This window comes from Amycolatopsis thermophila (assembly GCF_030814215.1).
Lineage (GTDB): Bacteria > Actinomycetota > Actinomycetes > Mycobacteriales > Pseudonocardiaceae > Amycolatopsis_E > Amycolatopsis_E thermophila.
Map to the genome: position 1 here is coordinate 5,411,707 of NZ_JAUSUT010000001.1, position 56,951 is coordinate 5,468,657.

Consider the following 56,951-nt stretch of genomic DNA (forward strand, 5'->3'; position numbering starts at 1 on the left):
GCGTGCGGGACGTGTCCGAACTGCTGGCCGAGCAGGGGACGGTCGCACCGCGGCACCCGCTGCCGGTCACCATCGCCTACCACGACGCCTGCCACCTCGCGCACGCGCAGGGGATCCGGGCTCAACCGCGTGAGCTGCTGCGGGACATCCCCGGCCTGACCCTGCGCGAGATCCCCGAGGCCGAGATCTGCTGCGGCTCGGCCGGGATCTACAACATCCTCAACCCCGTTGCCGGGGGTGAACTGGGCGAGCGCAAGGCCCGCAACGTGCTCGCCACCGGCGCGCCGCTGCTGGTCACCGCCAATCCGGGGTGCCTGATGCAGGTGGCCGCCGCGCTCGACGCTCTCGGCGAGCCCGTGCGGCTCGCCCACACCATCGAGGTGCTCGACGCCTCGATCCGGGGACTCCCGGCCGACGGGGTCGGGTGGGCGCGTTCGCGCCAGGACGCTGCTGTTCCGTGAGGTGATCGATGTACCGGCAGGTTCTCGACCCGGTCGCCGGGTCGCTCGCGTGGTCGTCGCTCGTCGCGGCGATCCCGCTGCTCACCCTGTTCGTCCTGCTCGGCATCCTGCGCATGACCGCGTGGCTGGCCGCGCTGATCTCGCTCGCGGTCTCCCTGGTGGTGGCCATCGTGGTGTACCCGATGCCGGCCGGGCCCGCGTTCCTGGCCGCGTCCGAGGGCGCGGCGTTCGGGTTCTTCCCGATCCTGTGGATCGTGATCAACGCGATCTGGATCTACAACATGACCGTGGCGACCGGCCACTTCGACGTGCTGCGGCGCTCGTTCGCCCGGGTCAGCGACGACCAGCGGATCCAGGGCGTCATCATCGCGTTCTCCTTCGGCGCGCTGCTGGAGGCGCTCGCCGGGTTCGGCACCCCGGTCGCGATCACCAGCGTCATGCTCATCGCGCTGGGGTTCCGGCCGCTCAAGGCCGCCGCGGTCGCCCTGGTCGCCAACACCGCGCCGGTGGCGTTCGGGGCGCTCGCCGTGCCGATCACCACGCTGGCGACCGTGACCGGCCTGCCCCTGCACGACCTGTCCTCGATGGTGGGGCGGCAGACGCCGGTGCTGGGCGTGTTCGTGCCGCTCGCGCTGGTGTTCATCATCGACGGCAGGCGCGGCATGCGGCAGACCTGGCCCGCCGCGCTGGTGTGCGGCCTGGTGTTCGCCCTCGCCCAGTTCGCCACCTCGAACTACGTGAGCGCGCCGCTGACCGACATCGTCGCCTCGCTGCTGTCGGCCGGGGCGATGGTGCTGTTCCTGCGCGTCTGGCGCCCGGCCGAGTCCTATGTGGAGGGTGGCGGGGTGCGGACCGCCACCGCGGGCACCGCCGCGGCGGGCGGCACCGAACGGGCCGGCGGGTCCACCGCGACGATCGAGCGGCCGCGGCCGCCCGCGGGCGGCGGGAACGGCGGCGAGCGCGACCGCGGGAGCGAGGTGTTCCGCGCCTACGCGCCGTACCTCATCATCATCGCGGTGTTCGCGCTCGCGCAGATCCCGGCGATCAAGGACGCGCTGACCAGCGTGACCAAGACGTTCAACTGGCCCGGCCTGCACATCCAGTCCGCCAGCGGGAAACCCTCGAGCGTGCCGCAGTTCAAGTTCGACTGGCTGGACGCCGCCGGCACGCTGCTCATCATCGCCGGGCTGCTGACCATCCCGGTGATCGGCATCCGGCCGGCCCGGGCCCTGCGCGCGTACCTGTCCACCTACCGGCAGCTGGCCACCGCGATCGTCACCGTGATGGCCGTCCTCGCCCTGGCCTACGTCATGAACGCCAGCGGGCAGACCGCGACGCTGGGCACCTGGATGGCCGGCGCGGGCGGTGTCTTCGCGCTGATCTCGCCGATCCTGGGCTGGCTGGGCGTCGCCGTCACCGGGTCGGACACCTCGTCGAACTCGCTGTTCGGGGCACTGCAGGTGGTCGCGGCCCAGAAGGCCGGGCTGTCGGCCACGCTGCTCGCCGCGGCGAACTCCTCCGGCGGCGTGCTCGGCAAGATGATCAGCCCGCAGAACCTGGCGATCGCGGCGGCGGCGGTCGGGCTGGCCGGCCGCGAGGGCGACCTGTTCCGCCGGGTCCTGGTGTGGAGCCTGGTGTTCGTCGCCGTGATGTGCCTGCTGGTCTACCTGCAGTCGACGGCGGTGCTGAGCTGGATGGTGCCCTGAGGCGCCGGTGGGCCGGGACCCGGATCAGCCGGCGGGACGTTCGGCGGCCGGGTCCCGGTAGCCCATCGCGCGCGACGCCTCCGCCGCCGCCTCCCTGAGGTGACCGACCTGCGAGGCGCGTTCGGCGTCGGGCAGGTGCGAGGACAGGCCGCTGAGGCTCAGGGCGGCGATGACCTCGCCCTCGTGGTCGCGGATGCCGACGCTGACGGCGGTGACCCCCTCTTCCACGTCGTCGCGGCTGACCGAGTAGCCGTCCTGGCGGATCCGGGCGATCTGCTCCCGCAGCTGCGCCTCGGTGGGCCGGCTGCCGAACCGGCGCTGGAACGGCCCGGCCAGGTAGGCCTCGAGCTGCTCCGCGGGCAGGTGGGCGAGCAGCAGACGGGGACCGGCGCCCAGGTGGAGCGGCAGCGTGCCACCCACCCGCAGGGTGTGGGTGGCCGCGTACCGGCCGTCGAGGCGTTCCAGGCAGACGGCTTCGTCCCCGCGCCGCACCGTCAGGAACACGGTTTCCCCGGTCCGGCGGAAGACGTCGCGCATCGCGGGCAGCGCCCGGTCGCGGACGCTGAGCCGGCGGGCCATCGCGCTCCCGATCCGGAAGGCGCCGACCCCGAGCCGGTAGGACCCCGCGGAGGGGCGTTCCACGAAGTCGCCCGCGGCGAGGGTGGTGAGGATGCGGTGGCAGGTGCTCTTGTTCAGGTCGAGCCGGCTCGCGATGTCGCCGAGGGTGAGCTCGTCGGTCGCCTCGGCGAGCAGCTCGAGCACGGCCATCGCCTTCACCAGGACGCGAACGGGGCCCGCGCCGCCGCTCGTCCGGTCCTCGTGCTCGGCTTCCTCATGCCCAGCCACAGTCGTCGGTCATCCTCTCGATCCGGAAGGCGTTCACGTGCCCGAGGCCAGCGGCGATCTCGGCGGGGCCGCACCGCCCAGATCGGCCGGCCGCTCTGACCAGAAGCGTAACGTGCCGGCCAGGTCGGTGATTCCGGCGTCGGAACCGAGGCCCTGCGCGACCAGTGCCGAGGCCGCGGTGCCCAGGCGGGCCGCGTCGAGCACGTCCCACCCGTGGCACAGTCCGACGATGAAACCCGCGGAGTAGGCGTCGCCGCAGCCGGTGGTGTCCACCACCGGGACGCCGAAGGCGGGAATCCCGGTGAAGCCCGTCCGGCCGGCGACGAGGGAGCCGTCGCCGCCCCGGGTGACCACCACCGTGCCGACCCCGTGCGCGCGCACGAGCCCGGCCGCCCGGTGCAGGTCCGCGGTTCCCGTCAGGGCGCGGATCTGGTCGTCGTTGGGCAGCAGGTACTGGGTGTGCCGCAGGGACGGGCGCAGGTCCTCGAGCAGGCCGGGCGGGACCGAGGTCCGGAGCAGGTCCATCGTGGTGATCGTCCCGTGGTCCCGCGCGAACCGCAGCAGCTCGGGCAGCACCGAGGTGGTGAAGCCGCCGAGGGCGTCGGGACCGCCGACGTGCAGGACGTCGGCCTCGGCGACGGCCGCCCAGTCGACGTCGTCCGCGGTGAGGGCGTCCATCGCGCCGGCGGCGTGCAGCGACGGCCGCTCACCGTTGGGCCGGATCGGCAGGATCGAGGCGGGGGTCGCCCGGCCCGCCTTGACCGCGAGGCGCTCGGTGACGCCCTGCTCGCCGAGCAGCAGCCGCAGCACGCGGCCGGCGGTGTCGTCGCCGATGGCGCCGAAGCTGGTGACCTCGGCGCCCAGCTTGGCCAGGTCGACCGCGGTGCCGCCGGCGGTGCCCGCGGCGGTCACCTTGATCTCGTCCAGGGCGAGCCGGCCCTGGCCGGGCGGGATCGCGGACACCGGCCGTCCCAGCACGTCGAAGATGTGCGCGCCGAGGCACACCACCTTGGGGGTCATCGGGCGGCCCCCTCGCGCTTGCGGCGGACGACGTCGTCGAGTTCGGCGGGGGACAGCACGCGCGGGGTCCCGAGGCTGTGGGCCTGGATGTGCAGGGCGCACAGCCATTCGAGCAACTGCGCCCGGTCGTAGGCGCGCTCGAGGGTGTCGCCGTAGGCGACGGCGCCGTGGTTCTGCATCAACGCCGCGGTGCGGTCCCGCAGCGCCGCGTGGACCGACCGGGCGATCTCGTCGGTGCCGAACGTGGCGTACTTCGCGACGCGGGGCGGTCCGCCGAGCTGGAGCGCGTAGTAGTGCAGCGGCGGCAGTTCGTCCAGCACCGCCGACACCGCCGCGCTGGCGAGACCGTGGTGGTGGACGATCGCGCCGGCCCCGGTCTCCCGGTAGATGGCCAGGTGCATCGGGGTTTCCGACGACGGCGGCGGGGTGCCCGGCCCGGTGAGCGCTTCCCCGGTCAACCCGACCACGCAGACGTCGTCGGCCTCGACCTGGTGGTAGGGGATGCTCGACGGGGAGATGGCGACCAGCTCACCCACGCGCACGCTGACGTTGCCCGCGGTCCCGATGACCAGACCGTCGGCGACCAGGCGACGTCCGGTCTCGGCGACCTGGCGGCGCGCCGCCTCGAGTTCGCCGGTCACCGGACCACCGCCGGGGAGGGGCCGGCCACCGCGTCCGGGGCGCCGTGCGGGACGAGGACACCGGCGTCCTCCGGCCAGTGCACCTCGACGCGCTGACCGCGGCCGACCCGGGTCGTGCCGGTCGCGGTGGTGTCCCGGACCTGGCCGGGGACACCGCCGTCGAACTCGACCAGCACCCGGCGGAAGGCGCCCTGGTAGACCACGTCGGTGACGGTCGCGGACAGGACGTTGGCCCCCGGCCCGGCCGGCGCACCGATGCGCAGGCGCTCGGGACGCACGACGAGCGCGACGGGGCCCTGGTCGCGGCCGCCCGGTGCGCGCAGCCGGCACCAGCCGGTGTCGACCACGCCGTCGCGGGCGTGCCCGGTGAAGACGTTGGAGTCGCCCAGGAAGGTGGCGACGAAGTGGGAGGCGGGCGCCTCGTAGAGCTCCGACGGCGTGCCGACCTGCTCGATGCGGCCGTCGCGGAAGACCGCGATGCGGTCGGACAGGGCGAGCGCCTCCTCCTGGTCGTGGGTGACGAACACGAACGTGATGCCGAGTTCCTTGTGCAGCCGCGCGATTTCCAGCTGCAGGGACTCGCGGAGCTTCTTGTCCAGTGCCCCGAGCGGTTCGTCGAGCAGCAGCGCACGCGGCTGGAAGACCACGGCGCGGGCCAGCGCGACGCGTTGCTGCTGACCGCCGGACAGCTGGGAGGGCAGCCTGCCGGCGTGGTCGCCGAGGTGGACCAGGTCCAGTGCGCCGGCGACCCGCCGCGCGATCTCCTTCTTGCCGACCTTGCGGCGCTTGAGCGGGAACGCGACGTTCTCCGCCGCGGTCATGTGCGGGAACAGCGCGTAGTTCTGGAACACCATGCCCAGGTCCCGGCGGTGGGGCGGGACCGGCGCGATGTCGGAACCGTCGAGCCGGATCTGCCCCGAGGTGACCTCTTCGAACCCGGCGAGCATGTTCAGCGTGGTCGTCTTGCCCGAACCGCTGGGGCCGAGCAGGGTCATGAACTCGCCGGCCTCGATGGTGAGGTCGACGGCGTCCACCGCGGGACGGCGCGCGCCCCGGTAGACCTTCGTCAGGGCACGGGTTTCGATGCGGGCGCCGCTGATCTGGTCAGGCCGCACGGCGGTTCCTCCTCGTCAGGGTGGCCAGTCCCAGCAGGGCGGTGGAGACCACGAGCACGACGGTGGAGGCCGCCGCGATGGTCGGGTCGACCTCGTTGGTCACGGAGGTGAACATCCGGACCGGCAGGGTCTGCAGCGTGGGGGACTGGATGAACAGGGACACGACGACCTCGTCGAACGAGGTGACGAACGCGAACAGGGCGCCGGCGAGCACGCCGGGCCGGATCAGCGGGAAGGTGACCGACCGGAACGTCGTCCACGGCGCGGCGCCCAGGCTGGCCGAGGCGCGCTCGAGCACGCGCTCGAAGCCGGCCAGCGCGGCTGTCACGTTGACCGTCACGAAGGGCAGGGCCAGCACCGTGTGGGCCGCGATGAACCCGGCCGGGGTGCCGATCAGCCCCCAGCCGAGGAACGCCGCGTACATCGCGACCGCGACCACGATGCCCGGCACGATGAGCGGCGCCATCAGCAGTCCGTCGACCGCGCCCTTGCCGCGGAACTTCCGTCCCGCGAGCGCGAAGGCGGCCATGGTCCCGAGCACGGTCGCCACCGCGGTGACGATCAGGGCGAGCTGCAGCGAGACCAGCAGCGAGGTGAGCCAGCTCGACTCGGTGAAGAACGTGACGTAGTGCTGGAGGCTCCAGGACCGGGGCGGGAAGGCGAAGCTGTCCTCGCCGGAGAAGCTGATCGGGATCACGATCAGCGTCGGCACCACCAGCCACGCGCCGGTGAGGATGCCGAAGGCGATCAGGACGGCGCGCAGGCCACCGCTTCTCCTCATAGTGCCGCACCTCCGGCGATGCTCGTTCCGGTCGCCCGGGTCCCCTTGGTGCGCGTCGCGAACTGCACGCCCCCGACGAGCACGAGGGTGAGCACGAGCAGCGCGACGGCGAGCGCCCCGGCGCCGCCGAAGTTCACGAGCTGGTTGACCTGGACGGAGATGAACTGGGCGAGCATGGATTGCTGCGGCGAACCGACGAGCGAGGGCGTCACGTAGAACCCGAGCGACAGGACCATCACCAGCGTCGCGCCCGCGGCCACCCCGGGCAGCGACAGCGGCAGGTACACCCGCAGGAAGGCGGTGACCGGGCGGGCGCCGAGCGAGAGCGCGGCATCGACCAGGCGGCGGTCGATCCCGCGCATCGTGGTGTACACCGGCAGCACCACGAACGGCAGCATGACCTGCGCCATCGCCAGGGTCACGCCGGCGGTCGTGCCCAGCAGGCGGACCTGCCCGATCCCGATCGCGCGCAGCAGCGAGTTCACGACGCCGTTGTCCTGGAGCAGCACGACCCAGGCGAACGTGCGGGCCATCAGCGACGTCCAGAACGGGACCAGCACGACGGCGAGGAGGACCGCGCGCCACCGGGACGAGGCGATCGTCATCAGGTACGCGTACGGGTAGGCGCAGAGCAGGCACACGATCGTCACGATCACCGCCATGCCGAGCGTGCGCAGGACGATCGTGAGCGCCACGTCGTCGGTCACGATGGCGGTGTAGTTGCCGAAACCGGACTGCGGGGTGGTCACCGACAACCACAGCAGGCGCAGCGCGGGCACCACGAAGAAGACGACCAGCACGACGAGCGCGGGGGCCACGAGGAGCAGGCCGAGCCGGCGCATCCGGTGCCGGCCGCGGTGCGCGGGCGGCGAGGTCCCGCGCCGGCTGGCGCGCGGGATCGTGCTGGAAGGGGAGGTCACAGCCATGATCGGGGTCCTTCCGGTGTGCCGACCGGATATGTGTCGTGACACGACACGTATTTCACAAAGTGAAACCAGACTGTGCCGGACGGGTCGTCCCGATGTCAACGGGCCGATCGTGGCGTTACGCCAGAGAAACATCGCCGGACTTGTGTTTCCGGTCTTGACGCCGTCCGAGCACTCAGTTCATGCTTTGCTCAATACGATCTGCGTTTCACAATATGAAATTCTGATGCTGAAGGAGGTGGTCCCGTGCGCCTCAGGGGACGTCTGGGAACGGCACTGGTGCTGGCCGGTGTGGTGGGACTGACGACGACGGCTTGTTTCGGCCAGGCGGGCAGTTCCGGCGGGAGCGCGCAGAGCGTCGTCTTCGCCAACACCGGCGGAGCGCTGGCCGAGGTGTTCAAGCAGAACGCGTACGGCGACCTGTCCGCCAAGGGCATCACGGTGTCCGAGGAATCGCCGAACAACGAGGCGAAGCTGACCGCGATGGTGCAGGGCGGAAAGCCGACCTGGGACGTCTACTACTCCACGCCGTACACGGCGATCGGCAAGTGCGGCACCCTGTTCGAGAAGATCGACTACAGCAGGATCGACACCAGCGGGCTCGACCCCGCCCAGATGTCCGAGTGCGGCGTCCCGGTGCTCAACTCCTACTTCGTGCTCGTCTACAACAAGGACAAGTACGGCGCGAACCCGCCGACGAGCTGGGCCGACTTCTACGACCCGGCGAAGTTCCCCGGCACGCGCGGCATCATGAACTTCGCCAAGGACGCGGGCATGGAAACCGCGTTGCTGGCCAGTGGCGTGCCCTCCGACAAGCTCTACCCGCTCGACTACGACAAGGCGTTCGCGACGCTGGACAAGATCCGCTCCGACGTCCGCTTCTACGACACCGGCGCCCAGCAGACCCAGGCCCTGCAGTCGGGCGAGATCGACATGATGCTGGCCTGGCCCGGACGCGCCTACGACGCGGCCAAGAGCGGGGCCCACCTCGGCGTCGTGTTCGACAAGCCGCTCAAGTACTTCGACGTGCTCACCATCGTCAAGGGTGCCCCGCACGCCGACGCTGCCTACGCCCTGATCAACGCGCTGCTCGGGCAGCGCAACCAGCAGGCCATTGTGGACCGCCTGCCCTACGGCGCGGTCAACTCGGCCGTGGGCCGGTCGTCCGACCCGGCCATCGACGCCTTCGTCGCCGACGACGCCAAGGCCAAGGGCACCGTGGTGGTGCGGGACAACGACTGGTGGGCCAAGAACCTGGACGAGGCCACGCGACGCTGGACGACGTGGGTGAACGGATGAGACTCGTCGGATACGCCGACCGGTTGTCCGTCCGCGCGGGTGAGCGCGTCGCCTTCCAGCTGAGCACGGACCACGCCGAGGTCCGGCCCGGGATCGTGCGCCTGCGGCAGCCCGGCTCACCCCGCCACGAGCGCGCACTGGCCGAGGAGCCCGTGGACGCGGACTTGCCCGCAGTCCTCCCGGGACGGTCGCAGACGACGACCTCCGGGTCGCACGCCGTGGCGGCCGTCAACCGCGCCCTGGACGAGATCGGCATGGCGGTGTGGTTCCAGCCGACGCTGCCCGGTCCCGATGCCCGACCCCTGCTGTCCGTCGGCGACCTCGTGCTCGAGGTGTCCTCGTCCGCGGTGCTGCTGCGGCGCGGCGGACGGGTCGTCGCCGAACTGGCGGCGACGGTCCGGGAACGCGTCTGGGCGTTCGCGGGCGCCACTGTGGACACATCCGGGGCGGTGCGGCTGTTCCTGCACCGGCGGGACCTGCCGGCGGAATCGGTGCCGGCGCGCACGGAGCCGGTGCGCGCCGACCACCCGGTGCTGTTGCTGGGCAGCGACGGGCGCGGGACCGCCGGCCTCGGGCACACGTTCAACGGCAAGGTGGCGCGGCCGGTGGTGTCCGCCACGGCCTGGCCGGAGAGCACCACCGCGGCGCTGGCGGCCGGGGCGAGTCCGCTCGACGTGCTCCCGGGCGGCAGTACCAGTGTCCTCGACCTCGCCGCCGACCCCGGCGGAACCCGCGTGCCGGACCTGGGCGGCCTGACCTCCGGCGCGGAGATCCGTCACCTGCCCGGCCGGGGCGTGCCGGGCCCGTTCTGGACCGGCGCGGAGACGGACTTCCGGCGCTCGCCGGCCGAGTTCGACGCCCTGCACCTGCACGACGACGACCTCGCCGACGCCGGGTGGGAGACCGATCTGACGTGGACGGTGCCCGCCGGCCTGCTCAGCGGTGTCTACGCCCTCAAGGTCACCGCGGGCGAGGACACCGACCGGATCCCGGTCGTCGTCACCCCGGCGGTGCACACGGCGCCGGTCCTGGTCGTCTTGCCCACCTGGACCTACCTCGCCTACGCGAACTGGCGCACCTACGCCGAGTACGAGGAGGAACGCCTCGCCCTCTACGGGGAACGGCGCGGCGTCGACGAGCGGGACCGGTGGCTGGTCGAGCACCCCGAGTTCGGGCGCTCGCTCTACGACGTCCACACCGACGGCAGCGGCGTGTTCCACTCGACCCGCCGCCGCCCGATCGTCAACCTCCGTCCCGACTACTACACGCCGACGACCCGCGGGTTCCGGCACTTCGCCCAGGACCTGCAGCTGCTCGCGTGGCTCGACGAACGCGGGGAGAACTACGCGGTCGTGACCGACGACGAGGTCGAGCGCGAGGGAACCGCTCTGCTCAGCCGCTACCGGGTGGTGCTGACCGGCTCCCACCCCGAGTACTGCTCGGGCGGCATGCTCGACTCCTACCTCGCCTACACCCGCGCCGGGGGACGGCTGATGTACCTGGGCGGCAACGGGTTCTACCAGGTCACCGCGCGCCATCCGGGGCATCCGGACGCCATCGAGATCCGCCGCGGGCACGCGGGTGTCGCCACCTGGGTGTCCGACCCCGGCGAGGAACACCTGTCCGCGACGGGGGAGCGGGGCGGGTTGTGGCGCATGCGCGGCCGCGCGCCGAACGTGCTGGCCGGCGTCGGGTTCACCGCCCAGGGGCACGACCGGGCAAGCGGGTACCGCCGCTCGGACGCGAGCACCGACCCGGCCGTGTCGTGGGTGTTCGACGGCGTCAAGGCCGGCGCCGGGGAGATTTTCGGCGACGAGGGGCCCGGACTGGGCGGCGCCGCCGGCGACGAGCTGGACCGGGCCGACATCGCGCTCGGCACCCCGGACGGCGCGATCGTCCTGGCCTCCTCGGTGGGACATTCGGCGAAGATCGCCCTGGTACCGGAAGAGACCGACCACGGCTACGCCGCACCGCCACCCGGCATCCACCCCAAGGTCCGCGCCGACATCGTCCTCTTCGGACGCCCCGGGGGCGGGGCCGTCTTCTCCGTCGGGTCCATCGCCTGGTCGACGGCGATGACCCACGACGACGGCGACAACGACACCGCCCGCGTCACGGCGAACGTCCTGGACCGCTTCCGCGACAGCGCGGGGCCCGTCCTCGGCCCCGGCGCGTGAACGCCACGATGGGAGAACGACCAGTGCCACCGACGGCCACCGCCGGCACCGACCTGATCGAACGGCTCAGCGAGCGCGCACGGTTCGTGCGCACCGAAACCGTCCGGCTGACCCGCATCGCCGGAGCGGGCCACTACAGCGCGGTGTTCTCCTGCGCCGAGCTGTTCAGCGTCCTCTACTACAGCCGGCTCCGGATCGACCCGGCCCGTCCGGACTGGCCCGGCCGCGACCGGTTCGTGCTCAGCAAGGGCCACGCGGCCATCGGCCTCTACCCGGTGCTGGCCGACCTCGGCTACTTCGACCCGTCCGAACTGGACACCTACACCCGGCTGGGCAGCCCGTTCGGCGACCACCCGGACATGAACAAGATCCCCGGGGTCGACTTCTCCTCGGGATCGCTGGGGCACGGGCTGTCGGTGTCGGTCGGCATGGCGCTGGCCGGACGCCTGTCCTCCCTGGACTACCGCGTGTACTGCATGCTCGGCGACGGCGAACTCGCCGAGGGGCAGGTGTGGGAGGCCGCGATGGCGGCGAGCCACTTCGGGCTCGGCAACGTCGTGGCGATCGTCGACGCGAACCAGCTCGGGATCGACGGATTCGTCCGCGACGTGATGGCGGCGGAGCCGATCGAGCAGCGGTTCGCGGCCTTCGGCTGGCAGACCCACCGCGTGGACGGGCACGATCTGCGCGCGCTGCTGGAGGTGTTCGGCGCACTGCCGGACCAGGCCGGGCGCCGCCCGCAGGTGATCATCGCCGACACGATCAAGGGCAAGGGCGTGAAACGGATGGAGCTCAGCCCGGACTGGCACGTCGGCAACCTCGCCGGGGCCGACTACGACGACGTGATGGCCGAACTCGGCCGCGGGGAGGGCTCGTGACCACGCAGGCGCAGGACCAGTCCGAGATCTTCAACGGCACGGCCGCCGTCGGGTTCAAGGACGCGCGCTCGGCGGACGGCACCGACACCAGGGCGATCCCGGCCTTCGTGTTCGGCGAGGAACTGGCGGCCCTCGCGGACAGCGACCCCCGGGTCGTCGTGCTGACCGCCGACCTGGGCCGGTCCAACCGCGCACTGGACTTCGCCGCCCGCCACCCGGACCGGTTCGTCAACGTCGGCATCGCCGAGAAGAACATGGTCACCATCGCGGCGGGGATGGCCTCGTGCGGGTACGTGCCGTTCGCGGCCACCTTCGGGTCGTTCGCCGCCCTGCTGTGCGCCGAGCAGATCCGCACCGACTGCGCCTACCCCGGCCTGCCGGTGCGGATCGTGGGGCACCACTCCGGCATGTCGATGGGCTTCTACGGGACCAGCCACCACAGCCTCGAAGACCTCGGCATGATGCGGACGATCGCCGGCCTCACCGTCGTCTGCGCCACCGACGCCCACCACCTGCGGGCGCTGCTGCGCCTGTCCCTGCACCACCCCGGCGCGATGTACCTGCGCCTGGGGCGCGGCCGGGATCCGCAGGTCTACGACGCGGTACCGGACCTCGTGCCCGGGCGCGCCGTGACCCTGCGGGACGGGGACGACCTGACGATCATCGCCACCGGCTCCGAAACGCACCCCGCGCTGGAGGCCGCCGCGATCCTCGCGGAACGGGGCGTTTCGGCCCGGGTGCTCGACATGTGGACCATCTCGCCGCTCGACCGCGACGCCGTCCGCGCCGCGGCCGCGGAGACCGGCGCCATCCTCACCGTCGAGGAGGGCAACGTCACTGGCGGCCTCGGCAGCGCGGTGGCGGAGGTGCTCGCCGACGCCGGGGTCTCCGTTCCGCTGCGCCGGCACGGGGTACCGGACGAGCACGTGCCGGTCGGGCCGCCCGCCGCGCTCTACGCGCACTACCAGCTCGACGCGCCCGGTATCGCCGCGGTCGCCCAGGACCTGTTGAAGGGGAGTCAAGCATGACCACCGCACCTGTCGTCACGCTCGGGGAGCGCGAGCTCGCCCTGCGGGCCCGCGCCCGCCGGGTCATCCCCGGCGGCATGTACGGCCACATGCGGGTGGAGGCGTTCAGCGCCGCCCATCCCCAGTTCATGGTCTCCGGCGACGGCTGCCGCGTGACCGACGCCGACGGCCGGGAGTACTTCGACCTCATGTGCGGATGGGGGCCGGTCGTGCTGGGGCACCGGCACCCCGGTGTCACGGCCGCGATCCTGGACCAGCTCGAGCGGGGCGACTGCCTGGACGGCACGAGCCCGGTCGCGGTCGAGTACGCCGAACTGCTCGTGGACACCGTGCCCGCCGCGGACTGGGCGATGTTCTGCAAGAACGGCACCGACGCCACCACCACGTGCGTCACGACCGCGCGGGCGGCCACCGGCCGGCGCAAGGTCCTGGTCGCGAACGGCGCCTACCACGGTGCGGTGCCGTGGTGTTCGCTGCGCGGGGAAGGCGTGACCGCGGAGGACCAGGCCCACCTCGTCCACTACGAGTACAACGACCTGGCTTCCGCCGAGCGGGCCGCGGCGGAAGCCGGGGACGACCTGGCCGCCGTCCTGGTCTGCCCCATGCGGCACGACGTCCGGCGCGACCAGGAGCTGGCCGACCCCGCCTTCGCCCGCGGACTGCGCGCGCTGGCCGACCGGACCGGCGCGGTGCTGATCCTCGACGACGTGCGCTGCGGGCACCGCCTGGATCTCGGGGGCAGCTGGGAACCGCTGGGCGTGCGGCCCGACCTCACCGCGTGGTCCAAGGCGCTGGCCAACGGCCAGCCCCTCGGCGCCGTCACCGGGATCGAGTCGTTGCGCGACGCCGCGCGGCGGATCTACGTCACCGGATCGTTCTGGTACGCGGCCGTGCCGCTCGCCGCCGGGCTGGCCACCCTGCGCGAGCTCCGGAAGGGCCGGGCACTGCCCGACATGCTGCGCACCGGCACCCGGCTGCGCGACGGGCTGGCGGCGCAGGCCGCCGCGCACGGTTACCGGATCCGCCAGAGCGGACCCGTGCAGATGCCGGTGCTGTACTTCGACGGCGACGACGACCTGAGCCTGGGCACCGCGTGGGCGGAGGCCGCGGCCCGGCACGGCGTGTACCTGCACCCGTGGCACAACTGGTTCCTCTCCGCCGCCCACACCGACGCCGACATCGACGGCATCCTGGAGCGCACGGACGACGCGTTCACGGAGGTGCGCCGCGGGGGCCGGTGACGGACGCGCGCCGGGAAGTGTCGTGAACGCGCATCGCGGGCACTCCGTCACCGTCGCCGTGCTCGCCGGCCGGTGTACCACGCGGTCGCCGCCGGCCTGCTGTTCGCGTGAAGGGGTGTTCGGTGAGGCATCGTGCTCTGGTTCCGCTCCTGCTGGCCGGCGCGCTCGTCGCCGCGTGCACGTCCGCCCCGGCGCCGGACGCACCGCCGCCGTCCTCGCCGACGAGCCGGGCCACGGCCGCGCTCCCCGGCATGCCCCCGGTGTCCGACCCGCACAACATCGACAGTGACGCGGGCGCGGACATGCTGTCGCCGGCCGCCAGGGCCGCACGGCCGCTGGTCTACGTCCCGCACGACCGCTCGGGTGATGTCTGGGTGATCGATCCCGCCACCTTCGCCGTGGTCGGCAGGTACCCGGCGGGCCGGGAGATCCAGCACGTCGTACCGGCCTACGACATGACCACCCTCTATGCCACCGACGACAAGGGTGGCCACCTGGTGCCCTTCGACCCCCGCACCGGGCTGCCCGGCGCGCCGATCCCGGTGACCGAGCCCTACAACATGTACTTCACCCCCGACGGCGCCTACGCGATCTCGGTCGCCGAGGGGCGGCGCCAGCTCGTCTGGTACGACCCGCACACCTGGGCGCAGCGCGACGTCACCCCGGTACCCGGCTGCGCCGGGGTCGACCACGCCGAATTCTCCGCCGACGGCCGCATCGCGGTGTTCACGTGCGAGTTCGCCGGCGCGGTCACCGTCGTCGACGTGGCCTCCCACCGGGTGCTGCGCACGGTCCCGATGCCGCAACGGCACACCCGCATGGGTCCGCAGGACATCAAGCTGGCCCCGGACGGGTCGGTGTACTACATCGCGGACTCCGACGCGAACGGCGTGTGGGTGCTCGACGGCGCGGCCACGACGGTGCTGCGGTTCATCCCGACCGGGATGGGCGCACACGGCCTCTACCTCTCGCGCGACGCGCGGCAGCTCTACGTCACGAACCGGCACGAAGGCACCATCAGCGTCCTCGACGCCTACACCGGCGCCGCCGTGACCACGTGGCGCCTGCCCGGGGGTGGCAGCCCGGACATGGGCAACGTGACCGCCGACGGCAGCCGGCTGTGGGTCTCCGGCCGCTACGACCGGGTGGTGTACGTGATCTCGACCCAGGACGGTTCGCTGATCCGGAAGATCCCGGTCGGCGACGAACCGCACGGCCTGTGCGTGTGGCCGCAGCCGGGCCGCTATTCGATCGGGCACACGGGTATCACCCGCTGAGCCGACCCCCCGGTGCTCGTGATCCCCGGCGCGACGGCGCGGGCGAGCGACTCGGTCAGCTGGATCCCGTCCGCCAGGGAGCCGTCGTGCTGGGTCAGCACCGCCAGCACGACCTGCTGTCCGTGGGAGGTGACGATCCCGACGCTGCCGATGGCCCAGAGACCGTCGTCGTCGTCGATGGGCAGCCACCCGTCCTTCAGCGCCGTGGCGGTGCCGGGGTCGGCGATGGCGCTGATCCCCCAGGTCTGGTCGGCTTCGACCGCGCGCAGGAGTCCGAGCGCGAAGGACTGGGCGGCCGGAGCCAGGGGACCGGGCGTGACGAGGTCGCGCAGCAGGGCCACCTGGTCGTCGGCGGTGGTGGTGGTCAAGCCCCAGTACCCGGCTTCGTCCGGCTGGGTGGCGGCGGCTCCGAGGCGGCTGTTGGCCGCACGCAGCCCGTCCGCGCCACCGACCTCGTTCCACAGCCACGTGGCCGCGTCGTTGTCGCTGTTCTCGATCATCGCCGTGGCCTGCGCGGTCTCGTCCTCCCCGGGCAGCCGGCCGGAGTCCTGCCGTTGCAGGAGGAGGGCTTCCAGGATGTCGAGCTTGACCACGCTGGCGGTGCGGACCGTCGTGGTGGCGTCGTGCCGGTAACTCCGCGCGGTCGTCACGTTCTGGGCGGCGAGCGAGACGCTGTCCGGCGGCAGCCCGGTGAGCAGGCGGCCGACCGCGGTGTCGCCCGCCGCGACGGCGTGCGGTGCCGGCGCGGTGGTCGTGGCGGCGTCATGGGTCGCCTGGGGTGGGACGGTCACCGCGACGACGACGGCCGCCACCGCGACGGCCCGGTGCGTCCACCGGCCCGGCCGGTGGCGCGGCGCGGCTCGCACCGTGGCGTGGGGTGGGGGAGGAAGACGCACTGCACCGCCATGTCGTCCTTGTTGCGGTACCTACCCGTGTGCGAACTTTTCGCGGGGCGGTCACCGCGCCCTGTGCGAGCGGGTGACGCTATCGCTGTTCGTACCGTCGCGGCAAGCCCGCTCAGGCGGCGGGCAGGGCGCTGGGGGCGATCGTGGCGGTGACGCCCACCCCGGCGGCCACGAGCAGCACGACGGTGGCGAACCCGCGGCGGACGAGACGCCCCGGCAGGCGACGGGCGAGGCGACCGGCCGAGGCGGCGGCGAGCGCGGCCGCGAGCGCGAAGACCGCCGTCGTGGCCCAGTCGAGTGGGGCTCCGGCGTGGGCGGCCAGCCCGGCGGCGGAGTTGATCACGATGACGACCAGCGAGGTGGCGACGGCTTCGGCCGCGCCCAGGCCGAGCAGCAGGGTCAGGGCCGGGACGATGAGGAACCCGCCGCCGACGCCGAACAGCCCGGTCAGCACGCCGACGACGGCCCCCGTGCCCAGGGCGGAGGGCAGGCAGGTCCGCCACTCGACGCCCCCGCCGCGGGTGCGGCACGCGCCGCCGGAGCGGGTGCGCTCCCGCAGCATGCCCACCGCGACGACGGCCATCGGCAGGGCGAACCCGAGCATCAGCAGACGCGGGGACAGCGTCCGGCCCTGGGCGGCGCCGCCGAACGCGGCCGGGACTCCGGCCGCTCCGAAGACCAGCGCGACCGGCCACCGGACGCCGCCACCGCGCAGCCGCGGCGCCAGGGCGGCCGCGGCGGACACGCCGACGACGATCAGCGAGGTGGGGATCGCGGCGGCGAGGGGTTGCCCGGCGAGGTAGACGAGGGCGGGCACCGCGAGGATCGAACCCCCGCGCCGAGCGCGCCCAGCGCCAGATCGATGAACAACCCGGTCAGGGCGACGGCGACGAGCATCCGTCAGGCCGCCATCGGCACGCCGGCGTCGGCGGCGCCGCCGAAGGCGTCGTCGATGAGGACCGCGGTGCGCCCGGCCCGGGCGAGCAGCGAGGCCGCCGCGGTGGCGCGGTAGCCGCTGCCGCAGTGCACCCACACCGGTCCCGCGGGAAGTTCGCCGAGCCGGCGGGGGAGTTCGGGCAGGGGGATGTGGACGGCGTCGCGCACGTGGGACTCGCGCCACTCGCCCGGCAGGCGGACGTCCAGCACGACCGTGGGCGGCGGGAGCGCACCGGCGTGTCCGTGCCGGAGCGCGGCGGCCAGGTCGGCGAAGGACGCGGTCGGCAAGCTCGCCAGGCGCCCGGGCCGGCGGCCCGCCCACTCCGCGGGTTCCCCGCTCGCCGCCGCCGCGGGCCGGTCGATGCCGATGCGGGCCAGTTCCCGCTGCGCGTGAGCGACCTGGTCCGGGGTGTCGCCGAGCAGCGTGATCGGGGCGCCCCAGTCGATCAGCCAGCCCAGCCACGTCGCCATCGGGCCATCGAGCCCGAGGCTGACCGTGCCGGCGAGGTGGGAGCGCGCGAACGCCTTGCGGGAACGCAGGTCGACGACCCACTCACCGGCGTCGATCCGCTGCCGTAGTTCGTCCGGCCCGGCGGTGCTCGCCGGGGTGCGGTCGATGGGCGCCGGTCCGGCGGCGTTGCGGGCGCCCATGTGGGCGTAGTAGGCGGGGTAGCGGTCCAGCCCGGCCAGGGTCCGCTCGACGAACTCGCCCTCGGCGAGGGTGAGGGCGGGGTTGTGCCGCCGTTCGCGGCCGATCGTGGAGGCGTCGCCGTCGGCCTGCGTGGCCGAGCAGAAGCTGCCGAAACCGTGGGTGGGCCACACGGCGGCGCCGTCGGGAAGCACGTCGGCGAGGCGGCGGGCGGAGGTGTGCTGGTGGCGCGCCAGCTCGTGGGCGTGCTCCTGGCCCAGCAGGTCGGTGCGGCCGGTGGTGCCCAGCAGGAGTGAGCCGCCGGTGAACACGCCGACCGGCCCGTCCGGGCCGTCGAGGATGTAGGACAGGTGGTGGAAGGTGTGACCAGGGGTGGCGACCGGGCGGATGCGCATCCGCTGCGACACGTCGAGCACGTCACCGTCGCGGACCGGCACGTGCGTGAACGGCACGTCGTCGGCCGCGGCGATGCCGTAGCGGGCGCCGGTCAGACGGGACAGGTGCAGGCCGCCCGACACGTAGTCGTTGTGCACGTGGGTCTCCAGCACCCACGCGATGCTCACGCCGAGCCGGCCCGCCAGCGCCACGATGCGGTCGATGTCGCGTTGCGGGTCCACCACCACCGCGAAGTGGCCGTCATGGGCGAGATAGCTCCGGTCGCCCAGTGACGACGTCTCGATCGTCCGGACATCCAGCACGGCCCTTCTCCTTCGTTCGTCGGTCCCAGGTACCCCGGGGGGTATGCAGGAAAGACACCGCGGCACCGCGGGAGCGGTGGCGCAGTGTCAGGCCAGGGCCAGGAACAGCTTCTCCAGCTCGGCTTCGGTCATGGGAGGCTCTTCCCCCCGATCGCGTGCGGCCTGGCAGTGCCGGAGGCCGCTGGCCACGACCTTGAACCCGGCGCGGTCCAGTGCCCGGGACACCGCCGCCAGTTGCGTCAGCACCTCCTGGCAGTCGCCACCGTTCTCCATCATGCTGATCACCGCGGCCAGCTGACCCTGTGCGCGCCGCAGCCGCACCAGGGCGTCACCGACCAGTTCGGGACCCATCTCCATCAGGCAGCCTCCGGTTTCCGCTCGCTCATCGCCCGAACAGGTGCCGCCAGGCCCCGCGGGTCGTCTTCGTTTCGGGCTCGCACTGGCAGCGCTGCGCGGCGGGCACGCCGGACAGCACTTCTTCCACGTGTTGCCCGCATCCGGCGTAGGTGGCCTTTCCGCAGCGCGAGCACGTGACACGTCGGCACATCCGTGGTCCTCCTTCATCCGGCGTCCACAGTACCCTGGGGGGTATGCGGAGGCCAGTGTGCGGCGGCGGAAGTGGCGCGGGTCGCAGGCCGGAGTGATCGGCCGCGTGGGCGGCCACCGCTTCAGAACGGGGCGTCGAAACCGGCTCTCAGCTCGGTGATGAGCCATTGCCCGCCGGTGCGGTGGAGGTCGAACCGGTAGGGCCCGGCGGAGGCCACGCGGGTCGCGGCGTCCTGGGAGGACAGCAGTACGAGATAGGCGTGCGCCGTCGCGCGGCCGGGTTCCCGCTGTCCGACCACGACGTTGGTGAACACGTGCCGTCGCTGGTCGGGCTGGCTGTCCCAGAACCCGGCCAGCCAGTCCGCGATCGCGTCCGCGCCCCGGAAGGGGCCGATCGGGTCTCGGCCCATCACCAGGCCCTGCCAGGTCGCGTCCGGGGTGAAGCAGGCCGCGAGCGCGGAGCGGTCGCGTTCGTCGAAGGCCCACCCGTACCGGGCGACGCGTTCGGCGATCAGGAACCGGTCGAGGGCCTCGCCACCCGGTTCGGCGGGCGGCAGCGTGACGTGCCCGGTGGCCCTGCCCCAGCCGGGCTGCGGTTGCGCGGTCACGAGGGGCGCTCCGTGGCGACCTCGGCGAGCCAGGACTGGTACCCCAGTGCGGTGCCAAGCTCGGCCTGGCGGGGCGTGTTCAGCGCGCGTTTGAGCGCCGACGAACCGGCGGGGTCCGCCGCGAGCCGTTCGGCGAGCGCCGCGGCGTCCCCGGCGGGAGCGAGCAGCCCCCGGCGGCGGCCCTCCTCCGCGCTCAGCGTCGCGCCCGTCCAGGCCAGTTGCGCGAAGGTCGACCCGCCGCCCGCGTGGCCCAGCAACCAGCCGGCACCACCGAGCAGCGCGGCGGCCGGTCCGCCGACGGCCAGCGTGGTGCGGTCGGTCGCCGCCCGCACATCGGCGGTCATGGCCAGCGCCAGCCCGAACCCGCTCACCTGCCCGTCGAGTGCCACGACGACCGGGCAGGCGAGCGCGAACAGATTCCGCACCAGGGACTGGTACCCGGCGTCGACGGTGTCGTGCTCCAGCGGCGTGCCCTCCAGCTCGGGGGCGTGGTGCCAGGCGTCGGCCTCGACTTCGAGCAGGACGGCGCCGGGACGGTCCTTCCGCCACTCGCGGACGGCCCGGGAGAGCTCGTCGCGCGCCTTGGCGTCAAGCCGTTTCCCGGCGCCGGGGTCGATGAGCCGCTGACGTGCGATCTCGGTCATCTGCCGGTCTCCTCAGCGTCCGCCGAAGGTGGGCGTGCGCTTGTCCAGGAAGGCATCGATGCCTTCGAAGTGGTCCTCTGTGGACAGCAGGGTGCCCAGCAGCGCGCGCTCGTGCTCCAGCGCCGCCGCCACGGGCATCTCCTCCGAAGCGCGGACCGCGGCCTTGCTCAGCCGGGTGGCCACCGGGCTGAACCCGGCGAGCCGTGCCGCCAGCGCCCGCCCGGCCCGCACGACGCACTCCGCGGGCACCACCTCGGTCACCATGCCCATGCCGTGCGCGGTCCACGCGTCCACGGTGCGGGCGGTCAGCACGATCTCGGCGGCGCGGAAGCGCCCGCACACCCGTGCCCAGCGCTGCGTGCCGCCCGCGCCGGGCAGGATGCCGAGGTTGATCTCCGGCTGGCCGAACACCGCGGAGTCCGCCGCGACGATGAAGTCGCAGGACATCGCGAGTTCGCAGCCGCCGCCGAGGGCGTAGCCGGCGACGGCCGCCACGGCCGGTTTGGGGAAGCGTGCTATCCGTGCCCACGCGGCCTGCCGCTCGGACTGCAGGTATTCCGCCGGTGTGGTCGCCCGCAGCTCGCGGAGGTCGGCACCGGACGCGAACAGCCGGGTACCGCCGGTGAGCACGACGGCCCGCACCGCGTTGTCGGTTTCGGCGCGGTCCAGCCCGGCGCACAGCTCACGCAGCACCTGCGCGCTCAGCGCGTTGCGGACGCGCGGCCGGTCGATGGTGAGCACGGCGACCTGGCCGATCACGTCGTACCGGACGGCCTGATCCTCCTCGGGCACATGACCTCCCTGTCCTGCGTTCCGGCCGTGAACATACTGTCGAGTATGTCAGCGTGTCAACCGGCCGTGTCACGGGAAGTTTCCTTGTGTATACGGGAAATAGCGATCACGACGGAGTGGTTGACGTGGTCCGCGGGCGGTGCATATGGTGCGGGAACCTACGCAGTAGTACGACAATGACGTCGACAAATGGAGGCTGGCGTGAGGCGACTCAGGTCCTCGGTGCTGGTGGCGACGGCGTTCCTGCTCGCCGCCTGCGCGAACAGCGGTGGGGGCTCCGCGCCGAGTACGAATGCCGATGCCGGGTCGGGCCCGATCAAGATCGGCGTGATCGTCCCGCTGAGCGGGCCCGCCGGGCCCAACGGCAAGGACGTGCTCGACGCGATCACGACGAAGGCCGACCTGATCAACAAGGCCGGCGGGGTGCGCGGGCGTCAGCTCGAGGTGGTGTCCCAGGACGACAAGAGCGACCCGGCGACCGGGGTGAGCGCGGCGAACACCCTGATCAACGATGGCGCCGCGGTGGTCATGGGCGGCTGGAACAGCCCGGTGACGCTGGCCATCCAGCCGGTGCTGGTGCGCGCCGGGGTCCTCAACATCACCTCGATCCCGCAGAACGCCTCGATCCTCGGCGGGGCGGACCCCGACGCGGTCCGGATGAACGCCGGCAACGCCGCCGGCGCCTACGCCGCAGCCTCGTACCTGACCGGCGACCTGAAAGCCAAGCGGGTGGCCATGCTGCTGGAGAACGACGCCTACGGCAACGACGCGGGCAACTACCTCGGCAAGGAGCTGCAGGCCAAGGGAGTCGACGTGGTCAGCCAGCAGAAGTTCGCGCTGTCCGACACCGATTTCCGCGTTCCGCTGAGCAACGTCGCGCAGTCCGCCCCGGACGCGGTGTTCTCCGCCGACGCCGCGGAGTCCTCCGGCATGCCGGCGCTCGCCTCGCAGTACGTCGACTCGGGGATCAAGGCGCCCCACTTCGCGGCACTCGGCACGGTTTCGCCCAACGTGGTCAAGCTGGCCGGCGGGGCGAAGGTCGACGGCCTGCTGTCGGCCGACCTCTACTTCCCGCAGGAGGCGCCGTTCGCGACCATCCCGGCCAACGTCGAGTTCGTGCAGGCCTTCCAGGCCAGGACCGGGCAGCTGCCGGACAAGTACGCCGCCCTCGGCGCGGAGAGCGTGGACGTGTGGGCCAAGGCCGTGACGAAGGCGGGCACGACCGACCGGGACAAGGTCGCCGCCGCGATCCACGGGCAGACCTTCACCGGCACCGTGCTCGGTGACGTGGCGTTCACCGGCAAGGGCCAGCTCAAGAGCCACGTCTTCGCCTTCACCGTCAAGGACGGCAAGGTGAGTGTGCTGGGCGAGATCCCGGTGCCGGACTCGGTGTGGGAGCAGTAGGGATGCCCGCACCGGCCGACCCGCCGCCCGCCCTGTGCGTCGAGGAGCTCGGCGTGCGCTACGGGAGCCTGCAGGCTCTCGACTCGGTCTCCTGGACCGTGTCCGACGGTGAGATCCTCGGCATCATCGGACCCAACGGCGCGGGCAAGAGCAGCAGCTTCGCCGCGGTGACCAACAGCGTCCGCCGCAGCGGCACCGTGTCGCTGTACGGGTCGACCGTGGACGGTGTCGCGACGCACCGGCTCGCCCGGCGCGGCCTGCGCCGCACGTTCCAGCAGAACTCGTTCTACTCGGGACTGTCCGTACTGGACAACGCCGCCGCCGCGTTCACCGTCGTCGACGGGGTGCGGCTGGCGGGCAGCCTGTGCACGCCGTGGCGGGAGGTCTCCCGCCGCCGGCGGCACCGGGCGAGCGCGCGTGCGCTGCTGGCCGAGTTCGGGATCGGCGCGAAGTACCAGCAGATGTACCCCGACGACATCCCCTACGGCCTGCAGCGGTGCCTGTCGATCGTGCTGGCCTTCGGCGCGGGTGCCCGGGTGCTGCTGGTGGACGAGCCGGCGGCCGGGGTCGGCGGGCAGGACATGCAGAACCTGGCCGAGCTGCTCGGCGAGCTGCGGGGCCGCGGGCTGGCGGTGGTGCTCATCGAGCACCACATGGACCTGGTGATGGAGGTCGTGGACCGGCTGGTGGTGCTCGACCGCGGACAGCGGATCGCCTACGGCGAGCCGGAGGAGGTCCAGCGCGACCCGGCCGTGCTGGAGGCCTACCTGGGGAGGGTGGCGTGAACACGCTCCTGCGGGTGTCGGACCTGCGCGTGCGGTACGGGCACAGCGTGGCACTGTCCGGAGTGGACGCCCAGGTCGGTGACGGCGAGCTGGTGGCCGTCGCCGGCGCGAACGGCGCGGGCAAGAGCACCCTGGTCAACGCGGTCGCGGGCTGGTCGCGCGGCCGGGCGACGGTGTCGGGCTCGATCGAGCTCGGCGGCCGGGAAGTGGTGTCGCTGCCCGCGCACCGGCGCTGCAAGCTCGGCGTGGTGCTGGTGCCCGAGGGCAAGAGCGTGTTCGAGCAGCTGACCGTGGACGAGAACTTCCGCATGGTGCGGCCGCCCCGGCACGCGACCGGCAAACGCTACGAGATCGACGACGTCTACGAGGTGTTCCCGCAACTGCGCGAGCGGGCACACGCGCGCTGCGCCACGCTCAGTGGCGGTGAGCGGCAGATGGTCGCGATCGGCCGCGCGCTGCGCGCCGCTCCGCGGCTGCTGATCCTCGACGAACCGTCGGTCGGCCTGGCGCCCCGGCTGGTGGTCGAGGTGCTGCAGCACATCCGCGCGCTCGTGGAAGGCGGGCTGTCGGTGCTGCTGGTGGAGCAGAACGTCAAGGCGGCACTGGAGGTCGCCGACCGGATGTACCTGCTGGAGCAGGGACGGGTCGTCGGCTCGGGCTCGGCGGCCGAGATGCGGGACGACGACCGGATCGTGTCCGCCTACCTGGGAAGGCTGGCGCACTGATGTTCCTCGCGCAACTGATCAACGGGCTCGCGCTGGGCGCGGGCTACGCCCTCCTCGCGGTCGGGTGGACGGTGCTGCTGTCGGCGGCGCGCCTGGTGAACTTCTCGCACGGGCAGCTGTACATGGTCGGCGCGTTCCTCACCTGGTGGGGCACCGCCAAGGCCGGCCTGGGGTACTGGCTGGCGGTGCCGGTCGCCGTGGGGGTCGTCGCGGTGCTCGGCGCGGTGATGCAGCTGCTCATGCGGCGCCTGACGCTGGAGCAGAACATCGTCAGCCTGATGCTGGTCACGCTGGCGTTCGGGTACCTGCTCGAAGGCGGCGGTTCGCTGCTGTTCGGCGGCAACCCGCAGGTGATCGCCAGCCCGGTGCAGAGCACCACGCTGCGCCTGGGCGCGGCGCGCTTCACCGGCCAGGACGTGCTCATCGTCGTGCTGGCGCTCGCGCTGTTCGCCGTCACCTGGTTCGTGCTGGCCCGCACCAACGTCGGCCGGATCGTCCGCGGCGTGGCCGAGGACCCGAAGCTGGCCCAGGTCTACGGCATCGACGCGGCGAAGGTCTACCTCGGCGTGTTCGTGTTCTCCGCGGCGTGCGCCGCGCTGGCCGGCGCGGTCGTCGCACCCCGGAGCCCGATCCTCACCTCGATCGGGTTCGAGCAGGTGGTCACCACGTTCCTGGTGGTCGTCCTCGCCGGGGTCGGCAACCTGCTCGGCGGGCTGTTCGTCGGGCTCGGGCTGGGCGTGTTCACCGCGTTGTTCGGCGCCTACGTCTCGCCCGCCTTCTCCACCGCCGCCGCGTTCTGCGTGCTGCTCGCCGTCCTGATCGTCCGTCCGCAGGGGTTGAAGGTCCGATGAAGACGATTGATCCGGAGCGCAAGACCGCCGAGGCGCCGGTGCGCGCGGTGGACGGGGACACCGGTCGCGGGCGCCTGCTGCGCGGCGGTGGGTGGCTGGTGCTGATCGTGGCCGGCTACCTGCTGCCGTCGCTGCTGGGCGGTTCGCCCCGCCTGTACGGCACGTTCGTGCTCATCGCGATCTTCGCGATCATGTCCTACGGCGTCGACGTCGTCGTGTCCTACCTCGGCGAAGTCAGCCTGGGGCACACGCTGTTCTGGGCGGCCGGCGCGTACGCCACCGCGTACACGACCGCGAAGCTGGGCTGGGGTGCGCTGCCGGCGTTGCTGGCGGCGCTGGTGGTCGCGGCGGTGCTCGCCCTGCTCGTCGGCCTGGCCACCCTGCGCACCCGCGAGTTCGTGTTCTCCCTGGTCACCTACGCGACCGCGATCATCGGACTCACGGTCGTGTCGAACGTCAGCGTCCTGGGCGGATCCGACGGCATCGCCGGGATCCCGCTGCTGTCGCTGCCGGCCGTCGGCGGTTCCTACACCGCGCGCACCGACGCCGACCTGTGGCCGATCGCGTTCGCGCTGCTGGTGGTGGTCATCGCGGTGATCGCCCGGTTCCGGCGCTCCCGCCTGGGGCAGAGCGCGCTCGTGACGCAGATGAACGCCGGGCTGGCCACCACCATGGGCGCCGACGTGCGCAGCACGCGGGTGCTCGTGTTCGCGCTGTCGGCGCCGATCACCGCGCTGGCCGGCTGGCTGTACGCCTACCAGCGCAGCTACGTCAGCCCGGACCTGCTGTCCACGTCGTTCCTGCTGTTCATGCTGACCGCGGTGATCCTGCCGGGCCGCCGCAGGCTGCTCGGCCCGCTGGTCGGGGCCGCGCTGATCACCGCGCAGCAGCAGCTCGTCTCCCTCGGCGGCGATCTCGACAAGATCGTCCTCGGTGGCGTGCTCGCCATCGTCCTGCTCGTCTCGCCCGACGGGCTCGCCGGTCTCGGCCGGCTGATCGTGCGGCGCCGTCCGGCCGCCACCCCGATTCCGGCAGCGTCCGCTGCCCGTACCGACTGATTGGAGGCCGACTGTGCCCGTGATCTGGGAACCGCCGCTGAGCGAAGAGGGCCGGCGCTGGCGCGAGGTGGCCAGGAAGCTGTCCGCCGAACGGTTCGCCCCGCTGGCCGCGGAGCTCGACCGCGACCAGCGCTACCCGTGGGAGAACGTCGAAGCGCTCGTGGACAGCGGGCTCGCGGGGCTGTTCGTCGCCGAGGAGTACGGGGGACAGGGCGCGAGCTTCGACGTGGTCTGCGCGGTGATCGAGGAGGTCTCGGCCGCCTGCGCGTCCACCGGCGCCATCCTCACCGCCTACGCGCTCGGCGGAACCCCGATCGTGCTGGCGGGCACCGACGAGCAGCGCGCGCGCTACCTCGGCGGCATGGCCAAGGGACAAGCCGTGAGCTTCGCCCTGACCGAGGAGGGCGCGGGCAGTGACGCCGCGCGGATCAAGACCACCGCGGTCCGCGAGGGCGACGGGTGGCGCCTGCGCGGCGAAAAGATCTTCATCGGCAACGGTGGCGCATCGCAGCACTACGTCGTGTTCGCGCTGACCGACCCCGCCGCGGGCACCCGCGGGATCACCGCGTTCATGGTCGGCAAGGACGACGACGGTGTGGTGATCGACCACTACGAGGACAAGATGGGCATCCGCGGGACCTACACCAGCAACCTCAAGCTGGACACCGTGGTCGGCGACGACGCGATCGTCGGCGAGGTCGGCCGGGGCATGCGGCTGGCGATGCAGACGCTCAACGCCGGCCGGATCACCGTGGCCGCCCAGTCGATCGGCGTGGGCCTGGCCGGCTACCAGGTGGCGGCGCGGGAGGCGGTGCGGCGGGAGACGTTCGGCCATCCGATCATCGACAACCAGGGCATCTCGTTCCCCCTGGCTGACGTCGCCACGCGGCTCACCGCGGCCCGGATGATCACCCACCAGGCCGCGCGGACCTACGCCGAGGGCGGTGACGTGTCGATCCTGGGCGCGATGGCCAAGCTCGACGCCAGCGAGGCCGCGCACCTGGCGGTGAACACCGCGGTGCAGGTGCACGGCGGCGCCGGCTACTGCAAGCCCAACGTGGCCGAGCGGCTCTACCGCGACCAGCGGATCCTCGAAATCTACGAAGGGACCTCGGAGATCCAGCGGCTCGTGCTCGGCCGCGCGATCAAGGCGGAGGCCGCCGCATGAGCACCGAGACCCCGGTGCACGCGACCGGGTGCTGGGAGCAGGAGGTCGAGTTCCCGCCACCCGGCCGGTTCCGCGTCTACGACCTGGCGCACCGGCTGCACACCGGGATCCCGCACCACCCGAACCACCCGCCCTACAGCTTCTCGCTGACCAAGCGGCACGGCGAGGTGATGTACCCCGACGGCGTGTCGGCCGCGGCGGAGATGATCACCACGGGCGGGCACGTGGGCACGCACGTGGACGGGCTGGCGCACGTGTCGAAGCTGGGCAAGGTCTACGGCGGGGTCGACATCACCGGCCACCAGTCCTATTCCGAGGGCATGCGGGAGGTGTCGGTGCACGAGCTGAACCCCCTGTTCGCCCCGGGGCACCTGGTCGACGCGACCGTGGTTCTCGGGCGCCCGCTGACGCCGGAGGACGGGATCGGCGCCGAGGTGTTCGAGGCGTGGTTCGCCGAGCACCCGGCCCCCCGGCCGGGGTCCGTGGTGCTCGTCCGCACCGGCTGGGACCTGCTGTGGGAGGACAACGCGGCCTACCTGGCCACCTCGACCGGCGCGCCCGGGGTGTCGCTGTCGGGCGCCCGGTGGCTCACCGACCACGGGGTGCGGGCCACCGGGTGCGACACCGTCGCCTACGAGCGCGTGCCGAGCCCGGCGCTGGAGGTGCACTGCCATCTGCTCCTCGAGCACGGGGTGCCCATCATGGAGGCCATGAACCTTGCGACACTCGCCACCGAAGGGGTCTGGGACTTCTTCTTCACCGCCTCGCCCCTGCCCATCCAGGGCGGCACCGGATCGCCGATCCGCCCGCTCGCGTTCGTGCCCGCGGCGGTGAACGCGTGAGCGGCCGGCTTTCCCGTTCGGGCTCCGGGCCGGGCCAGCGCGACATCCTCGAAGCGGCGGCGGTCGCGTTCACCCGCGCCGGGTACGAGGCCACCACCATCGACGACATCGCCGACGAACTGGGCGCCACCAAGGGCCGGGTCTACCACTACTACCGCGCCAAGGCCGACATCTTCCTCGACGTCGTGCTGACCGGGATGGAGGAGATGATCGCCGGGGTGCAGCCCATCGCGTCGAGCACCGACATCTCCGGCGCCGACCGGTTGTGGCGCATGGTGCACCACCACGCCGGGCTGATGATGACCCGCAACTCCTTCCAGCGGGTGGCCGTGCAGGCGGTGGAGATGCACCGGCTGCGGGAGCACTCGACGCAGAAGGCCGCGCTGCAGAAGGTGATCACGCTGCGCGACGAGTACGAGCAGCTGTTCGCCGACGTGATCGACGAGGGCAAGCGCGAGGGACTGTTCCGCGACGTCGACCCGCGGCTGGCGACCAAGCCCGCGCTGGGGGCCCTGAACTGGATCAGCATCTGGTACGACCCCGACCGGGGCGACTACGCCACCGTGCAGCGGGTCGCGGCCGAGTACGCCGACTTCATCGTGAACGGACTGCGCAGGAGCAGAACATGACGATCGCCCGGCCCCACTCCGAACGCTACTGGCACGAGGTCGAGACCTGGCCGCGCGAGCGGATCGAGGAGCTGCAGACCACGATGCTGCGCAAGCAGCTCGAGTACGTCCAGGCGCACAGCGCCCACTACCGGCGGCAGTGGCGGGAGCTCGGGTTCGAGCCCGGTGACGTCCGCACGCCGGCCGACCTGGCCGCGCTGCCGGTGGTCACCAAGGCCGACTACGTGGCGAGCCTCGCGGCCGACCCGCCGTGGGGCAGCATGCTGACGGCGGCGCCGAAGGACGTGCGGCGCGTGCACTTCTCGTCGGGCACCACGGGCGCACCGACACCGGTGTGCTGGTCGGACTTCGACCTCGACCGCTGGGCCGACCTGTACGCGCGGGTCGGCTACAGCCAGGGCGTGCGGGACACCGACGTGTTCCAGTGCCTGTTCGGCTACGCCTGGTTCGTGGGGGGGCTGGGCGCGACGCTGGGTTACCAGCGGCTCGGCGCGACCGTCATCCCCGGCGGGTCGGGCGACACCCGCCGCCAGATCGACACGATGTTCGCCTACGGCACCACGGCCGTCAGCGGTACGCCGTCGTTCATGCTGCACCTGGCGGAGACCGCGGCGGCGGCCGGCACACCGCTGACCCGCTCGAAGGTACGGGCCATCCAGGTCGGCGGCGAGCCCGGCGCGGGTGTGCCGGCCACCCGGCGGCACATCGAGGAGCACTGGGGCGCCCGGTGTTTCGACGGCTACGGCAGCCTGGAGTTCCAGCCGATCGCGTGGGAGTGCGAAGCACAGGCGGGCGGCCACCTGGTCGAGGACTTCGCCTACGCCGAGGTGGTGGATCCGGACACGAAGAAGCCGGTGCCGGACGGCAGCCCGGGCGTGCTGGTGCTGACCCACCTGGACAAGCAGGCGAGCCCGCTGGTGCGGTGGTGGACCGGCGACATCGTGGTCCGGGACACCGCGCGCTGCGAGTGCGGGCGCACGCACGCCCGGCTGCCCGGCGGCGTGATCGGCCGCGCCGACGACATGCTCGTGGTGCGCGGGGTGAACCTGTTCCCGAGCGCGGTCGAGCAGGTCGTGCGCCGCACGCCCGGCACGACCGGGGAGTACCTGATCGTGCTCGACCGCGAGGTCACCGACCCGGTCACCGGCTACCTCACCGGAATCAAACTGCGGGTCGAGGCCGAGCCCTCGGTGCCGCCGGACTTCGCGGACCGGATCGCCTCGGCGGTCCGCGCGGAGTTGACGGTGCGGTGCCTGGCCGAGGTGGTTCCGGAGGGCTCGCTGCCCCGCAGCACGCACAAGACGAAGCGGGTCGTTCGCGAGGCCTGAGCACGGCAACGGAAAGAGGCGGCAGATGAGCAAGGAAGTCTTCCTGGTCGGCGGGGTGCGCACCCCGAACGGACGCTACGGCGGAGCGCTGCGCGACGTGCGCACCGTGGAACTCGGCGGCATCGCGGGACGGGCGGCGCTGGAGCGCGCCGGCGTGCCCGCCGACGCGGTGGACGAGGCGATCGTGTCCAACTGCCGCCAAGCGGGCAACGGCCCCAACCCCGGCCGCCAGATCGCCCTGAAGTCCGGGCTGCCCGAGCGGGTGCCGGCGCAGACGCTGAACATGGCGTGCGCGTCGGGCCTGAAGACCCTGCAGCTGGCGAGCCAGGCGATCCTGACCGGCGCCGCGGACGTGGTGCTGGCGGTCGCGGTGGAGAGCATGAGCACCATGCCCTTCATCGCACCGTATTCGCTGCGCTGGGAGGGCACGCGCCGCGGTGACGTGACGCTCGCCGACGGCTGGCGCGACGGCGGCACCGACCCGATCTGCGGGATGAACATGGGCCAGACGGCGGAAAAGGTCTCGCGCGTGTTCGGCATCGACCGCGCGGCGCAGGACGAGTGGTCGGTGCGCAGCCACCAGCGCGTGGCGCGGGCCTGGGACGAGGGCCGGTTCGCCGGTCAGGTCGTCGCCGTGGACACCGAACACGGCTCGCTGGAGATGGACGAGACGTTCCGCCGCGACACCAGCCTGGAGCGGGTGTCGCGGCTGCGCCCGTCGTTCGAGCAGGACGGCACGGTGACCGCGGGCAACTCCAGCCAGATGGCCGACGGCGCCGCGGGCATGATCGTCGCCTCCGCCGAGGCCGTCGAGCGCCACGGCCTGGTCCCGCGGGCCCGGATCTCCTCCTTCGCGGCGGTCGGGGTCGACCCGACGATGATGGGCATCGGCCCCACGGCGGCCATCCCGGCCGCGCTGGACAAGGCCGGGCTGTCCCTCGCGGACATCGACCTGTTCGAGATCAACGAGGCGTTCGGTGCGCAGATCGTGCAGAACGTACGGGAGCTGAAGCTCGACGAGGAGCGGGTGAACGTCAACGGCGGCGGGATCGCGCTCGGGCACCCGACCGGGCAGAGCGGCCTGCGCATCGTGGTGTCGCTGCTGTCCGAACTGGAGCGCCGGGGAGCGCGGCGCGGAGTGGCGAGCCTGTGCGCCGGCGGCGGGATGGGCATCGCCGCCGTGGTCGAGGGGGTGGCCGCGTGAGCGAGGTCGCCGGCCTCCGCGTCCTGGTCGCGGGCCTCGGCCCGATGGGCCGCGGCATCGCGCGGGTCTTCGCCCGCGCCGGTGCCGACGTCCGGGTCACCGACGTCTCGGCCGAGCTGACCGAGGCCGGGCTGGCGAAGATCCGCGCCGAGGCCACCTCCGACGGCGAGACGGCGGACGGGGTGCGCGCGGCCGACCTGACGGCGGTGGCCGACACCGACCTGTTCGTCGACGCGGTGCTGGAGAACATGGACGTCAAGCGCGATCTGCTGGAGCAGGTCGCGAAACTGGCCGGGCCGGATCTCGTGGTCGCGTCCAACACGTCGTCGCTGAGCATCGGCGAGATGGGGCACGCGTTCGGGGATCCGGCGCGGGTGGTCGGCATGCACTTCTTCAACCCGCCCACCAAGATGCGCCTCGTCGAGGTGGTCGCCGGCGGCGGCACCGGCGACGCGGTCGTGGCGCGGGCGCGGGCGCTGGTGACGGAGCTGGGCAAGACGCCGGTGGTCTGCCGGGACTCGCCGAACTTCATCGTCAACCGGATCTGCCGCCCGCTCTACTACGAGGCCCAGCTGCTGGTCACCCAGGGTGTGGAACCGGGTGCGGTGGACGCGGCGGTGTCCGGCGCGCTCGGGCACCCGATGGGACCGTTGACCCTGCTGGACTTCACCGGCCTGCACACCCACCTCGGCTCGTCGGAGACCGCGCTGCGCGAGTTCGGCGATCCCCGCTACCGGCCGATCCCGCTGGCCCGGTCGCTGGTGCGGGCCGGCATGACCGGCCGCGCCGCGGGCCGCGGGTTCTACGACTACGCCGCCGAGAAACCCCGCCAGGCCATCGCCCGCCTGGTCCGAACCCCCGGCGAGGCCGCGGACGTGCGCGTGGTCGCCGCCGGCCCGGACGCCGGCAAACTCCCGGAGACCACCGGCGGCGAGACGATCACGCTCTACTCCTGCCACCGCCCGCCGACCGCGGACGACGTCGCGGCGGTCGCCGGTGCGCCCGGCCCGGTCGTGGTGGACAGCTCCGACGGGAACTGGCTCGACGTGCTGCCCGCGGGCGCGGGCTGGATCCGGCTGCACCGGTCGCCGGGGGAGCAGCTGTTCGCCGAAGTGGTCCACGACGAACTGGCCGGGATCCGGCCGCCCGCGTTCGTCGGGACGGCGCTCGACGTGCTGGGCGCGGCGTCGGTGGAGGTGCTCGCGCTGCCCGGGCTCGTCGTCGACCGGCTCGCGCACTGCGTGATCAACGAGGCCTGCACCGTCGTCGAGGAGGGCACCGCGAGCCGCGAGGACGTCGACGTCGCGCTCACCCTGGGCATGAACCACCCGCGGGGGCCGTTCGACCTGCTGGCGGCGGCCGGGGCGGCGAAGGTGCTCGCCTCCTTGCGGTCGATGACGGACCTGTTCGGCGACCCGCGCTACCGGCCGGCGCAGCTGCTGCGGCGCCAGGCCGCGGGGGCGGCCCGGTGACCCCGCCCGCGCCGCTGCGCGGCCGCCGCGTGGTCGACCTGAGCCAGTACATCGCCGGCTCGGTGTGCGGGCAGCTGCTCGCCGACTACGGCGCCGAGGTGGTGAAGGTGGAGCCGCCGTCCGGCGACCCGTCCCGCGCGCTGCTCGCGACCCGGTTCGGCAGCGCCTACTTCCGGGCCTTCAACACCGGGAAGTCGTCGGTGACGCTCGACCTGCGCGACGAAGCCGACCAGGAGCGGCTGCACGAACTGCTCGCCGGCGCGGACGCGGTGATCATGAACTTCGCGCTGCGCACCCGGCAACGCCTCGGGCTGGACAGCGCCACGCTGCACGCGCGGTTCCCCCGGCTCGTGGTCACGCTGGTCAGCGGGTACGGCGCGGACGACCCGCGGACGTGCTTCGACTCGATCGCCCAGGCGGTCAGCGGGTTCGCCGCGCTGAACGCCGACGAGGACGGCAGGCCCCGCATCTCGGCGGGCTATCCGGTCGACGTCTTCGCCGGGCACCACGCGGCGATGGCGACGGCGATGGGCCTGCTCGACCCCGGCCGGGCCGACGCGCTGGTGATCGACGTGCCGATGATCGACGTCGCGATGACCGCCCTCGCTTCCCCGGCGTCGCTCGTCGCCGCCGAGGACGGGACGTTCACCCCGGGCCAGGGCAACCGGGACGCTGCCACCTGTCCGTCCAATGTGTACCGCTGCCGGGACGGCCACTGCTACGTCTACGCCGGGCTGGACAAGCACTGGGAGCGGCTCCGCCCGCTCGTCGGCGGCGCGGCGGCCACGGCGTCGCACCGGCTGGCCGCGCGCGAGGAGTTCGACGGGGCGGTCGAGGCCTGGACGGCCCGGCTGACCGTCGACGAGGTGTGCGCCCGGATGGCCGAGCTGGGCATCCCCGCCGGCGGGGTCCGCGACCCCGTCGCGGCGCTGGCCGAGTTCCCCGCCGTGGTCGGCAGGCGACCGGACGGCGCCGCCGTACCGCGCAACCCGGTGCTGTTCTCCGGCGCGCGGATCGCCCGCCGCCCCGCCCCGGAGGCGTCCACCACGAAGGAGACCGCACGATGACCGCGACGAAAGGAACCCGGGTGCTCGCGCCCGGCACGCTGGACGGGCTGTCCGCCCTGGTCACGGGCGCGGGCAGCGGGATCGGGCGCGCCGTGACCGTCCGGCTCGCCGAGCTGGGCGCGCACGTCACCGGCATCGGCCGCCACGAGGACACCCTCGCCGCCACCGGCGAGCTGGTCGACAGCGGGGCCTACGACTACCACGTCTGCGACGTCCGCGACCTGGACGCGGTGTCCGCGGTCGTCGCCGACACCGGCCGGCGGCACGGCCTCGGGCTGCTGGTGAACAACGCGGGCGGCCAGTTCTTCGCCCGGGCGGACGACATCTCGCCGGGCGGCTGGCGATCGGTGCTCGACCTCAACCTGACCAGCGTCTTCCACATCACCAAGGCGGCGCACCCGTTCCTCGCCGCAAGCCGCGGAGCCGTGGTCAACATCTCGCTGTCCGGCGTCGAGCGCGGGGGCATGGGCATGGCGCACTCGATCGCGGCCAGGGCCGGCGTGCTGGGCCTGACCCGGACGCTCGCCCTGGAGTGGGCGGCCGAGGGCATCCGGCTCAACTGCCTGGGGCCGGGCACCGTGCTCACGCACGCGCTCAGCGACGAGGCCAGCGAGCACGTGCTCGGGAACCTGGTCGACCGGGCCACGCCGATGCGGACCCCCACCCCGCCCGAGGACGTCGCCGAGCTGGTGGCGTTCCTGGCCAGCCCGGCGGGCGCGCTGATGACCGGGCAGCTGCTGCAGATCGACGGCGGCGCGCACCTCGGCCCGGGCCTGCACATGCTGCCGGAGGCCTACCGGTGACCGCCGTGCTCGGGCTCGCCGAGGCGGTGCGCACCCACGTCCGCCCCGGGAGATCGGTGTACCTGGGCAACTTCGGCGCCCAGCTGTTCAGCGTGGGGCACGAGATGATCCGGCAGGGGGTGTCCGATGTGGACGTGCTCGTCGCGTCCGGCGGACTGCTGCTGGACCAGCTGATCGGGGCGAAGGTGCCGCGCTCGGCCACCTTCGGGCACTGCTGGAGCCCGGTCGGCCCGGCGCCGGCCTGGAACTTCCGGCGGGCCGCCGAATCCGGCCGGCTCGACGTCGACCTGCACGAGGTCACCCTCGGCCTGTTCAGCGCGGCCCTGCTCGCCGGCGCCCACGGCGTGCCGTTCATGCCGGTGGCGGACCTGCCCGGCACCGGCTACACCGACGAGGACTGGACCGGCGGCATGCTCGCGACCGCGGAATGCGCTTTCGGGTCCACCCGGGTCGTGCGGGCGCTGTGCCCCGATGTGGCTTTCGTGCACGTCGATCTCGCCGACGAAGACGGCAACGGGTACGTGGCCGGCCCGCTGGGCGAGGTGGTGCTCGCCGCGCAGGCGGCGGGCGCGGTGGTGCTGGTGGCGGAGGAGATCGCCACCGGGGAAGCGGTGCGCGAAGCCGGGGTGACCATCCCCGGCGTCCTCACCTGCGCCGTGGTGCACCACCCCGGCGCTCTCGCCCCGGACGGCGCGGTCGGCCGCTACGACCGCGATGTCGGGACCTACGAGGACTACGCGCGGCGGTCCCGCTCGCCGGAGGGCTTCGCCGCATGGCTCGCGGAGGTGCGCTCGTGACCAGCCCGACCCTCGACTTCCTGGTCCGCTCGGCGCGCGAGTTCCGGCGCGGCGGCTGGGTGTTCACCGGGTTCCACTGGCCGGTGCTCGCCGGTCAGCTCGCGCACTCGCTCGAGGGTGAACCGTTCGTGCAGGTCTTCGAGGCGGGCGGGGGCACCTGGACGGCCGGGACCTCGGTACCGACCAGCACGACGGACTACCCGGCCTACGCGGGCGGCATCGGCTGGATCGCGTCCACCGCCGACGTCCTGCTGGCGATGGCCCGCCGGTTCGACCGCGTGGTGCTCGACGCGTCCAATGTGGACCTCGCAGGCCGGGTCAACTCGTCGTTCGTCGGCGACCGCGACCGGCCGGCGGTGCGGCTGCCCGGTGGCGGTGGCGCGCCGGACATCGCGGCCCGGGCGCGGGAGCTGGTGCTGCTGCACGGTGGCGAGGACCTCGGACGCATCCAGGCGGAGGTCGAGCACGTGACGGCCGCGCCCGGCGCGGAGACGATCGTGTGGCTGCACACCCGCTGGGGCGTGCTCCGGCTGGGTGCGCGGCCGCGTCTGGTGGAGCTGGCCCGGGACGTGCCGGGCGCGCACGAGTTCTCCGGCCACCTGCGCGGGCTCGGCGTCCGGGTGGACGCCCCCGTGCCCAGGGCACCGATCAGCGAGGCCGAACGCCGCGCGGCGGCGGGGCTGCTGGCCGAGGCGGCCGGGCGCGGGTACGCGGTGGCGCGGCGTGCCCGCGCCGAACTGGAAGGAGTGGCATGACCGTCGCCGACGACCTGGCCGGGCTGCGCACCGAGGTGCGCACCCTCATCGCGAAATGGGACTTCACCCCCCGCTGCGACGCCTGGCTCCGGGGCCACGACGAGAGCTTCAGCCGGGCGCTCGCCGAGCACGGCTGGATCGGCATGACCTGGCCGGCCGGGCTCGGCGGCAGCGACCGGTCCAACCTGGCGCGGCTGGTGGTCACCGAGGAGCTGCTGCGCGCCGGCGCCCCGGTCGCGGCGCACTGGATGGGGGACCGGCAGATCGGCCCGGCCATCCTCCGCACCGGCTCGCCGGACCTGCAGCGCCGCTACCTGCCCCGGATCGCGGCCGGCGAGGTGACGTTCTGCCTCGGCATGAGCGAGACCGAGTCGGGGTCGGACCTGGCGTCGGTGCGCACGGTCGCGGAACCGGCCGAGGGAGGCTGGCGGGTGCGCGGCCGCAAGATCTGGACCAGCCACGCGCACCGGGCCACCCACGCCTACGTGCTCGCGCGGACGGGCTCCGGCGGCGGCAAGCACGAGGGACTCACCGAGTTCATCGTCGACATGGCCGCCGACGGGGTCCAGGTCCGCCCGATCCACGACCTGCGCGGCGACCACCACTTCAACGAGGTCACCTTCGACGACGTCTTCGTGCCCGCCGGGGACGTCCTCGGCACGGTCGGCGACGGCTGGCGGCAGGTCACCGAGCAGCTGGCCTTCGAACGCGGCGGGATGGAACGGGTACTGAGCACCTACCCGCTGCTGGAAGCGGTGCTGGCCGCGCCCGGAGCCGCTGGGCACGCGGCGGCCATCGGCACGGCACTGGCCCGGCTGGCGACGCTCCGGCGGCTCGCCTGGCGCGTCGCGCTCGCCCTCGACACCGGCGAGGCTCCCGTGCACCAGGCCGCCATGCTGAAGGATCTCGGCACCACCTTCGAGGGCGATGTCAACGAGCTGGCGCGCGAGGTGCTGGCGATCGAACCGGATCCGGCCGCGAGCGGCGCCGCCGGGCTGCTCGCCGAAGGGGTGCTGGCCGCGCCCGGCTTCACCATCCGCGGCGGTACCACCGAAGTCCTCCGCGTGATCATCGCCCGTGGCGCGACCGGGCCGCGGCAGCACGACGATTCCGGGCTGCGCGCGGTGGCCGACGACGTCCTGGCCGGGCACGGCGGCGACCCGGACCCCGAACCGGGTCCGGTGTGGACGGAGCTGACGGGGCTGGGCTGGCCCGGTGCCGGGACGCCGGAGGAGCTCGGCGGTTCGGGCGGCGACCTGGCGGATCTGGCCGAACTGGTCGAGGCGTGCGGCCGGAACACCGTGAGCACTCCGCTCGCCGAAACCGGGTGGGCGCGGCTGCTGCTCGCCGCCTCCGGGCAGGCACTGCCGGAGGGCGCGGCCACGGTGATCGCGACCGGCGCCGGACTGCGGCTCGAAGGCGATCGCCTCTCCGGAACGGCGGTGCGCGTGCCCTGGGCCCGGGCCGCCCGGTGGTTCGTGATCGCGGTGGGGGAGGAGCTGGTCACGGTCGAGGCCGCCGCTCCGGGGATCGACATCGAGCCGGGGGCCAACCTCGCGGCCGAACCCCGCGACACCGTGCGGTTCGACGGCGTGCCGGCCGCCGCGCGGACGCCGTGCCGCGGCGACGTGCTCGGCCTCGGCGGGCTGTTGCGGGCCGCGGCCATCACGGGGGCGCTGGAGACCGCCGTCGCGCACACGGTCGCCCACGTCACCACCCGGCACCAGTTCGGGCGGCCGCTGCGGTCCTTCCAGGCCGTGGGCATGACCCTCGCCCGGATGGCCTCGCAGCACACGCTCGCCCGCACGGCGGTCGAAACCGCGGTCGCCGCCTCGCGCGAGAGCATCGACCTGCCGCGGGTGGCGGCGGCGATGGTGATCGCCGCCGAGGCGGCGACCGAGGTCGCGCGGGGCGCGCACCAGCTGCACGGCGCGATGGGGGTGACCCGGGAACACCCGCTGCACCTGGCCACCCGGCGGCTGTGGTCGTGGCGCGACGAACTGGGCGGCCCGCGGTCGTGGGCGGACCTGCTCGGCACGCGGTTGCTGGAACTCGGCCCGGACGGCATCTGGGACTGGATCACCGCCGACATCGAGGAGGAACCGTGAGCAAGGTCCACCTGACCGCCGAGGAGGGCCGCTGGACCCTGACCCTCGACGACCCGGACCGGCGCAACTGCCTCGACGAGCCGATGTGCGACCAGCTCGCGGACGCCGTGGACCGGGTGGCCGCGGACCCCGGAGCCCGCACCCTCGTGGTCACCGGCGCCGGCACGGCGTTCTGCGCCGGAGCCGACCTGCCCGCCCTGTTCGGCGATCCCCGCGACGACGTCGCGGCCATCCGGACCCGGCTGCGCCGCGTGTACGCCAGCTTCCTGCGCCTGCGCGACCTGCCGATCCCGACCGTCGCGGCCGTGCAGGGCGCCGCAGTGGGCGCCGGGCTGAACCTCGCGCTGGCCTGCGACGTCCGGATCGCCGGACCGCGCGCGAAGTTCGCGGCCACCTTCACCCGGATCGGCCTGCACCCGGGCGGCGGCTGCACCTGGTTCCTCGTCGACGTCCTCGGCCGCCAGAAGGCGCTCGCCCTGTTGCTCGACGGTGGCGCGCTGGACGCGCCCGCGGCGGTGGCGGAGGGGCTCGCGCTGCGCCTGGAGGACGATCCCGTCGCGGCCGCGCACGAGCTGGCGAAACGCTGGGCAGAACTGGACCCCGGGCTGGCGCGCGACGTCAAGGCGACGGTCGGCGTGGCCCACCACGGGCGCTTCGAGGACACGCTGGAGGTCGAGGCCTGGTCCCAGGCCTCCAGCGCGACCCGCCCCGCCATCCAGGAAGCCGTCGCCCGCTTCCGCAAGTCATGACCGCGGTGCTGCGGGTCGCGGACCTCGACACGGCGGGCCGGTGGATCGACGTGCCGGCCGAGCCCGGTCTCGAACGGCGCTACCGGGCGGTGACGGGCTACAGCGGGGCGCCGCCGCCGGCCGGTCTCGCGTCGGTCGTCGCGCGGCTGGCCTACACCGGCGGCCGCGTCATGCCACCGGGCGGGGTGCTGCGCGAGATCGCCCAGATCACCCGCGCGGACCTGCCCTGCGCCGGTGCCTGGCAAGCCCGCGTGGCGTCCACTGTGGACGAAGGGCGGTCCGGGCGGCGGCGGGTCACGGTCACCACCGAGGTGCGGCGGGGCGGCGTGGACGTGGCCGCCGTGCGGTTCGTGCTCGACTGGCCCGCGGGGGCACCGTGACCGAACTGGCGATCGACGAGCGGGTGACCGCCGCGTGGGCCGGGGTCGTGGACGACCACAACCCCCTCCACGTCGACGCGGCGTTCGCGGCGACCACCCGGTTCGGCGGCCCCATCGCGCACGGCTCGCTGCTGTTCGCGCTGGTGTGCGACGCGCTGCAGCAGGCGGGCGAGCCGCACGAGGCGGTCGCGGTCCGGTTCCGGGCGCCGGTACCGGTGGGCTCGACCGTCCGGGTCGAGGTGCGCGGCACCGGAGCGCGTCTGGAGTGCGACGGCGGCGAGCCGGTCGAGGTGGAGGTGCGGTGAGCGCGCTCCGGCACTTCCTCGACCGGCTCGACCTCGACCCGCTGGCGCCGGGCGTGTTCGGTGACCCGGGCGGCGAGGAAGGGCTGGAGCGGATCTTCGGCGGCCAGGTCGCCGCGCAGGCGCTGGCCGCGATGGGCCGGACGGTGGACGCGGACAAGGCGGTGCACCACCTGCACGTGGAGTTCGTGCGGCCGCCGCGCGCGAGCGCGCCGCTGCGGCTGGAGGTGGGCGTGGTCAAGGACGGCCGCGCGTTCGCCCTGCGCCGGGTCGAGGCGGCCCAGGGCGGCGTGCCGGTGCTGACGGCGACCGCCTCGTTCCACCGCGCCGAAGCGGGCCCGGTCCGGTTGCCCGCCGGCGAGCCGCCCGAGCCCATCGCGCCCCGGTGGGAGGACCGCTTCGCGGGCCGGCGTCATCGCCTCAGCCCGCTGTGGGACCGGCCGCGGCCGATCGACTTCCGCTACCTGGATCCCGCGCCCCTGGACGACACGCTGCGGCAGCACCCGCGCGACGGCCAATCCGCGGTGCTGCGCGCCGACGGTGCCCTGCCGGACGATCCGCTGATCCACGCCTGCACCGCCGTCTACGCCTCGGACATGACCCTGCTGGAGACCGCGCTGCTCCCGCTCGGCGAGGTCTGGGCCGACGGCGACACCGACGGGGCGAGCCTGAACCACACCATGTGGTTCCACCGCCCGTTCCGGATGGACCGCTGGGTGCGCTACGACCAGCGGGCCGAGGCGCTCGCCGGCGGGCGGGGACTGGCCTCGGGCCGGATGTTCGACGACTCCGGCGAGCTGGTCGCGACGGTGCTGCAGGAGGGGTCGCTGCGGCCCGCGCACGGCGCCGGGACCTGGCTGGCCCGCAGCGCACCGGACCGGACACTGAGGAGAGCGACATGACACCGACGGTTCTCGTGGCCGGCGCGAGCGGCCTGGTCGGCACGGCGTGCGTGGACGAGTTCGCCGCCGCGGGCTGGCGGGTGCTCGCGCTGTCGCGGCGGCCACCGGAGACCGACGCGTCGTACACGCACCTGCCCGTCGACCTCCGCAGGCCGGAGACGCTCGACCCGGCGCGGCTGGCGGGCGTGACGCACGTGGTGTACGCGGCGGTGTTCGAGAAGCCCGGGCTGGTCCGCGGCTGGCGCGAGGCCGATCAGATGCGGACCAACCGGGACATGCTGGCGACCCTGATGGCGGCGCTGGCCGGCGCGCCCGTCGAGCACGTGACCCTGCTGCAGGGCACCAAGGCCTACGGGGTGCACCGGCACCCCATCCGCATTCCCGCCCGCGAACGCCATCCGCGCGACGAGCACGAGAACTTCTACTGGCTCCAGGAGGACCACCTGCGCGCGCTGGCCCCGGCCCGCGGCTTCGGCTGGACCGTCCTGCGCCCCCAGCTGGTGGTGGGGCCGAACCACGGGGTCGCGATGAACCTCGTTCCCGTGATCGGCGCCTACGCCGCGATCTGCCGGGAAGAGGGGTTGCCGTTCGGGTTCCCCGGAGGTGCGGCCTACGTCAGCGAAGCCGTGGACGCGCGGCTCGTCGCCGGGGCGGCCCTGTGGGCCGCGACGGCCCCGGCCGCCCGGTTCGAGCATTTCAACCTGACCAACGGCGAGGTGTTCGAGTGGCGCGACCTGTGGCCGGCGCTGGCCGAGGAGCTGGGCGTGGACGCGGCCGGGGACACGCCGCGCTCACTGGCCGGGTTCCTGCCCGCCCACGAGGCGACGTGGGACCACGTGGTGCGGCGGCACGGGCTGCGGCCCATCCGGCTGCCCGACCTGCTCGGCGAATCGCACCACTACGCCGACTTCCACTTCGCCGCCGGGGCGGCTGGCGCGCCACCCCCGGCGTTCGTGAGCACCGTCAAGATCAAACAGGCCGGGTTCACCGACACCTGCGACACCGAACTGTCGTTCCGGCACTGGTTGCGCGTGCTCCAGGACCGGAAGGTGCTGCCACCGCGCTGACCGTGCTGACGGTGCGGACCCGTGCGGTCCGCGCTCCGCGAGCGGGGGAACCGGTCACGCCGGCTCCGGGCGGACGACCAGCACCGGGCACCGCGCACGCCGGACCAGCGCCTGGCTCGTCGACCCCAGCAGCAGGCCCTTGAAGCCGCCGCGGCCCCGGCTCCCGACCACCACCAGCTGCGCCTGCTCGGACTCCTCCAGCAGCGCGTCGCGGGGGTTGCTGCGCACCAGGCGGCGACGCACCTCGACGTCCGGGTGCCGCTCCTGCCGTCCGGCCAGCCGCTGGGCCAGCAGCCGCTGCTGCTCCGGCTCGATGTAGTCCCACGGCGGCAGGAACTGGGCCGTCCCGTGGACGTATTCGTAGGTCACGTCGCTCCAGGCGTGCACCGCGACCAGCGGAGCGCCGCGGAACGACGCCTCTTCGAAGGCGAGGCCGACCGCCTGCTCGCTGTTCGGGCTGCCGTCCACACCCACCACGACCGGCCCCTTCGCCGGGACGGTTCCGTCCCGCTCCCGCACGACCGCCACCGGGCAGTGCGCCTGGCTGACGACCGTCGGCACCGCCGAGCCGACGACCACCCCGCCGAGCGCGCCCACGCCGCTGGCGCCCAGCACCACCATCCGCGCCGTGCGCGACAGGCCGACCAGGACGGCCGCGGCCGATTCGGGCACGGTTTCGGTGCTGACCTCGAGCTCGCTGTCCACCGACAACGCCACCCGGCGGGCCTCGGCGACGATGCCCTCCGCGGCCTGCTGCGCCAGCTCGAACACCTCCCGCGTCGCGACGCCGCGACCGTAGAGCCGCACGACCACCTCCAGCCCGTGCGCGATGACGAGATCCAGCTTGCGCTGCGACGCCACGGCCGCCGCCCACCGCACCGCCTCCGCGGCGCCCGGCGAGCCATCCGTGCCGACCACGATGCCGCGCGTTCCCGCGGTCATACCCGCTCACCTCCGTCCGCTCCCACCGGCGACGGCCCCGTGCGGACGACGGCGAGTTGCGCCGCGTTCACCGGCGACAGCGGCGGCCGCCCGGTCAGCACCCGCGCCACCTCGTGGGCGGCGAAGTCGCGGACCGTGTGGATCGCTTCGTCGGAGTAGTAGGCCGCGTGCGGTGTGATGATCACGTTGTCCAAGGTGAACAGTGGGTTCACCGGTGCCCAGTTCCGTTGCTTGGCGGGTTCCTCCTCGATGTCGTCCAGCCCGGCGGCGGCGATCCAGCCTTCCGCGAGCGCGGCGTACAGGGCCGCGTCGTCGACGATGGGGCCGCGGGCCGTGTTCACCAGGATCGACGTCGGCTTCATCCGCCGGAGTTCGGGCTCGCCGATGAGGTGGTGGGTGTCCTCGGTGAGCGGCGCCTGGACCACCAGGTAGTCCGAGTGCTCGAGCAACTCGTCGAACGAGGCCGGCTGGGCCCCGTGCGCCGCCACGTCCTCCGCGGCCAGGTACGGATCGTGGGCGATGACGAGCATGCCGAACGCCTGCGCCCTGGCCGCGACCGCCTGCGCGATCGCGCCGAACGCCAGCAGCCCGAGGGTGCGTCCCCGCAGCCGGTGGATCGGCGCGCCGGACTGCCACCGCCAGGTCCCGGCACGGGTCGCCCGGTCGTAGACGCAGACCTTCCGGGCAGCGGCCAGCAGCAGGGCCATCGCGTGGTCGGCCACCTCGTCCTCGCACCAGTCGCTGGGAACGTTGGTCACCAGGATGCCGCGCCGCGTGGCGGCGTCCACGTCGACGATGTCGACCCCGGTCCCGTACCGCGCGATGACCTGGCACCGGGTGAAGGCGCCGATGGCCCTGGCACCCACGGTGGCGTACTGGGCGATGACCGCGTCCGCGTCCCGGGCGGCCTCGATGACGTCGTCCTCGGTCCGGCAGTCGGCGGCGACCAGCCGCAGGCCGGCGTCCTCGAGGATCGCCCGCTCGATGTCCACGTCACCGTAGTCGTGGTCGGCGATGACCACGGTCCGCTGCGTCTGCGTCGTCATGTCCGGTCCTAGGTGATCGAGGCGCCTTCGGCGGTGCCGCCGGCGACACGCGAGTACAACGAGAGGATTCCGCGGCTGTGGCGCGGCTGCGGCGCCTTCCAGATGCCGCGCCGCTCGGCGAGGACCGTCTCGATCTCGTCCGGGGGACGGCGCTCGCCCTTGATCCCGACGATCGCCAGTCGCCGCTGCGGCGCGTTGATCTCGATGAGGTCGTCGTCCTCGATCAGCGCGATGGGCCCGCCCTCCAGCGCCTCGGGCGCGACGTGCCCGATGCACGGTCCGCGCATCGCGCCGGAGTAGCGGCCGTCGGTGACGATCGCGGTGGTGGTGTTCAGGACACGATCGGCGGAGAGGATGGCCGCCGCGTAGTACATCTCCGGCATGCCGTTCGCGCGTGGTCCCTCGTAGCGGATGACGAGGACGTCTCCCGGTGAGATCTGGCGCTGGACCAGGGCGTGGACCGCTTCCTCCTCGAAGTCGAAGACCCGCGCGGGTCCGATGTGGACGTGCATCTCCGCGGGTACCGAGAAGGTCTTGATCATCGCGCCGCCGGGCGCGAGGTTGCCGTACAGCACGGCGACCCCGCCGTCGGCGCTGAACGGGTCGGACCGCGGGCGGATGATCTCGTCCCGGGCGACCTTGACGTTGTTGAGGTAACCGCGGCGTTCGGTGAAGAAGAACGGATCGCGCTCGATGTCCTCGAGGTTCTCGCCGAGCGTCTTGCCGGTCACGGTGAGACAGCCGAGGTGCAGCATCTCGCGGAGCTCGAGCATGACCGCGGGCACGCCGCCGGCGTACCAGAAGTACTCGACCGGGTAGCGGCCGGTGGTCTTGACGTTGGCGAGCACCGGGACCCGCCGGTGGATGCGGTCGAAGTCGTCGATGGTGATCTCGACGCCGGCTTCCTTGGCGATCGGCGGGAGGTGCAGCAGGGCGTTGGTCGATCCGCCGACGGCGGCGTGCAGGATGATGGCGTTCTCGAACGCCTCCCGCGTCAGGATGCGCCGTGGCGTCAGGTTCTGGTGGATCATGGTGACGAGCTGCTTGCCGGTCGCGCGGGCGTAGCGCAGCAGCTTGGTCAGCGGTGCCGGCACGAGCGCGGACCCGGGCAGGGCCAGGCCGAGCGCCTCGGCCAGCACCTGCCCGGTGCTGGCGCTGCCCATGAACTGGCACGCCCCGCACGTCGGGCACGCGCCGCGCTGCGCGCTCTCGAGCTCGGCCCGGGGGAGCTCGCCCCGCTCGACGGCCGCCCCCATCTCCCACATCTTGTTGGAGGTCACGTAGCCGGGGGCGTTGAGCTGGGTGCCCCCGGGCAGGTGGATGGCCGGCAGGTCGCACCGGGCGATCGCGAGCAGGTGGGCGGGCACCGACTTGTCGTTGCCGGAGATCAGGACCATGCCGTCGTGGGGATGTCCCAGGGCGTGGATCTCGATCATCGCGGCCATGATGTCGCGCGAGATGAGCGAGTAGCTCATGCCGTCGGTGGCCTGGACGACGCCGTCGCAGATGTCGCTGACGGCGAAGACGCCCGGTTTCCCGCCGGCTTCGAAGACACCGTTGCTGACCTCTTCGATGAGCTCCCGGAAGTGGAAGGTGCCCGGGTGGCCCATCCCGTAGGCGCTGTCCACCAGCACCTGCGGCTTGCCCAGGTCCTCCTCGGTCCAGTTCATGCCGAGGCGGAGCGCGTCACCCTGGTGGTTGACCAGGCGCAGCCGCTGGCTCCGCAGCAGCGGTCGATCGTGTTCCATCGGTCCTGCCCTCCCTGGTGGGCGTCGGCTGGCTGGTTCGCTCCCGCGGCCCGTCCGAGCCGGCGGGGTACTCCTCGAGCGGGACGAGGCCGGCCGACCACGCCGAGAGCACGGGGGTGAGGACGCGCCAGGCTTCTTCGGCTTCGTCACCACGGATGGACAGGGTCGCGTTCCCGTCCAGGACGTCCAGCAGCAGCCGGGCGTAGGCGGGCAGCTCGGGCGGGTCGATCCGGGCGGTGAGCATCAGCGGGGCGAGGGTGTGGGCACTGGCCCCGATGCCGGTCAGGTCCAGGGACAGGGTTTCCGGGTCGAGCCCGAACCGCAGGACGTTGGGCCGGGCCTCCCCGCTCAGGCCCAGGGGCAGGTGGGGGACACCCCGGAAGTGCACCGCGACCTCCTTGCGGTCCCGCCTCAGCGCTTTGCCGGTGCGGAGCCGGAAGCGCGTGCCCGCCCAGCGCCAGTTGTCCAGTTCGAGCTCCACCTCGGCGAAGGTCTCGGTGCCGCGCGCGGGGTCCACTCCGGACTCGCCGGTGTAGGCGGGGACGTCGCGGCCGCCGAGCCGCCCGGCGGTGTAGCGGGCGCGGCGGGTGCGGCGCGCGACGTCGGCGCCGGTGAGCGGCCGCACCGAGCGCAGGACGTCGAGCTTGCGGTCGCGCAGGTCGCGTTCGCCCAGGCTGATCGGCGGTTCCATGGCGACCAGGCAGAGCAGTTGCAGCAGGTGGTTCTGCACCATGTCCTTGAGCGCCCCAGCCCGGTCGTAGTAGCCCGCCCGGCCCTCCAGCGCCAGCGACTCGTCCCACACGATGTCCACCTCGGCGATGTGGGCGGCGTTCCAGACCGGCTCCAGCATGCGGTTGGCCAGCCGGGTGCCGAGCACGTTCTGGACGGTCGTCATGGCCAGGAAGTGGTCGACGCGGAACACCGCCTGCTCGGGCACGAGGTCGGCGAGCAGGCGGTTGAGTTCCAGCGCGCTGTCCAGGTCCTCGCCGAACGGCTTCTCCAGCACGATCCGGCTGCCGGGCGGCAGGTCCGCCTCGTGCAGCGCGGAGACCGCCGCGGGGAAGACCGCCGGGGGCAGGGCCAGGTACGCCGCGACCGGCCCGTCACCGGCGACGACGGCCGCCACGTCGGCGGGGTCGGTGACGTCGGCCTGGTGGTAGGCCGCCGAGGCCACGACGGCCCTGCCGGCGGAGGCGGGCAGGGCCGTGCCGTGCCGGTCGAGCTGGGCGGTGGCCCACTCCCGGAACTCGCCGGTGTCCCAGTCCTGCCGGCCGGCGCCGGTCAGCCGGAAGCTGTCGCCGAGGCGCCCGGCGGCCCGCAGCGCGGCCAGCCCGGGCAACAGGTAGCGGGCGGTGAGGTCCCCGGTCGCACCGAAGATCACGAGTCGCTCGATCATCGCGCCGCACCCGCCCTGGCCCGGGCGAGCGTCACGCCGCCGGCGATCACCCCGATGTGGCTGAAAGCCTGCGGGAAGTTCCCGGTGAACTCGCCCGTCGACGGGTCGATCTGCTCCGGCAGCAGGCCGAGCGGGCTGGCCCGGTCGCACAGCGAGGTGTACAGCTCCTCCGCCTCGTCGAGCCGGCCCTGCAGCGCCAGGTTGTCGGCCAGCCAGAAGCTGCACAGCAGGAACGCGCCCTCACCGCCGGCGATGCCGTCGGGGGAGTCGTCGTGCAGGTAGCGGTAGAGCAGGCCACCGCCGGCCGACAACCGCTCGGCCACGGCCGTGGCGGTGGCCACCATGCGCGGGTGGTCGGCGGGAACGACCCGCCGCAGCGGGAGGGCCAGCAGGCTGGCGTCCACGCTGCCGCCGCCGTCGAGGTGCTCGCTCAGCGTGCGGGATTCCTCGTTCCAGGACTCGTCCAGGATGATCTGCCGCAGCTTGCCCGCGGCGGCGCGCCAGGCCGGGACCGGCCCGGACAGCCCCATCCGCGCGCCGATGGCCGCGGCCCGGTCCAGCGCCACCTGGCACATCGCCGCCGAGTAGGTGAAGACCCGGCCTTCGCTGCGCACCTCCCAGATGCCCTGGTCGGGCTGGCGCCAGGCCTCACCGGCCGCTTCGGCCAGGCCGGCCAGCGCCGACCACAGCGGTCGCTCGAGGTGGTTGCCGGCGCGGGACCACTGGTCGGCGCAGTCCAGGACCTCGCCGTAGACGTCGTGCTGGCGCTGATCGGCCGCCCCGTTGCCCCACCGCACCGGAGCCGAGCGCCGGTAGCCTTCGAGGCCGGCGTCCACCCACTCGTCCGGGACCGGCCCGCCGTCGAGGTCGTACATGATCCGCGGCTGCCGGCTCTGCTCGAACGCGTCCAGGACCCAGCCCAGGAACGCGTCGGCCTCGTCGGCGAACCCGATCCGCCGCATGGCGAACACGGTGAAGGAGGCGTCCCGGATCCAGGTGTAGCGGTAGTCCCAGTTGCGCACCCCGCCGACCGGCGCCGGCAACGACGACGTCGGCGCGGCGACGATCGATCCGTTGACCCAGTGGTCGCACAGCTTCAGGGTGATCGCGGCGCGCCGGACCAGCGGCTCGGCCGGGCCGTCGTAGCTGAACCGGGTCATCCACCGGCGCCACGCCGCCGCGGTGGCCCGCAGCATCGCGTCGGCGTCGAACCGGTGGTGGCGGTGGATGCGGCCCCAGGACAGCACCAGGTCCATCGAGTCGCCCTGCTCCAGGTCGTACGTGCCGCGCAGGTCGTTCAGCGGGCGGCTGGAGCGCAGGTGCAGCCGCAGGTCCGGCCGCCTCGCGGGCATGACCAGCAGGCCGCTGGCGGCCGCGCGCGCCTGGGCGCCGCCCCGGGGTTCCAGTTCCACCCGCAGCCGGACGCTGCCGTGCAGGACGAGCACCGACCGGACCAGCTCGCCCCGTCCCGCGGGGATGTCGTCGGTCAGGTCGGCACCCGGCCGCAGCGCCAGCGCGTCGGTCACGCGGACCGTGCCGGTGGCGCTGCGCATCTCGGTGACCAGCACCCCGGTGTCGGGCTCGTAGCGCTGCCGCGCCTCGGTCAGGCCCTCCGGCGCGATGCGGAACCGGCCACCACGATCGCGGTCCAGCAAGCCGCACAACAGCGGTTCGGAATCGAAGCGCGGCAGGCACAGCCAGCAGATGCTGCCGTCCACGCCGGCCAGCGCGACGGTCGATCCGTCGCCGATCAGCCCGAGATCCTCCAGCGGCGGGTAGCCGTCGCGGTCCCGGACCGGCCGGAACGGAGGGTCTGGCTCGAGCATGGCGACCCCCTTGCCGGACAGTGCCACATCCCTGCCATCCGGCTTAACAGGCGCAGGACGGGCACCGCATCACCCGTGCTGGGTGAGGGGTCGGCGGGCTCAGTCCTGGTCGGCCACGTGCACCGCCCGGCCGTCCTGGTACACCGCGAGCACGCGCTTGCCCAGGTCCCGCACGTCCAGCGGGTCGCCGTCGACCACGACGAGATCCGCGCGTTTTCCGGGCGTCAGCGAGCCCAGGGTCGCCTCCAGCCCCATCAGCTCGGCCGCGGACAGCGTCGCGGCGTGCAGCGCATCGCCGGGGGTCATGCCCTGTTCGACGAGCAGCTCCAGCTCCAGCAGGTTCTCCCCGTGCGGGTACAGCGGCGCGTCGGTGCCCATCGCGATCCGCACCCCGGCCTCGACCGCGCGCCGGACGCTGCCCTCGGTGCGTTCCCTGATCTTCTCGGCGATGTGCTCGGGGTACCGGGCACCGGACTCGACGGCCTGCCGCAGGCCCACACCCGCGCTGAGCGTCGGTACCAGCCAGGTGCCGCGGGCGGCCATCATCTCCAGCGTCTCGTCGTCGAGGAAGTGGCCGTGCTCGATGGAGCGGACCCCGTTGCGCACGGCGGCTTTCGCGCCCTCGCCGTGGGCGTGGGCCATCACGTGCAGGCCCGCCGCGGACGCCTCGCTGACCATCATGCCGATCTCGTCGTCGCGGAAGTGCGGGATCCGCGGTCCGGCGCCGCTGGAGACGACGCCGCCGCTCGTGGCGACCTTGATGACGTCGGCGCCCGCGCGGACCAGTTCGCGGATCTTGCGCCGGATCTCCTCCGGGCCGTCGACCACGACCGGCGGGCGGCCCGGGTGCGGCGGGAGCAGGTCCACCACGCACGTCGAGGGCCACCACGGGTCGCCGTGGCCGCCGGTCTGGCTGAGCATGTTCAGCGAGATCTGCATGCGCGGCCCCGGGATCAGGCCGCGGTCCCGCGCGACCTTCATGCCGAGGTCCGCGCCCGCGGCGTCGCGCACCGTGGTGATGCCCGCGGCCAGTGTGGCGGCCATGTTCCGGGCGCCTTCGTAGAACTGCAGCGAAAACGGCTGCTGCGCGGCGTCGAACACGTCCGAGCCGGTCATGGTCAGGTGCACGTGGCAGTCGAACAGGCCCGGCAGGACACCGCGCCCGGTGCAGTCGACCTCCTCGTCGCCGTCGAGCCCGGTTCCGACTTCGACGATCCAGCCGTCCTCGACGGCCACGTCGGCGGAATCGGCGGTGCGGGAGGCCGCGTCGAACAGGGTGCCGCCGCGGAAGACGGTGCGCTTCATCGTGCGGTCTCCAGTTCCTGGCGGGCGGCTTCGGCGGGGCGTTCGGCGCGGCGGCGGATCACCGGCGCGAACCCGAACAGCACCAGGCCGAGCACGACCGCCGCGGCGCCGAGCAGGCCGAAGTACGCGGCCGCCGAACCGGCGTCGTAGAACTTCACCAGCTGCGCGCCGATGCCTTGCCCGGCGGCGTTGGACGACAACCACAGCCCCATCGTCTGGGTGGCGAACGCGGCGGGCGCGAGCTTCGCCGTCGCCGACAACCCGATCGGCGACAGGCACATCTCGCCGATCGTCACGATCGCGAGGCTGCCCACCAGCCACAGCGGACTGCTGTTGCCGGGATGCAGCCCGGGGATCACCAGCAGCAGGTAGGACAGGCCCGCGATGACCAGCCCGGCGGCGAACTTGTGCGCGGTCGACGGTGAACGCGGCGAGGAGTCCAGGCGCAGCCACAGCGCCGCGAACAACGGTGTCAGCACGATCAGCACGACCGAGCCGACCGACTGGAACCAGGACGCGGGAATCCCGAAGCCGAACGCGGTGAGGTCGGTGCTCTCGTCCGCGTACTGCGCGATCACCGTGGCCCCCTGCTCCTGGATGCACCAGAAGCACACGGCGGCGGCGAACATCGGGATGTAGCCGCGCACCCGGGCCCGCTCGACCGGCGTCGTGCGGGAACTGCGCAGCATCACCGTGAAGTACCCGACCGGCAGGGCGATCGCGAGCACGCTGACGGCGTTGACGATCCCGCCCGCGTCGAGCCACCCGGTGCCGACCGCCGTGGCGACCAGGGCAGCGAGCACGACCACCGCGGTGACGACCGCGAACAACCGGGAGCGCCGGACTTCGCTGAACCGCAGCGGGTTCTTGGGCGTGCTGCTCGCCGGGCCGAGATGCCGCCACGTGCACACGTAGACGACCAGCCCGATCGCCATGCCGGCCGCGGCGAGGCTGAACCCGAGGTGGTAGTTGTAGCTCTGGCCGATGGTGCCGACCACCAGCGGGGCGGCGACCGCGCCGACGCTGATGCCCATGTAGTAGATGCTGAACCCGGAGTCCCGGCGCGGGTCGTCCTTGGCGTAGAGGTCGCCGACCGACGCGGAGATCGTGGGCTTGAGCAGGCCGGTGCCGCCCGCGATCAGCACCATCGACGCGAACAGCGCGCCCGCGCCGGCGGGGATGGCCAGGCAGATGTGCCCGCACATGATCAGCACGCCGCCGAGCAGCGTCGCGCGGCGGTTCCCCAGCAGCCGGTCGCTGATCCAGCCGCCCAGGATCGCCGCCATGTACGTGGCCGAGCCGTAGACCGCGATCAGGGATTTCGCCGTCCCGGAGCCGATCCCGAGCCCGCCGTCGAGCAGCTGGTCGGTCATGTAGTACAGCAGCAGAGCCCGCATGCCGTAGTAGGAGAACCGTTCCCACGCCTCGGCGAAGAACAGCCCGACCAGCCCGCGTGGCTGGCCGAAGAACGCACGATCCGGGGCCCTGCTCACCGGCACCTCCGAGTGATTCTGTTGGTGGGCGCAGACGATACAGCTGGCGATGAGGGAGATCAAGAGATGATTCGGCGGTGCAATAGCAAACATGCCGCTGATATGTCTCTCAATTTCGGAACTCACTAACTATTCGGCGGTCGCGCTAGGCTGCGTCTCGTGATGGCGAACCTCGACGAGATCGACGAGCGGCTGGTCCGCGCGCTGCAGCAGGATGGCCGGGCGTCGTACGAGACACTGGCGCGGCTCGTCGGTCTCGCCCGGTCCAGCACCAAGGCGCGGGTGCAGCGCCTGCTCGGCGACGGCGGGATCCGGCTCGTCGGGGCGATCCACCCCGCGGTGTTCGGTCTGCGCCAGCTGGGCCACGTCACCATCGAGACCAGTGGGCCGGCGGGCCCGGTCGCCGACGCGGTGGCGGGCCTGGACGAGGTCTCGTTCGTCACCACGACGGCCGGCCGGTTCGCGGTGACGGCCGAGCTGCGCACCGGCGGGCAGGACGCGTTCGCGCGGGGGCTCGCGCGGGTCCAGGCCGTGCCCGGTGTCCGGGCCGTGCAGGCGATGACCTACCTGCGGATCTGGAAGGACCCCTACTTCCCGCCCGGCCCCCTGGAGAGCCCGGGGCCACTGGGCGAGCTGGAACTCGACGCGGCCGATCACGCGCTCCTCGCGCACCTGCGCGTGGACGGGCGCGCGTCGTTCGCGGAGCTGGCGAGCGTGAGCGGGCTGTCCTCGGGCGCTACGCGCGCGCGGGTGCTGCGCCTGCTCGACGCGGGTGTCGTGCACGTCGGCGCACTGGTGCGGCTGAACCCGTTGAGCCGCACCTCCACGCTGGGCTTCGCGCTCCACCTGGCCGCCGACACCGAACCGGTCGCGCAGAAGGTCGTCGCACTCGACGCCGTCGACTCCTTCGCCACCGGAATCGGCTGGTGCAACGGGATCGGCACCGTGCGGGCCCCTTCCCTCGACGAGGCACTCTCCACATTGGAGCAGCTGCGCGGGCTTCCCGGTGTCCGCACGGTCGAGTCGTGGGCCCACCTGCGGGCCATCAAGGAGGAGAACGACCGGGCGCTCCCGCCCTCCCGCTAGGGCTTGTCCTCAAGGCCAGTTGAGCAGGGTGGCCAGGTCGATCATGCCGTGGTGTGAGGTGGCGGTTTTGTCGAAGCGGGTGGCGATTGCGCGGGACTGTTTGAGGCGGTTGAAGCAGCGTTCGACCACGTTGCGGCTGACCATGGTGCAGTCGTTGATGTTCCCGCCGGTCAGCACGGCCGGCAGGGGCCGGCCGTTGCCGTCACACAGGCACGGTGGATTGTGGTGGTCGGTCCCCCGCGCGAACGACCGAGGGCATGATCACCTGGCTCGCTGTGCCCGCCGGAGGATCCGCTCGCCCCTGTGTGTGGACGGCTCGTCCGGCGAGCACCAGCGGCGTGCTGGTGGGCACGCACGACGCTGGAATCGATCGGCACCTCACGGTCGAGCTCGTCGATCGCGTCGGCGACCACCCGCACCGTCGACACCAGCATGCTCAAGGTGCCGTTGCGTGACCAGCGCCAGAACCGGTGATTGACCGTCTTCCACGGCCCCTAACGCTCGGGCAGGTCCCGCCACGCCACCCCCGTCCTGCCCTTGAACAACATCCCGTTGAGGACCCGGCGGTCATCAACCCGCGGACGGCCCCTCACTCATGCCGACGCACCACAACCAAGATCAAAACAGCACAACCGAATCCACTTTGAGGACGCGCCCTCGCGGCAGGACCGGAAGTGCGGCCGACACATCCGCGCCGGGAACCAGCCACCAGCCTCCCGGCGCCACCATCGCCGTGGCCTCGTACCGCTGGCGGCAGGACGGGGGCGCGCCCGCCCCGGCCGTGGGTGCAACCCGCCGGCGTCACACCGGCGGGATCACCTCGCCGGTCGCGCGGCCCGCCGGGTCCAGCAGCCAGCCCATGCGTTTCCGCGTGCGCAGGTTGATCCCGCTGTCGCGGACCGAGAGCCACGGCAGGCGCTCGCCGATCAGCCGCTCCAGCCGGGTGATGTCCGCCAGCGAACTCGTCCACACGGTGAACGCGATCGTCGCGTCGCCGGTGATCGAGGCGCACATGCGCAGCTCCGAGAGCGTCGCCAGCGCCGCCACGGTGCGCTCCTGGTCGGCGGGGGAGACGGCCACCAGCCAGGTGCTGCTGATCGGGTGGCCGGACACCGGCTGCGTCACCTCGCACCGGAACGACAGCGTTCCCGACGCCAGCAGCCGGGCCAGCTGCCGGCGCACCGTGGCCGGATTGCGCCCCGTCGCCCGGGCGCAGTCCGCGGCGGTCGCGCGCCCGTCGGTGGCCAGCACCTCGAGCAGCGGGCCGGCGTCGTCCGGGGGCGTCACCCCGCGCGCCGGCCGCATCGCCTTGGCCGCGGCTTCGAACGCCGCCTCCTGCCACCGGTCGAGCGCGCCCAGCCGCCAGTCCCCGCCGTGACGGTGCAGCGTGGTGATCACCGAGGTCCGCTGCCGCTCCACCCCGGGCAGCGAGCCCAGGTCGTCGAGCACAAACTCCGTCAGGCCGTCCAGGTCGCGGGTGAGGGTCGTGACGAGCAGGTCACGGCCCCGCGTGGACTCCTCCACGGTGACCGCCCGGCGATCGGCGCACATCGCCCGGACCACCTCGGCACGGGCACCGGGAAGGCAGTCCACCTCCACCAGCGCCAGGACGGGAGGCGGGTAGCCGCCACCCCGGTGGGCGGTGACCCAGGCCAGTCCCTCCCGTCGCAGGCGGGCCCACCGGGCGGCGAGCGTCGCCGGCGTCGAGCCCAGTATCCGGGCCGCCTCGGCCCAGCTGATCCGCGGCGCGATCTGCAGACCGTGCAGCAGCTCGAGGTCGAGCTCGGTCACCACCGGAGAATGCACGGAAACCCTCTCCACAAGCCATCTTGTGCACGAATCCGGGCCATCGGGCCCGGTTGATCGTTACGACCAGCACACTACGCGGACACGTTCGCCCCGATGAGGAGGAACCCCAGGATGTCGCTGGTCGCGCAGGCGCGGGAGATGGCGGACGACCTCGTCCGCCTCCGGCGCGCATTGCACCAGGAGCCCGAGATCGGCTTGCACCTGCCGCGCACCCAGGAGCGGGTGCTGAGCGCGCTCGACGGCCTGCCGCTGGACATCACCACCGGACGGGACTGCACGTCGGTCACCGCGGTGCTGCGCGGGCGGGGCCCCGGCGTGGTGCTCCTGCGGGCCGACATGGACGCGCTGCCCGTCCAGGAGGAGACCGGCCTGGACTTCGCGTCCCGGATCGACGGCGCGATGCACGGATGCGGACACGACCTGCACACCGCCATGCTCGTCGGCGCGGCCCACCTCCTCGCCGCGCGGCGCGACGAACTCGACGGCGACGTGGTGTTCATGTTCCAGCCGGGGGAGGAAGGCTGGGAAGGCGCGCGGACGATGATCCGCGAAGGCGTCCTGGACGCGGCGGGCCGGCGTCCCGACGCCGCCTACGCGGTGCACGTGTTCTCCACCCTCGGGCCGGCGGGCCGGTTCTCGAGCCGTCCCGGCGTGGCGCTCGCGGCATCCGCGACGCTGCGCGTCACCGTCCGCGGCGAGGGCGGCCACGGGTCCACCCCGCACCAGGCCAAGGACCCGGTTCCCGTCCTCGCGGAAATGGTCACCGCCCTGCAGACCGCCGTCACCCGCCAGTTCGACGTGTTCGACCCGGTCGTCCTGACGATCGGGGTCCTGCGGGCGGGCACGCGCAGCAACGTCATCCCCGCCACCGCGACGTTCGAGGCCACCATCCGCACCTTCTCATCCGCGTCGGGGCGGCGGATGCGGGAGGTGGCCCTGCGGGTGGTGTCCGGCATCGCGCAGGCGCATGGCCTGGACGTCGAGGCGGACTACGCCGAGGGCCGCCCGCCCACGCTGAACGACCCCGGCGAGACCGCGTTCGCCCGCGACGTGATCACCGAAACGTTCGGCGACGACCGGTACGCCCCGCTGGCCAACCCGTTCACCGGCGCCGAGGACTTCTCCCGCGTCCTGGAGGAGGTGCCCGGGTGCTTCCTCGCGCTGGGGGCGCTCCCGCCCGGCGCGGATCCGGACAAGGCGCCCTTCAACCACAGCCCCCGCGCCGTCTTCGACGACTCCGTCCTGCCCGACGGTGCTGCCCTGTTCACCGAGCTGGCCCGCCGCCGGCTCCACCTCACCTCCCGGAAAGGCCGCCGATGACCCACACCGCCCAGCCCAGCACCACCCGGACCACCCGGCGCACGCCGCAGCTCGTCGGCACCGCGCTGGGCCACGCCCTGGAGTGGTACGACTGGGGCATCTACGCGATCTTCGTGCCGTTCTTCGCCACCCAGTTCTTCCACCAGGGAAACCAGCTTTCGGCCGTGCTGTCGAGCCTCGCCGTCTTCGCCGTGGGGTTCGTCGCGCGGCCGCTCGGCGGCTTCGTGTTCGGCTGGCTGGCGGACCGCATCGGGCGCAAGACCGCCATGTCGGCGACCGTGGCGACCATCGCCGTGGCCAGCTTCGCCATCGGCGTCTCGCCGACCTACGCCGGCGTCGGTGCGTGGGCTTCGCTGATCCTGCTGGTGGCCCGCGTCGTGCAGGGACTCGCCTGCGGGGGCGAGCTCCCGTCGGCCCAGACCTACCTCTCGGAAATCGCGCCCGCGGGCAAACGCGGCGCCTGGTCCAGCCTGATCTACATCGCCAGCGTCTTCGGCAACACCGTGGGGGTGCTGCTCGGCCTGGTCCTGACCCTCACCCTGTCCGCCGCCCAGATGCACGCGTTCGGCTGGCGGATCCCGTTCCTGCTCGGCGGCGTGTTCGGTCTGGTGGCCGTCTACATGCGACGGAAGATGTCCGAGACGGAGACCTTCGCGAAGGCCGGCCGCGACCGGTCCCCGTTGTGGCCCGAGCTCGTGCGGCACCGCACGGAGGCGCTGCGCGTGATCGGCCTGTCCGTCGGCTTCACGGTCGTCTACTACTCGTGGGTCGTGGCCGCGCCGGCCTACGCCATCAGCTCCCTGCACCTGTCCTCGTCCGGCGCGTTGTGGGCCGGAGTGGCCTCGAGCGTGGTCCTGATGGCCGTGATGCCGTTCTGGGGCAGGCTGTCCGACCGGATCGGGCGCAAGCCCGTCCTGCTGATTTCCACGATCGGCGGTGCGGTCGTGCTCTACCCGGTGCAGTTTCTCGTGCGGGACAACGCGTGGCAGCTCTTCGCGGGCATGACCATCGCCGCGGTGTTCATCTCCGCGGGGGTGTCGATCCTGCCTGCGGTGTACGCGGAGATGTTCCCCACCCGCATCCGGGCCGTCGGGCTGGCCGTACCGTACTCGGTGGCGGTGGCGATCTTCGGCGGAACGGCCCCGTACCTGCAGACCTGGATCGGCGCCAGCCTGGGGCAGTCGTCCTACACCGGCTACGTGGTGGTCCTGCTGCTCGTGTCCGCCGTGGTGATCGCCAGGATGCCGGAGACCCGCGGAAAGGACCTCACGTGAGCGACTCCCTCCTCGGCGCGCTCGCCGCCGCCCGGATCATCGACCTCGCGCAGCCGCTGCGGGAGGGCATGCCCTGCTCACCCACGCACCCGGGGTTCCACCTGGCGCTGACCCGCCGTCACGGGGACGCGGCCAG

Annotated in this window: 56 protein-coding genes (2 of these 56 only partly in view); 33 read left to right on the plus strand and 23 right to left on the minus strand. The window is 73.1% G+C overall.

The features are described 5' to 3' along the window. Together FB470_RS26530 and FB470_RS26535 are read left to right on the plus strand one after the other, a co-directional pair. On the plus strand, window positions 1-461 hold the 3' end of the coding sequence (locus tag FB470_RS26530) for a (Fe-S)-binding protein (RefSeq protein WP_306995916.1). Its footprint begins 865 nt before the window's first position; 461 of the gene's 1,326 nt are visible here — the last part of the coding sequence; the start codon falls outside the window, past its left edge; its stop codon occupies window positions 459-461. Window positions 462-469: 8 nt separating this feature from the next. Continuing rightward, the gene (locus FB470_RS26535; protein ID WP_306995917.1) at window positions 470-2,167 is read left to right on the plus strand and encodes an L-lactate permease; all 1,698 of its coding nucleotides are present in this window, start codon (window positions 470-472) and stop codon (window positions 2,165-2,167) included. A gap of 24 nt (window positions 2,168-2,191) precedes the next feature. Here FB470_RS26535 and FB470_RS26540 read toward each other — a convergent pair whose 3' ends face one another. The 6 genes from FB470_RS26540 to FB470_RS26565 are packed head-to-tail and all read right to left on the minus strand — an operon-like array spanning window position 2,192 to window position 7,496. Further along, window positions 2,192-3,013 carry an IclR family transcriptional regulator gene (locus tag FB470_RS26540; RefSeq protein WP_306995919.1) on the minus strand — a complete coding sequence of 274 codons (822 nt, stop codon included), beginning with the start codon at window positions 3,011-3,013 and terminating at the stop codon, window positions 2,192-2,194. Window positions 3,014-3,046: 33 nt separating this feature from the next. Next, a complete protein-coding gene (locus FB470_RS26545; RefSeq protein ID WP_306995921.1) occupies window positions 3,047-4,033 on the minus strand; it encodes a carbohydrate kinase family protein in 987 nt (328 codons plus the stop codon). Next, a complete protein-coding gene (locus tag FB470_RS26550) occupies window positions 4,030-4,674 on the minus strand; it encodes a class II aldolase/adducin family protein (protein WP_306995923.1) in 645 nt (214 codons plus the stop codon). The genes FB470_RS26545 and FB470_RS26550 overlap by 4 nt, the downstream gene beginning before the upstream one ends. Next, entirely contained in the window at window positions 4,671-5,789 is a 1,119-nt protein-coding gene (locus FB470_RS26555; protein ID WP_306995925.1) for an ABC transporter ATP-binding protein, read from the minus strand. Before FB470_RS26555 ends, FB470_RS26550 begins: the two co-directional genes overlap by 4 nt. Then, a complete protein-coding gene (locus tag FB470_RS26560) occupies window positions 5,779-6,570 on the minus strand; it encodes an ABC transporter permease (protein WP_306995926.1) in 792 nt (263 codons plus the stop codon). The genes FB470_RS26555 and FB470_RS26560 overlap by 11 nt, the downstream gene beginning before the upstream one ends. Further along, the gene (locus FB470_RS26565; protein ID WP_306995928.1) at window positions 6,567-7,496 is read right to left on the minus strand and encodes an ABC transporter permease; all 930 of its coding nucleotides are present in this window, start codon (window positions 7,494-7,496) and stop codon (window positions 6,567-6,569) included. Before FB470_RS26565 ends, FB470_RS26560 begins: the two co-directional genes overlap by 4 nt. Window positions 7,497-7,742: 246 nt before the next feature. Between FB470_RS26565 and FB470_RS26570 the strand changes: the two genes are divergently transcribed. The 6 genes from FB470_RS26570 (at window position 7,743) to FB470_RS26595 (ending at window position 15,396) form a co-directional block, all read left to right on the plus strand. Further along, the gene (locus FB470_RS26570) at window positions 7,743-8,795 is read left to right on the plus strand and encodes an extracellular solute-binding protein (protein ID WP_306995929.1); all 1,053 of its coding nucleotides are present in this window, start codon (window positions 7,743-7,745) and stop codon (window positions 8,793-8,795) included. Next, window positions 8,792-10,972: a N,N-dimethylformamidase beta subunit family domain-containing protein gene (locus tag FB470_RS26575; RefSeq protein WP_306995931.1), complete on the plus strand. Its 2,181-nt coding sequence runs from the start codon at window positions 8,792-8,794 to the stop codon at window positions 10,970-10,972. Before FB470_RS26570 ends, FB470_RS26575 begins: the two co-directional genes overlap by 4 nt. Window positions 10,973-10,980: 8 nt before the next feature. Beyond that, on the plus strand, window positions 10,981-11,850 hold the full coding sequence (locus FB470_RS26580; protein WP_306995933.1) for a transketolase: 870 nt from the start codon (window positions 10,981-10,983) through the stop codon (window positions 11,848-11,850). Next, window positions 11,847-12,878 (plus strand): transketolase family protein, encoded by a 1,032-nt coding sequence (locus FB470_RS26585; protein WP_306995935.1) that lies wholly within the window; start codon window positions 11,847-11,849, stop codon window positions 12,876-12,878. Before FB470_RS26580 ends, FB470_RS26585 begins: the two co-directional genes overlap by 4 nt. Next, on the plus strand, window positions 12,875-14,119 hold the full coding sequence (locus FB470_RS26590) for an aminotransferase class III-fold pyridoxal phosphate-dependent enzyme (RefSeq protein WP_306995937.1): 1,245 nt from the start codon (window positions 12,875-12,877) through the stop codon (window positions 14,117-14,119). The genes FB470_RS26585 and FB470_RS26590 overlap by 4 nt, the downstream gene beginning before the upstream one ends. Window positions 14,120-14,241: 122 nt before the next feature. Continuing rightward, window positions 14,242-15,396, plus strand: coding sequence for a YncE family protein (locus tag FB470_RS26595; RefSeq protein ID WP_306995939.1), 1,155 nt, complete (start codon window positions 14,242-14,244; stop codon window positions 15,394-15,396). Here FB470_RS26595 and FB470_RS26600 read toward each other — a convergent pair. The 7 genes from FB470_RS26600 to FB470_RS26630 all read right to left on the minus strand — a co-directional run bounded on the left by FB470_RS26600 (window position 15,363) and on the right by FB470_RS26630 (window position 21,174). Further along, entirely contained in the window at window positions 15,363-16,262 is a 900-nt protein-coding gene (locus FB470_RS26600) for a serine hydrolase (protein WP_306995942.1), read from the minus strand. The genes FB470_RS26595 and FB470_RS26600 overlap by 34 nt on opposite strands. A 151-nt stretch (window positions 16,263-16,413) precedes the next feature. Further along, window positions 16,414-17,118, minus strand: coding sequence for a sulfite exporter TauE/SafE family protein (locus FB470_RS26605; RefSeq protein WP_306995944.1), 705 nt, complete (start codon window positions 17,116-17,118; stop codon window positions 16,414-16,416). An 83-nt stretch (window positions 17,119-17,201) separates the two neighbouring features. Beyond that, window positions 17,202-18,584 carry an MBL fold metallo-hydrolase gene (locus tag FB470_RS26610; RefSeq protein ID WP_306995947.1) on the minus strand — a complete coding sequence of 461 codons (1,383 nt, stop codon included), beginning with the start codon at window positions 18,582-18,584 and terminating at the stop codon, window positions 17,202-17,204. A gap of 87 nt (window positions 18,585-18,671) precedes the next feature. Further along, window positions 18,672-18,941, minus strand: a complete 270-nt coding sequence (locus tag FB470_RS26615; protein ID WP_306995949.1) for a metal-sensitive transcriptional regulator — start codon at window positions 18,939-18,941, stop codon at window positions 18,672-18,674. 311 nt (window positions 18,942-19,252) lie between these two features. Further along, window positions 19,253-19,738, minus strand: a complete 486-nt coding sequence (locus FB470_RS26620) for a nuclear transport factor 2 family protein (RefSeq protein ID WP_306995951.1) — start codon at window positions 19,736-19,738, stop codon at window positions 19,253-19,255. Then, window positions 19,735-20,382 (minus strand): enoyl-CoA hydratase-related protein, encoded by a 648-nt coding sequence (locus FB470_RS26625; protein WP_306995953.1) that lies wholly within the window; start codon window positions 20,380-20,382, stop codon window positions 19,735-19,737. The genes FB470_RS26620 and FB470_RS26625 overlap by 4 nt, the downstream gene beginning before the upstream one ends. A gap of 12 nt (window positions 20,383-20,394) precedes the next feature. Further along, window positions 20,395-21,174 (minus strand): enoyl-CoA hydratase-related protein, encoded by a 780-nt coding sequence (locus tag FB470_RS26630; protein ID WP_306995956.1) that lies wholly within the window; start codon window positions 21,172-21,174, stop codon window positions 20,395-20,397. A 201-nt stretch (window positions 21,175-21,375) separates the two neighbouring features. Between FB470_RS26630 and FB470_RS26635 the strand changes: the two genes are divergently transcribed. From FB470_RS26635 to FB470_RS26735, 21 genes are read left to right on the plus strand one after another with little or no spacing between them, the layout of a single operon-like run. Then, entirely contained in the window at window positions 21,376-22,578 is a 1,203-nt protein-coding gene (locus FB470_RS26635) for an ABC transporter substrate-binding protein (RefSeq protein ID WP_306995957.1), read from the plus strand. 2 nt (window positions 22,579-22,580) lie between these two features. Continuing rightward, the gene (locus tag FB470_RS26640; RefSeq protein WP_306995959.1) at window positions 22,581-23,363 is read left to right on the plus strand and encodes an ABC transporter ATP-binding protein; all 783 of its coding nucleotides are present in this window, start codon (window positions 22,581-22,583) and stop codon (window positions 23,361-23,363) included. Next, the gene (locus FB470_RS26645; RefSeq protein ID WP_306995960.1) at window positions 23,360-24,088 is read left to right on the plus strand and encodes an ABC transporter ATP-binding protein; all 729 of its coding nucleotides are present in this window, start codon (window positions 23,360-23,362) and stop codon (window positions 24,086-24,088) included. Before FB470_RS26640 ends, FB470_RS26645 begins: the two co-directional genes overlap by 4 nt. After that, window positions 24,088-24,939 (plus strand): branched-chain amino acid ABC transporter permease, encoded by an 852-nt coding sequence (locus tag FB470_RS26650; protein WP_306995963.1) that lies wholly within the window; start codon window positions 24,088-24,090, stop codon window positions 24,937-24,939. The genes FB470_RS26645 and FB470_RS26650 overlap by 1 nt, the downstream gene beginning before the upstream one ends. After that, window positions 24,936-25,997, plus strand: coding sequence for a branched-chain amino acid ABC transporter permease (locus tag FB470_RS26655; protein ID WP_306995965.1), 1,062 nt, complete (start codon window positions 24,936-24,938; stop codon window positions 25,995-25,997). Before FB470_RS26650 ends, FB470_RS26655 begins: the two co-directional genes overlap by 4 nt. A 19-nt stretch (window positions 25,998-26,016) precedes the next feature. Next, window positions 26,017-27,165, plus strand: a complete 1,149-nt coding sequence (locus FB470_RS26660; RefSeq protein ID WP_306995967.1) for an acyl-CoA dehydrogenase family protein — start codon at window positions 26,017-26,019, stop codon at window positions 27,163-27,165. Further along, complete coding sequence (locus FB470_RS26665; RefSeq protein ID WP_306995969.1) at window positions 27,162-28,007, plus strand: cyclase family protein; 846 nt, start codon at window positions 27,162-27,164, stop codon at window positions 28,005-28,007. Before FB470_RS26660 ends, FB470_RS26665 begins: the two co-directional genes overlap by 4 nt. Beyond that, window positions 28,004-28,636 carry a TetR/AcrR family transcriptional regulator gene (locus FB470_RS26670; protein WP_306995971.1) on the plus strand — a complete coding sequence of 211 codons (633 nt, stop codon included), beginning with the start codon at window positions 28,004-28,006 and terminating at the stop codon, window positions 28,634-28,636. Before FB470_RS26665 ends, FB470_RS26670 begins: the two co-directional genes overlap by 4 nt. Beyond that, window positions 28,633-29,964, plus strand: a complete 1,332-nt coding sequence (locus FB470_RS26675; protein WP_306995972.1) for a phenylacetate--CoA ligase family protein — start codon at window positions 28,633-28,635, stop codon at window positions 29,962-29,964. The genes FB470_RS26670 and FB470_RS26675 overlap by 4 nt, the downstream gene beginning before the upstream one ends. 25 nt (window positions 29,965-29,989) lie before the next feature. After that, window positions 29,990-31,168 carry a thiolase family protein gene (locus FB470_RS26680; RefSeq protein ID WP_306995974.1) on the plus strand — a complete coding sequence of 393 codons (1,179 nt, stop codon included), beginning with the start codon at window positions 29,990-29,992 and terminating at the stop codon, window positions 31,166-31,168. Further along, entirely contained in the window at window positions 31,165-32,640 is a 1,476-nt protein-coding gene (locus FB470_RS26685) for a 3-hydroxyacyl-CoA dehydrogenase (RefSeq protein ID WP_306995975.1), read from the plus strand. Before FB470_RS26680 ends, FB470_RS26685 begins: the two co-directional genes overlap by 4 nt. Beyond that, window positions 32,637-33,707 carry a CaiB/BaiF CoA transferase family protein gene (locus FB470_RS26690; protein WP_306995976.1) on the plus strand — a complete coding sequence of 357 codons (1,071 nt, stop codon included), beginning with the start codon at window positions 32,637-32,639 and terminating at the stop codon, window positions 33,705-33,707. The genes FB470_RS26685 and FB470_RS26690 overlap by 4 nt, the downstream gene beginning before the upstream one ends. Continuing rightward, window positions 33,704-34,510, plus strand: coding sequence for an SDR family NAD(P)-dependent oxidoreductase (locus FB470_RS26695; RefSeq protein ID WP_306995978.1), 807 nt, complete (start codon window positions 33,704-33,706; stop codon window positions 34,508-34,510). Before FB470_RS26690 ends, FB470_RS26695 begins: the two co-directional genes overlap by 4 nt. Then, on the plus strand, window positions 34,507-35,307 hold the full coding sequence (locus tag FB470_RS26700; RefSeq protein WP_306995979.1) for a CoA-transferase: 801 nt from the start codon (window positions 34,507-34,509) through the stop codon (window positions 35,305-35,307). Before FB470_RS26695 ends, FB470_RS26700 begins: the two co-directional genes overlap by 4 nt. Further along, window positions 35,304-36,062, plus strand: coding sequence for a hypothetical protein (locus FB470_RS26705; protein WP_306995981.1), 759 nt, complete (start codon window positions 35,304-35,306; stop codon window positions 36,060-36,062). The genes FB470_RS26700 and FB470_RS26705 overlap by 4 nt, the downstream gene beginning before the upstream one ends. Further along, on the plus strand, window positions 36,059-38,170 hold the full coding sequence (locus FB470_RS26710; RefSeq protein ID WP_306995983.1) for an acyl-CoA dehydrogenase family protein: 2,112 nt from the start codon (window positions 36,059-36,061) through the stop codon (window positions 38,168-38,170). Before FB470_RS26705 ends, FB470_RS26710 begins: the two co-directional genes overlap by 4 nt. Continuing rightward, window positions 38,167-38,919, plus strand: a complete 753-nt coding sequence (locus tag FB470_RS26715; RefSeq protein ID WP_306995984.1) for an enoyl-CoA hydratase — start codon at window positions 38,167-38,169, stop codon at window positions 38,917-38,919. Before FB470_RS26710 ends, FB470_RS26715 begins: the two co-directional genes overlap by 4 nt. Beyond that, window positions 38,916-39,299 carry a hypothetical protein gene (locus FB470_RS26720; RefSeq protein WP_306995986.1) on the plus strand — a complete coding sequence of 128 codons (384 nt, stop codon included), beginning with the start codon at window positions 38,916-38,918 and terminating at the stop codon, window positions 39,297-39,299. Before FB470_RS26715 ends, FB470_RS26720 begins: the two co-directional genes overlap by 4 nt. Next, window positions 39,296-39,604 carry a MaoC family dehydratase gene (locus FB470_RS26725; protein WP_306995987.1) on the plus strand — a complete coding sequence of 103 codons (309 nt, stop codon included), beginning with the start codon at window positions 39,296-39,298 and terminating at the stop codon, window positions 39,602-39,604. The genes FB470_RS26720 and FB470_RS26725 overlap by 4 nt, the downstream gene beginning before the upstream one ends. Beyond that, window positions 39,601-40,503: an acyl-CoA thioesterase gene (locus tag FB470_RS26730; RefSeq protein ID WP_306995989.1), complete on the plus strand. Its 903-nt coding sequence runs from the start codon at window positions 39,601-39,603 to the stop codon at window positions 40,501-40,503. Before FB470_RS26725 ends, FB470_RS26730 begins: the two co-directional genes overlap by 4 nt. Further along, entirely contained in the window at window positions 40,500-41,570 is a 1,071-nt protein-coding gene (locus FB470_RS26735; RefSeq protein WP_306995991.1) for an NAD-dependent epimerase/dehydratase family protein, read from the plus strand. The genes FB470_RS26730 and FB470_RS26735 overlap by 4 nt, the downstream gene beginning before the upstream one ends. 54 nt (window positions 41,571-41,624) lie before the next feature. Here the strand turns inward: FB470_RS26735 and FB470_RS26740 are convergent, their stop codons facing one another. From FB470_RS26740 to FB470_RS26770, 7 genes are all read right to left on the minus strand, one after another. Then, the gene (locus tag FB470_RS26740) at window positions 41,625-42,512 is read right to left on the minus strand and encodes a universal stress protein (protein ID WP_306995993.1); all 888 of its coding nucleotides are present in this window, start codon (window positions 42,510-42,512) and stop codon (window positions 41,625-41,627) included. After that, a complete protein-coding gene (locus FB470_RS26745) occupies window positions 42,509-43,558 on the minus strand; it encodes a C-terminal binding protein (protein WP_306995995.1) in 1,050 nt (349 codons plus the stop codon). The genes FB470_RS26740 and FB470_RS26745 overlap by 4 nt, the downstream gene beginning before the upstream one ends. Window positions 43,559-43,566: 8 nt before the next feature. Next, entirely contained in the window at window positions 43,567-45,306 is a 1,740-nt protein-coding gene (gene ilvD / locus FB470_RS26750; RefSeq protein ID WP_306995996.1) for a dihydroxy-acid dehydratase, read from the minus strand. Further along, window positions 45,245-46,702 carry a glucose-6-phosphate dehydrogenase gene (locus FB470_RS26755; protein ID WP_306995998.1) on the minus strand — a complete coding sequence of 486 codons (1,458 nt, stop codon included), beginning with the start codon at window positions 46,700-46,702 and terminating at the stop codon, window positions 45,245-45,247. Before FB470_RS26755 ends, ilvD begins: the two co-directional genes overlap by 62 nt. After that, window positions 46,699-48,528, minus strand: a complete 1,830-nt coding sequence (locus FB470_RS26760; protein WP_306995999.1) for a glycoside hydrolase family 15 protein — start codon at window positions 48,526-48,528, stop codon at window positions 46,699-46,701. The genes FB470_RS26755 and FB470_RS26760 overlap by 4 nt, the downstream gene beginning before the upstream one ends. Before the next feature lie 99 nt (window positions 48,529-48,627). Then, window positions 48,628-49,833 carry a metal-dependent hydrolase family protein gene (locus FB470_RS26765; protein WP_306996001.1) on the minus strand — a complete coding sequence of 402 codons (1,206 nt, stop codon included), beginning with the start codon at window positions 49,831-49,833 and terminating at the stop codon, window positions 48,628-48,630. Continuing rightward, on the minus strand, window positions 49,830-51,326 hold the full coding sequence (locus FB470_RS26770) for a peptide MFS transporter (RefSeq protein ID WP_306996003.1): 1,497 nt from the start codon (window positions 51,324-51,326) through the stop codon (window positions 49,830-49,832). Before FB470_RS26770 ends, FB470_RS26765 begins: the two co-directional genes overlap by 4 nt. A 162-nt stretch (window positions 51,327-51,488) precedes the next feature. On the opposite strand from FB470_RS26770, the gene FB470_RS26775 reads away from it, so the two are divergent. After that, entirely contained in the window at window positions 51,489-52,412 is a 924-nt protein-coding gene (locus FB470_RS26775) for an Lrp/AsnC family transcriptional regulator (protein WP_306999493.1), read from the plus strand. Window positions 52,413-52,421: 9 nt separating this feature from the next. Here FB470_RS26775 and FB470_RS26780 read toward each other — a convergent pair whose 3' ends face one another. From FB470_RS26780 to FB470_RS26785, 3 genes are all read right to left on the minus strand, one after another. Next, entirely contained in the window at window positions 52,422-52,589 is a 168-nt protein-coding gene (locus FB470_RS26780; RefSeq protein ID WP_370876574.1) for a hypothetical protein, read from the minus strand. A 317-nt stretch (window positions 52,590-52,906) separates the two neighbouring features. After that, the gene (locus tag FB470_RS35805) at window positions 52,907-53,005 is read right to left on the minus strand and encodes a transposase (protein ID WP_370876575.1); all 99 of its coding nucleotides are present in this window, start codon (window positions 53,003-53,005) and stop codon (window positions 52,907-52,909) included. A gap of 208 nt (window positions 53,006-53,213) precedes the next feature. Then, window positions 53,214-54,203, minus strand: coding sequence for an Lrp/AsnC family transcriptional regulator (locus FB470_RS26785; RefSeq protein ID WP_306996005.1), 990 nt, complete (start codon window positions 54,201-54,203; stop codon window positions 53,214-53,216). 129 nt (window positions 54,204-54,332) lie between these two features. Between FB470_RS26785 and FB470_RS26790 the strand changes: the two genes are divergently transcribed. The 3 genes in view from FB470_RS26790 to FB470_RS26800 are tightly spaced (each overlapping or abutting the next) and all read left to right on the plus strand, a layout consistent with a single transcriptional unit that may run on beyond the window. Continuing rightward, on the plus strand, window positions 54,333-55,541 hold the full coding sequence (locus FB470_RS26790; protein WP_306996007.1) for a M20 metallopeptidase family protein: 1,209 nt from the start codon (window positions 54,333-54,335) through the stop codon (window positions 55,539-55,541). Continuing rightward, complete coding sequence (locus FB470_RS26795) at window positions 55,538-56,815, plus strand: MFS transporter (protein WP_306996009.1); 1,278 nt, start codon at window positions 55,538-55,540, stop codon at window positions 56,813-56,815. Before FB470_RS26790 ends, FB470_RS26795 begins: the two co-directional genes overlap by 4 nt. Continuing rightward, window positions 56,812-56,951: the beginning of a cyclase family protein gene (locus FB470_RS26800; protein WP_306996011.1), read on the plus strand. It continues 670 nt past the right edge of the window; only the first 140 of its 810 coding nucleotides appear in the window; its start codon is at window positions 56,812-56,814; the stop codon falls past the right edge of the window. The genes FB470_RS26795 and FB470_RS26800 overlap by 4 nt, the downstream gene beginning before the upstream one ends.

Excerpts from the sequence above, each read along its gene's own strand:
- FB470_RS26535 (WP_306995917.1), top strand. The coding sequence starts at position 470 with ATGTACCGGCAGGTTCTCGACCCGGTCGCCGGGTCGCTCGCGTGGTCG.
- FB470_RS26545 (WP_306995921.1), bottom strand. The coding sequence starts at position 4,033 with ATGACCCCCAAGGTGGTGTGCCTCGGCGCGCACATCTTCGACGTGCTG.
- FB470_RS26560 (WP_306995926.1), bottom strand. The coding sequence starts at position 6,570 with ATGAGGAGAAGCGGTGGCCTGCGCGCCGTCCTGATCGCCTTCGGCATC.
- FB470_RS26565 (WP_306995928.1), bottom strand. The coding sequence starts at position 7,496 with ATGGCTGTGACCTCCCCTTCCAGCACGATCCCGCGCGCCAGCCGGCGC.
- FB470_RS26575 (WP_306995931.1), top strand. The coding sequence starts at position 8,792 with ATGAGACTCGTCGGATACGCCGACCGGTTGTCCGTCCGCGCGGGTGAG.
- FB470_RS26580 (WP_306995933.1), top strand. The coding sequence starts at position 10,981 with ATGGGAGAACGACCAGTGCCACCGACGGCCACCGCCGGCACCGACCTG.
- FB470_RS26590 (WP_306995937.1), top strand. The coding sequence starts at position 12,875 with ATGACCACCGCACCTGTCGTCACGCTCGGGGAGCGCGAGCTCGCCCTG.
- FB470_RS26615 (WP_306995949.1), bottom strand. The coding sequence starts at position 18,941 with ATGGAGATGGGTCCCGAACTGGTCGGTGACGCCCTGGTGCGGCTGCGG.
- FB470_RS26625 (WP_306995953.1), bottom strand. The coding sequence starts at position 20,382 with ATGACCGAGATCGCACGTCAGCGGCTCATCGACCCCGGCGCCGGGAAA.
- FB470_RS26640 (WP_306995959.1), top strand. The coding sequence starts at position 22,581 with ATGCCCGCACCGGCCGACCCGCCGCCCGCCCTGTGCGTCGAGGAGCTC.
- FB470_RS26650 (WP_306995963.1), top strand. The coding sequence starts at position 24,088 with ATGTTCCTCGCGCAACTGATCAACGGGCTCGCGCTGGGCGCGGGCTAC.
- FB470_RS26655 (WP_306995965.1), top strand. The coding sequence starts at position 24,936 with ATGAAGACGATTGATCCGGAGCGCAAGACCGCCGAGGCGCCGGTGCGC.
- FB470_RS26665 (WP_306995969.1), top strand. The coding sequence starts at position 27,162 with ATGAGCACCGAGACCCCGGTGCACGCGACCGGGTGCTGGGAGCAGGAG.
- FB470_RS26675 (WP_306995972.1), top strand. The coding sequence starts at position 28,633 with ATGACGATCGCCCGGCCCCACTCCGAACGCTACTGGCACGAGGTCGAG.
- FB470_RS26680 (WP_306995974.1), top strand. The coding sequence starts at position 29,990 with ATGAGCAAGGAAGTCTTCCTGGTCGGCGGGGTGCGCACCCCGAACGGA.
- FB470_RS26695 (WP_306995978.1), top strand. The coding sequence starts at position 33,704 with ATGACCGCGACGAAAGGAACCCGGGTGCTCGCGCCCGGCACGCTGGAC.
- FB470_RS26710 (WP_306995983.1), top strand. The coding sequence starts at position 36,059 with ATGACCGTCGCCGACGACCTGGCCGGGCTGCGCACCGAGGTGCGCACC.
- FB470_RS26720 (WP_306995986.1), top strand. The coding sequence starts at position 38,916 with ATGACCGCGGTGCTGCGGGTCGCGGACCTCGACACGGCGGGCCGGTGG.
- FB470_RS26735 (WP_306995991.1), top strand. The coding sequence starts at position 40,500 with ATGACACCGACGGTTCTCGTGGCCGGCGCGAGCGGCCTGGTCGGCACG.
- FB470_RS26740 (WP_306995993.1), bottom strand. The coding sequence starts at position 42,512 with ATGACCGCGGGAACGCGCGGCATCGTGGTCGGCACGGATGGCTCGCCG.
- FB470_RS26745 (WP_306995995.1), bottom strand. The coding sequence starts at position 43,558 with ATGACGACGCAGACGCAGCGGACCGTGGTCATCGCCGACCACGACTAC.
- ilvD (WP_306995996.1), bottom strand. The coding sequence starts at position 45,306 with ATGGAACACGATCGACCGCTGCTGCGGAGCCAGCGGCTGCGCCTGGTC.
- FB470_RS26755 (WP_306995998.1), bottom strand. The coding sequence starts at position 46,702 with ATGATCGAGCGACTCGTGATCTTCGGTGCGACCGGGGACCTCACCGCC.
- FB470_RS26760 (WP_306995999.1), bottom strand. The coding sequence starts at position 48,528 with ATGCTCGAGCCAGACCCTCCGTTCCGGCCGGTCCGGGACCGCGACGGC.
- FB470_RS26765 (WP_306996001.1), bottom strand. The coding sequence starts at position 49,833 with ATGAAGCGCACCGTCTTCCGCGGCGGCACCCTGTTCGACGCGGCCTCC.
- FB470_RS26775 (WP_306999493.1), top strand. The coding sequence starts at position 51,489 with ATGGCGAACCTCGACGAGATCGACGAGCGGCTGGTCCGCGCGCTGCAG.
- FB470_RS26790 (WP_306996007.1), top strand. The coding sequence starts at position 54,333 with ATGTCGCTGGTCGCGCAGGCGCGGGAGATGGCGGACGACCTCGTCCGC.
- FB470_RS26795 (WP_306996009.1), top strand. The coding sequence starts at position 55,538 with ATGACCCACACCGCCCAGCCCAGCACCACCCGGACCACCCGGCGCACG.